This window comes from Cellulosimicrobium sp. SH8, from assembly GCF_025818875.1.
GTDB lineage: Bacteria > Actinomycetota > Actinomycetes > Actinomycetales > Cellulomonadaceae > Cellulosimicrobium > Cellulosimicrobium cellulans_D.
Genome location: NZ_JAMXMH010000001.1, coordinates 56,828 through 113,664 on the forward strand (window position 1 = coordinate 56,828; position 56,837 = coordinate 113,664).

The window sequence follows — 56,837 nt, forward strand, 5'->3', positions numbered from 1 at the left end:
GCGGGCGCTCGGCACGACCAGGCGCGTGGAGAACGGCCCGAACACGAGGTCGACCTCGTCCTGGGCGATGAGCGCCTCGTAGTCCTGCACGACGCGGTCCGCGTTGGACTGGTCGTCGAGGATCTTGAGCTCGACCTGTCGCCCGAGGAGGCCCCCGTCCTCGTTGACGAACTGCGCCCAGGCCTCGTAGCCGCGCTGGACGCCCTTGCCGGGCTCGGAGAAGTCGCCGGTGAGCGGGAGGGAGATACCGATGACGATCGGGTCGTCGGACCCGCCGCCTCCGCCCTCGCCGTCGGACCCGCCGGAGCACGCCGTGAGGACGAGCGCCGTCGCGGACACGCCGGCCGCGAGGGCGAGCGCGCGCTGCGAGCGGGGGCGGGTGGACATCCGTGGAGTCGACCGAGAATGCATGGACGTGACTCTCCCTACTTCGTCGTAGTGAAGACCTGAGGCCGTACTGCTGCGTACGAGACTGCGTCATTGCGAAAGCGCTTTCGTAAGCGCTTCCGCTAGAGTACGGTGCGGACAGCGGATGTGGCAAGCGTCACGTCGGGGAGGGCCCTCGGGCCGCCGACCGGGCGACGCACGGACGAGCGGAGCAGGGGTGCGTCGAGAAGGTCGGACCACGAAGGGTCGCAGCGCGCTGCGGCTGGTCGACGTCGCCGAGCGCGCGGGCGTGTCCCTCGCGACCGCGTCGCGAGCGCTGTCGGGCAGCGACGGCGTCTCGGAGGTGCTCGCGGAGCACGTCCGCGAGGTCGCGACGGAGATGGGCTACATCGCCAACCCGCACGCGCGCACGCTCGCCGGCGGCACCACGTCGGTCGCCGGCCTGCTCGTCTACGAGATCGGCGACCCGTACTTCTCCGAGATCGCGAGCGGCGTCGTGCGCGTCGCGACCGAGCACGGCTGGAGCGTCCAGATCAGCCACACCGAGCGCGAGCCCAGCGCCGAGGTCACGCAGATCCGCCTCATGCGCGCGCACCGCGTCGGCGCGATCCTCGTCGCCGGGTCCGGGTACGTCGAGCCCGCGATGGAGGCCGACGCCGCGCGCGAGCTCGAGGCGTTCCAGGAGGCCGGTGGCCGGGTCGTCGTGATCGGGCGCCACCACCTGCACAGCGACGCCGTGCTGCCGGACAGCGAAGCAGCGGCCGCGAGCCTCACCGACCACGTCCTCGGCCTGGGCCACCGCCGCCTCGCCGTCGCGGCCGGGCCCGAGCGGCTCACGACCGTCGCCGACCGCATGGCCGGCATCCGGAGCGCGGTCGCGGCCCAGGGCCTCGACCCGGACGACCTGTTCGTGGTGCACGCGCCGTTCACGCGCGAGGGCGGGCGGGACGCCACGCAGCGCATCCTCGCCCAGCGCCCCGACACCACCGCGATCCTCGCGCTGAACGACGCCATGGCCACGGGCGTGCTGTCCCTGCTGCGCGAGCGCGGCGTCGTCGTGCCGCGCGACATGTCCGTCACGGGGTTCGACGACATCCAGGTCGCCCAGGACCTCGCGCCCGCGCTGACCACGGTGCGCCTCCCGATGAGCGAGATGGGAGCGACGGCGTTCGAGCTCGCGCTCCGGCCGCCGTCGGGCCGGCCGCGCCGCAAGCGCACCGACCACGAGCTCGTGGTCCGCGACTCGACGGCCCCACCCCGCCCCGGCCCGCTGTGGGCATGAAATGGGCCCGGTTCTGCGGCGAGAACCGGGCCCATTTCATGCCCACAGCGATGGGGCGGGGGCGTCTCAGAAGGGCTTGCGGGCCACGACGAGGAAGCGCGGGGCCTCGTCCACGAACTCGTGGCCCGCGGCGAGGTGCAGGTGCAGGGCGCGCAGCGGCGCCTCGTACCGGGCGACCGCCTCGGGGGACAGCGACGCCAGGTCCGGCACCTGCCACGCCATGAGCTTGAGGTACCAGAGCACCGAGGACAGGTCGCGGAAGCGACGCAGCCCCTCGTGCTCGCGCGCGACGTCGACGACGAACCCCGCGTCGCGCAGCACCTCGACCGCGGCCTCGAGCGTCACGGAGTCCGGGTCCCACGGGAGCTCCGTGCCGAGCGCGGTGTTGAGGCGCAGGCCGTCGCGGGTGTCGACCTGCTGGGTGAGGAACACCCCGCCCGGCTCGAGCACGCGCAGCACCTCGTCGGGGTCGAACTCCTCGTGCCGGTCGAGCACGACCGCGAACTGGCCGTCGAAGAACGGCAGGAGCTGCTCGTCGTCGCCCTCGACGGGCCGGACGTCGACGCCCAGGGGCTCGAGCCGGCGTCGGGCCACCGGCAGGTTGGGCGCCCAGCCCTCCGTCGCCGCCGACCCGGCGGGCAGGGGACCGAGCGTCGACAGCAGCTCGCCGCCGCCGGTCCCCAGGTCGAGCACCGCCCCGCGCCCGCTGCCGACCAGCTCGCGCGCGAGCGCGGCGTAGTCCCACGGCAGCGGGTCCTCGACCACGCGCTCCGCCACGGGCGAGAGGTCGAACCCGACCACGTGCACCGCACGGGCCCAGGCGACGTGCTCCTCGAACGACGCGTCCCGGGCGGGGACGGGCACGTCGGCCGCCCGGTCGGAGGTGGCGGGGGTGTCGGGGACCGCGGCAGGCATGCCTCGATTGTCACCCGTGCGGGCGCCGTCGCCGAACATGCGCGCCGGGCCCGTCGCGCACCGACGGGGAGTCGTCCCCATCGCCGCGGGGCGGGTGCGCACGGTAGCCTCCCGGATGCCCGTTTCGTGCGTTCCGTGACGGACGGGGCGCGGCAGGAACACCGATCGACCAGCGAGGGGACGAGGACGACGTGAGCGGGATGTGGGGCGCCGACGTCACCGAGCTGAGGAGGCTGGCGCAGTCGCTGCGCTCCGCCTCCGACCAGCTCGTGAGCACGACGTCCGAGGTCAGCGGCCTCGTGGAGGCCGCCGGCCGGTGGCAGGGCGGCGACGCCGACCAGTTCCGGGGCGAGTGGACCGGGTCCTCGGTCGCGCTCCTGCGCGGCGTGAGCCAGACGCTCGCGGAGGCGTCGCAGGCGGTGCTGCGCAACGCCGACGAGCAGTACCTGACGAGCACCGAGGGCGGCGCGATCCCGTCCCCCGGCGTGCCCGGCCCGGGCGTGCCCACGGGCCCCGGCGGCGGGCCGCTCGGCGGCGGGACCACGCTGGCCGGGTCGATCTGGGACGTCGGCGAGACCCTCGGGGAGTCGGCGATGTTCGTCCTCGACGGGCTCAAGGCCTGGAAGGTCGGTCAGTCCCTCACCGCGTTCCTGCAGGCCAGCCGCCTCGCCGACCTGTCCGACGCCGCCGCGAGCGCGTCGGTCTTCGCGCGCGGCATGGTCCTCGACGACGCGATGGGGCTCCTGGGCGGGCTCGGGACGGCGGGCCGGCTCGCGGGCGGCGTCGGCGGCCTGTTCGGCGTCATCGGCGGCTTCAACCAGATGTTCAACACCGAGTACGACGGCGTCCGGGGCGGCGTCGACCGTGTCATGGGCGGTCTGTCGGTCGTGGGCGGCGCGGGGACGATGCTCATGATGGCGGGCATGCTCACCAACCCCGTGGGCATCGGGATCGTGGTGGGCGCGGGAGTCGTCGCAGGTGCCTGGGCGCTGGGGAACCTCGTCGTCGACAACTGGGACGCGATCTCCGGGTTCGCGACCAACCCCGGCCCGTACCTCGCGGACGGCTGGAACAACGTGACCGACTTCGCGGGCGACGCGGTCGATACGATCGGGGACGTCGCGTCCGACGTCGGGGACGCGATCGGCGACGGTCTCTCCGCCGCCGGTGACTTCGTCGGAGGGCTCTTCTCGTGACCCAGCAGACCATGCGGTGGTCCACGTCGGACGTCGCCGCGGCCGAGCGCGCGCTGGGACGAGCGACCCCGGGCGAGGTCACGCACGTCGTGACGCTCACCGACGAGGAGATCGTCATCCTCGACGGGCTGCAGAACCCCCAGCTCGTGGCGGTCCCGTGGCTCGACGCGCAGGAGGGCGCGGACCGCACGCTCGTGGGCCGCGTCGCGCTCCGCTCCCTCCTCGCGCGCGGCATGGTCGTGCCGAGCGAGGACGCGGCCGCGGCCGAGCCCGTGGACGGCCGGCCGGCCGTCGGCATCGAGGCCGTCCCGGAGATCACGGGTCCGCTCGTCCTGCGCCGCACGGCGACCGCGATCCTGTCCGTCGAGCGCACGACGTCGCTCGGCCGGCACTGGGTGTACGTCTACCTCCACGAGGACGACCGCGTGCTCGAGGAGGAGGTGGCCCCGAGCGGCCACCACGCGTTCAGCGTCTACCCGCTGTCCGAGCTCGCGGGCCGGCTCGCGGTCTTCGTCGACCCGGGCTCCCAGGCCCTGCTCGACGGTCGCTCCCAGACGTTCACGCCCGACGACTTCGCTGCGCAGGCGCCGAGCCTGCCCGAGCTCGCCGGGGCGCTGGCCGTGACGACGCTCGGCGCGGTGCACGCGGGATCCGACGTCCTGGAGCAGGTGAGCGTCTACGCGACCCCTGACGGCGTGTACACCGTCCGGGGCGGCGAGCACGGGGCCGACGGCGCGCCGACCTCGCTCACGCTCTCCGAGGTCGGCGCGGCCACGGTCCGCCGTCTCCCGCTCGAGCTGCTCGGCCGATGACGGTGCCCACGGCAGGGCCCACGACCGGCGCGCGCGCGACGCGCAAGGTCCGGCACCACGCGGCGCGGTCGGGCCTCGGCGCGGTCCGGCACGTGTCGGCGGCGACGCCGAACGCTCCGGCGTGGGCGGTGACGGTGGTCGTGGTGCTGGTGTTCTCCGTCGGGCCGGCGCTCGTGGGGAACGCGGGGCCCGCCGCGATCGGCTACCTCCTGCCGTCCTTCGCGGCGATCGCCGCGGTGATCCTCTGGTTCCTCGGCTCCGAGAAGCTGGTCGTGCTCGACCACGGGATCCTCGTCGGCTCGTTCGCGCCGTTCCTGCGCCCCGTCGCGGTGCCCTTCGCGGCCCTCGACGTCCGGACCGTGCGCGCGGCCGTGGCGAGCCCGCGCACGCTCGGCCTGCTGCTGACAGACCGCGGCGTGTCGACGGCGTCGCGCACCGTGCTCTGGTCGCGCCGCGCCGTGACCTTCGTCGGGGTCGCACCGACCCAGCTCCGCCAGGCGCGGGCGCGGGGGCTGCACGTCGACCTCACGACTGCGACCGCAGTCGACCTCTGGGTCTTCTCGGCCCGCGACCCGCGTCGCCAGGAGCTGGTCGTCCGCGCGCTGGGCGACGCCGCACGCGCGGCCGGGGTGCCCGGCGCGGAGCAGGTCGAGGCGCTCGCCCTGCCCGCGCAGCCCGTGCAGGTCTCGCCGCAGGACGCGGACCGCCTCGCGGTCCCGGAGCATCTGCGCAGCGCCCGGGCCCGGCACCCGCAGACGACGCGCTGAGCGTCTCGCGGGCGGGTCGCCGCCGGCGTCAGTCCGAGGCGGGCCCGAACGCCGCGGCGAGACGCGCCGTCGGGCTGTCGCCCTCGCCGCTCGCGGCGCCGAGCGCGGCGACCTGCAGCACCATCCACGGGCTGAACGCCCACGGGGTCGCGCCGACGGCGCGCGCGACGTCGCGCGGGTCCGCCCAGGCGGTCTCCATGACCTCGTCGGGGTTCGGCTCGACCGTGCCAGCAGCACGCGCCGCGTAGACGGGGCAGATCTCGTTCTCCACGACGCCAGAGGCGTCGACGGCGCGGTAGCGGAAGCCCGGCACCGCGACCTCGAGGCTCGCGATCTCGAGCCCGAGCTCGTGCCGCGCGTGGCGGACGATCGACTCCTCGGTGGTCTCGGTCCAGCGCGGGTGCCCGCAGAACGAGTTGGTCCACACGCCCGGCCACGTGCGCTTCGCGAGGGCGCGCCGCGTGAGCAGGAGGCGGCCCGCGTCGTCGAGCACGTAGCAGGAGAAGGCGAGGTGGAGGGGCGTCTCGGTCGTGTGGACCGCGGCGCGCTCGAAGGTGCCGGTCCGGCGACCCTGGTCGTCGACGGTGACGACGTGGTCGGCGGCGACGGGGACGTGCGAGGTCATGCGGCCACTCTCGCACACGGCCGTCCGGGACGGGGAACCGCTGTCAGGAGCCCGTGAGCCGCCCGGGTCCGCCTCCCGCGTCGCGTCCGGCCGACCAGGTCGACCACAGGTGGGCGTAGCGTCCTCCCGCGGCGACGAGCTCGGCGTGCGTGCCCTGCTCGACGACGCGGCCGTCGGCGACGTACAGGACACGGTCGGCGCCCGCCGCCTGGCTGAGACGGTGCGCGACGACGACGCACGTGCGACCGCGCGCGACGGCGGCGACCGCCGCGTCGAGGACGCGCGCCCCGCGGCTGCCCGCCTCGGCCGTGGCCTCGTCCAGCACCGCGACGCGGGGGTCGCGCAGCCGGAGCCGCGCGAGCGCGAGCTGCTGCGCACGGTCCCCGCCCAAGGGGTGCGCGGTCGCGCCCACGCGCGTCGCGAGCCCCTCGGGGAGCGCGTGCACCCAGCGGGTGGCCCCCACCGTCGCCAGCGCGTCCCACAGGTCGTCGTCCGTGGCGTCGGGGCGGGCGAGACGCAGGTCGTCGGCGAGGGTGCCGGCGAAGACGTGCACGTCCTGCGTCACGAGCGCGACGGCGCCCCCGGGCCCGGTGCGCGGCGGCATTCGGTCGACCGTGACGGTTCCCGTGCGGGGCTCCTCGATCCCCGCGACGAGGCGCGCGATCGTCGACTTCCCGGAGCCGCTCGGCCCCACGAGCGCCACGTGCTCGCCCGGGGCGACGTCGAGGTCCACACCGTGCAGCACGTCGGCGCCGTCGTAGGCGAAGCGCACGTCGCGCAGGCGGACGGCCCCGCCCGCTGCGCCTCCCGGCCCGGGCGGCCGAGCGTCCGTCGTGCCGTCCTCGTCGCCACCGTGGGTGAGGACGTCGGTGTCGTCCGCGGTGCCGAGAGCCGTCGCGTCCGGCAGGTCGAGCACGCCGACCAGGCGGGCGAGGCCGGCCCCTGCGCGCTGGAGCTCGTCCGCACCGCCGAGAAGGGTGTTGATCGGCCCGAAGAGGCGGTGGAAGTAGAGCGCCGCTGCGGTCGCCGCGCCCAGGGTCGCGGCGCCGTCGCGCACGAGCACGAAGCCCACGACCAGCACGGACCCGAGGCCGAGGAGCTCGGCGACGTTGAGCCGCCCGTAGAACCGGGTCATGGAGCGCGCGGCGCGCAACGAGTGGTCCACGTAGTCGAGCGAGGCGCGGTCGACGGCGGTGCGTGCGTGGTCCTCGATCCCGAAGGCGCGCACCGTCTCGGCCCCGACGAGGGCGTCGAGGCTCCGCTGGGTCCGGACCGCCTCGGCGACCCGGGTCGCGCGGTACATCGGCGAGGTGCGGCGGATGTACATCACCGTAGCGAAGACCTGTACGGGTACCGCGACGAGGGCGGCCGCGGCGAAGCGCCAGTCGAGCAGGCCCAGTCCCGCGAGGGTCACGCCGATCGTCAGCGCGGCCCCCGTCGTGCCAGGCAGCACCTGCGACGCGGCGTCCGCGACGACCCGGACGTCGCCCGACACGCGTGCCACCAGGTCGCCCGTCCCCGCGCGCTCGATCCGGCCGAGCGGCTGGTGCAGCGCCCGGTCGAGCACCCGCTCGCGCAGGTCGGCGAGCAGCCGCTCACCCAGCGCGGCGACGGCGCGCGTCGAGACGTGCGTGAGGGCCGCCGTCGCGAGCCCCACCACGGCGAGCGCGACGACGAGGACGACCACCGCGCTGGCGTCGCGCGCCGTGACCGCGTCGACCACGCGGCCGAGCAGCCACGGGACCGCCAGGCCCGCCGTGCTCGTCGCCAGGAGTGCGACGAACGCGCCCGCCGCGAGAGCGCGGTGGCGCCCGAGCAGGCCGCGCGCCGCGCGCCACGTCTCGCGCGCGCTCGCCGTGGGCAGGGGATCGCGCGGGCCGGCGGGTGCCGAGGCACCCTGGCCGTCGGGGAGCACCGCGGTCATGCGAGCACCGCCTCTCGGTAGCCGTCGTGGTCGAGGAGCTCCCGGTGCGTGCCGCGCGCGACCAGGCGACCCTCGTCGAGGAGGAGGACCTGGTCGCACGTCCCGAGCACGACCGGGCTCGTCGTCACGACCACCGTCAGGAGGTCCGCGCGGTGCGCGCGCACCGCCTCCGCCACGCCGAGCTCGGTCGCAGCGTCGAGGGCAGACGTCGGCTCCTGCAGCACGACGACCGGGCGCCGCGCCGCGAGGGCCCGGGCCAGCAGGACGCGCTGGCGCTGCCCGCCCGACAGCGCGCCGCCCCGCTCCCCGACCGGTGCGCCGGGCGCGACGTCGTGCACCTGCGCCACCGAGAGCGCCGTCGCGACCACGGCGCCGGGGTCGTCGGGCCGCCCCGTGGCCGCGCCCGGGACGACGACCGCGACGTTGTCGTGGACGCTGCCGTCGAGGAGCACGGGCTCGTGCGGGACGGCGAGGACACGGGCACGCCGCTGCGACGCGTCGAGCACGCGCACGTCGTGCCCGCCGACCCGGACGGTCCCGCGGCGCGCGGGCTCGCCGCCCGCCAGCAGCGCCGCGAAGGAGGCCGCGGAGTCGGGGTCGCCCGTGACGACGCCGACGAGCCCGGGGGACTCGCTGCGCCACGTCACGTCGCGGAGCGCGTCCGTGGAGACGCCGTCGAGCTCCACGTGCCACGGCTCGACGGCACGATCCTGCCCGTCGTGCCCGGGTCCGGGCGCCCGGGCCCCGCCCGCGGCCCGGCCGGGCGAGCCGTCGTCGGACCCCGCGGTCGTCGCGGCGTCGGCGGGCTCGGCGAGCCAGTCGCGCACGCGGCCGAGCGACGCGCGGACGCCCGCGGCCTCCGCGCCGAGGTAGGCGAGGCCCGTGAGCGGCCACTGCACGAACTGCGCGAGGCCGACGACGGCGACGAGCTCCCCGACGGTGATCCGTCCCTCCAGCGCCATCCAGGCCGCGGCCCCGACGACAGCGGCGAGCAGCAGCCCGCCGACGAGCGCGCTGGTGGCCCGGTGGCCCGCGCGCGACCGCGCGGCGCGGAGCGCTGCGGCGAGCGCGGCGCGGCTCGCGACCCGGTAGCGGCGCCCCGCCTCGTCCTCCGCGCCGAGGCCCTTGAGGGCGCGCAGGCCGGTGACCGTGTCCGTCGCGAGCGCGCCGGCGGCGGCGACCTCCTCCTGCTCGCGCGTGCTGCGTCGTTCGAGCGGGCCGGAGAGCGCGTGCATCGCCCACAAGGCGAGCGGCGTCACGACGAGCACGCCGAGCCCCAGCGGGACGGAGACGACGAGGAGCGAGACCGCCGCGGTGAGGAGCGCGGCGGCGGCCGCGGCGTTCTCGCCGACGACCCAGACGACGCCGGCGACCTGCTGCGTGTCGGAGCCCGCGACGGACAGCACCTCGCCGGGCAGGCGCGGGCGGCGCAGCGGTCGCAGGGCGTGGCCGACGACGCTCGTGCGCAGCGCGTGGGCCGACGTCTCGAAGACGCGCGCGGTGAGCCGGAAGGACAGGCGCCACGCGGTGGTGAGGACGAGGAACAGCGCGGCGAGCAGCCCGAGGCACACCGCCAGCGCGCGCGGGTCGGACGTCGCGATCGCAGCGTCGACCGTGCGCCCGATGACGACCGGGACGAGCGCCTCCGTGACCTGGTGCAGCACGAGCCCGCCCGCGGCGAGGACGAGGAGGCGGCCGCGCCGCCCGCCGAGCACGACGCGCAGGGCGTCGGGGGCGCCGTCGTGCCGGGTCGGGTCGGGGGACGGGTCAGGCGACGGGAGCGGAGGCACCGGCACATCGTAGGTGAGGTAAGCCTTACCACCGACGGACAGTGAGCGGAGTCACCCCCAGAGCCCTGTGCACCGTCTTGCCCGGCCCACCCCGGCGTGAATTAAGGTGAGGGTAACCTCACCAAGCCACGACCGACCGGGCACGCGCCCCCTGAGCAGATCCGAGCACCATGACCTCGCCCGCGACCGCCGACGCGCCGGCCGGCGTCCCCGACAGGACCCGCCGGGCAGCGACGGACCGCGACGACCGTCCTGCCGGGGTCGCCCGCACGAACGCGGGCCGCAGCCTGGGCCTGCTCGTCGCCGTCGTGGTCCTCGTGCTCGCGATCGCGCTGAGCCTCGTCGTCGGTTCCAAGCCGGTCCCGCTCGGCACCGTCTGGGACGCGCTGACCGGGTACGACGGCTCCGGGGACCACGTCATCATCCGCGACCTGCGGCTGCCGCGCACGATCGTCGGCCTCCTGGTCGGCACCGCGCTCGGGGTCGCGGGCGGGCTCATCCAGGCCATGACGCGCAACCCGCTGGCCGACCCGGGCATCCTCGGCGTCAACGCCGGGGCGGCGTTCGCCGTCGTGCTCGCGGTCGCGTTCCTCGGGTTCACGGACATCCAGTCCTTCATCTGGTTCGCGTTCGCCGGGGCGGTCGTGGCGACGATCGCCGTCTACGCCATCGGTTCGCAGGGCCGCGGGGGAGCGACGCCCGTGCGCCTGACCCTCGCGGGCGTCGCGCTGGGGGCCGTCCTGGGAGGCATCTCGCAGGGCATCACGCTGCTCGACCCCGCTGCGTTCGACCGCATGCGCTTCTGGGGCGCGGGCTCGCTCGCCGGCCGCACGATGGAGATGGCCGGCACGATCGCGCCGTTCGTCGTGATCGGGCTCGTCATCGCGCTCGTCGTCGCGCGCCCGCTCAACACCATCGCGCTCGGCGACGACCTCGCGAGCTCGCTCGGTGCGCACGTCGGGCGCACGCGCATCCTCGTCGGCGTCGCGGTGATGCTCCTGTGCGGCGCCGCGACGGCGGCCGCCGGGCCGATCGGGTTCGTCGGGCTCATGGTCCCGCACGTCGCACGCTGGACGGTCGGGCCCGACCAGCGCTGGATCCTCCCGTACTCGGCCGTGCTCGCTCCCGTGCTGCTGCTCGTGTCCGACGTCGTCGGCCGCGTCGTCGTCATGCCGGGCGAGCTCCAGGTCGGCATCGTCACGGCGTTCGTCGGAGCCCCGGTCCTCATCGCGCTCGTGCGGCGTTCGAAGGCGAGCGGGCTGTGAGCGCCCCGGTCCGGGACGACGCGCCCGTGGGCCCGTCCGCGGGCGGTGCCGGGCTCGACCGCACGCACCGCGTCGACTTCGGCCGCCCCACGCGCGTCGTGCGCGGGCTCGGCGGTCGCGCGAGCCTCCGGCTCGACCTCCGCACGCTCGCGGTATGCGGGGTGCTGCTGCTCGTCGCGCTCGCCGTCGGCGTGGTCGCGCTGACCACCGGCGACTACCCGTTGACCGTCCCGCAGGTGCTCCAGGCGCTCGTCGGCGCGGCCGACGGCCCGGTCCACATGGTCGTCGTGGAGTGGCGACTGCCCCGCGCGCTCATGGCGCTCGTGCTCGGCGCAGCGCTCGGCGCGAGCGGCGCGATCTTCCAGTCCCTCACCCGCAACCCCCTGGGCAGCCCCGACGTCATCGGCTTCAACACCGGCGCCTACACGGGCGCGCTCGTCGTCATCATGCTGCTCGGCGGCGGGTACGTCGGCGTCGCGGCGGGCGCGCTCGTCGGCGGCATCATCACCGCGGGCGTCGTGTACCTCCTCGCCTACCGGCGCGGGGTCCAGGGGTTCCGGCTCATCATCGTCGGCATCGCGGTGTCCGCGATGCTCGCGTCCGTCAACCAGTGGCTCATCATCAAGGCCGACCTCGAGACCGCGATGGCGGCCGCGGTGTGGGGCGCCGGCTCGCTCAACGGCATGACGTGGGCGCAGGCCGTCCCCGCGGCCGTGCTGGCCGCGCTCATCGCGCTTCCCCTCGTGTGGCTCGCGCCACGCATGGGGCTGCTGGAGCTCGGGGACGACGCCGCGGCCGCCCTCGGTCTGCGCAGCGAGCGGGTGCGGCTCGCCCTCGTGATCGTCGGCGTCGCGCTCACGGCCCTCGTGACCGCGGCGGCAGGGCCCATCGCGTTCGTCGCGCTCGCCGCCCCGCAGCTCGCGCGCCGCCTCACGGGCGCCGCGGGCGTGCGGATCCTCCCCGCCGCCGTCATGGGCGCCGTCCTGCTGGCGGCGAGCGACCTCGTCGCCCAGCGCGCGTTCGCCCCGACCCAGCTCCCCGTGGGCGTCGTCACCGTGAGCGTCGGTGGCGCCTACCTCGTCTGGCTCCTCGTCCGCGAGGCCCGCAAATGACCACGAACCCGCAGACCGGAAGGACCCCGGTGGCTCTCACGAACCTCGCGGCCGCCCCGAACGTCGCCGACGCGCCGACCGACGCGCGCGCCGACCGCGTCCCGCTCGCGGACCGCCTGCACGCCGAGGGGATCACGGTCGGGTACGACGACCGCGTCATCTCCTCCGACCTCGACGTGACCATCCCCGACGGGTCGTTCACCGTGATCGTCGGGCCGAACGCGTGCGGCAAGTCGACGCTGCTGCGCGCGCTGTCGCGCCTGCTCAAGCCGTCGCAGGGGCAGGTCGTGCTCGACGGTCGGTCGATCTCGTCGATCCCCGCGAAGGAGGTCGCGCGCCGCCTCGGCCTCCTGCCGCAGACGTCGATCGCGCCCGAGGGCATCACCGTCGCCGACCTCGTCGCGCGCGGGCGCTACCCGCACCAGAAGCTCCTGCGGCAGTGGTCGCGCGAGGACGAGGCCGCCGTGGTCGGGGCGCTCGCCGCCACCGGGACGACCGAGCTCTCCGGCCGCCTCGTCGACGAGCTCTCCGGCGGGCAGCGCCAGCGCGTGTGGGTCGCCATGGTCCTCGCGCAGGAGACCCCCATCCTCCTGCTCGACGAGCCGACGACGTTCCTCGACATCGCGCACCAGATCGAGCTGCTGGAGCTGTGCGCCGACCTCAACCGCGACCGCGGGCACACGCTCGTCGCGGTGCTGCACGACCTCAACCACGCGTGCCGCTACGCGACCCACCTCATCGCCATGAAGGAGGGCGCGATCGTCGCCGAGGGCGCGCCGGCCGATGTCGTGACGGCCGGTCTCGTCGAGGACGTGTTCGGCCTGCCGTGCCGCATCATCCCCGACCCCGTGACGGGCACCCCGCTCGTCGTGCCCGAGGGTCGTCCCCGCCGCGCCTGACCGCGGCCCCGTTTCCAACCGGTCGACCCACCCGCCCGACCGGCCCCCCACCGTCCTGCGCTCGCCCGCACCGCCTCGTCGGAGGAGCAACGCATGACCCGCACCACCCGTCCCTCGTCCGCCCTGCCCGGAACCGCGCGCCGCCGGCCCCTGCGCACCGCACGGGACCTCGCCGCCGGCACGCTCGCCGTCGGGCTCGCGGCCACGCTCGCGGCGTGCTCCACCGGCACCGACCCGGGGGCCGACGAGACGGCCCCGTCCGCGGCAGCGGAGGGCTGGTCCTGGACGTCGTCGGGCTACGGCACGACGTACGAGCTCGACGAGGCACCGGACAGCGTCGTCGTCGACGGCTACTCGGCCGCCGCGCTGTGGGACTACGGCGTGCGCCCGGCAGGCGTGTTCGGCTACGGGTTCTCCGAGGCGGGCGCGCTGTCGATCGGCAACGCCCAGGTCGACGAGATGGAGGTCGTGGGTGCCGACGCGGAGTTCAACCTGGAGAAGCTGCTCGCGCTCGAGCCCGACCTGGTGATCGGGTTCGGCAACGAGGACGGCACGGCCTGGACGTGGTGGGAGGACAAGGTCACGGAAGAGGCGACGGCTGTCGCGCCGTTCGTCGGCATGAAGTTCGCGGGCCGCCCCGTCGTCGAGGTGATCGAGGACTACGCGTCGCTGGCCGAGGCGCTCGGCGGCGACGTCGAGTCGCCGGAGGTCACCGAGGCGAAGGCCGCGTTCGACGAGCGGCTCGACACCCTCCGCGGCATCGCGGCCGAGAAGCCGCTGACGATCCTGCCGCTCAACGGCGCCGAGGAGCTGTGGGTCGGCCAGAAGAACCTCGGCCAGCTCGCGCTGCTCGAGGAGCTGGGCTTCACGATCGGTGGGCCGCAGGACCAGGAGGCCTGGGCCGAGCTGAGCTGGGAGCGCGTGCCGGACTACCCGGCCGACGTCGTGCTGAGCTACACGGGCTCCGACGAGGCGATGGCCGCGAACCCGGTCTACGCGGGACTGCCCGCGGTGCAGGCGGGCCAGGTCGTCGGGTGGGACGACAAGCGCCCGTTCACCTACGCGAGCTACGTCGAGTGGTTCGACGAGCTGATCGCGGTGCTCGACGGCGCCGAGGTCGTGTCCGGGACGCCGGCGTCCTGACGGCCGCGCGGGTCGGGCGGGGGAGAGCGGGCGACGTCAGCCCTCGTCGCCCGCCCGGCCGGCGATGACCGCGACGGCCCGTGCGAGCTCGTCCCCGCTGGGGACCGCGTCCGGGCTGAGGAGCCAGAGGATGCCGAGGCTCTGCACGAGCACGAAGTCGAGCCGGGCGACGGCTGCGAGGTCGTCCTCGCTCAGCTCGGGGCGAGCTGCTCGCAGGTGCTCGAGGATGCCGAGGTAGCCCTGCCCGGTCGCGGCGGCCAGCTCGCGGCTCGCCTCGCCGTCGCGCAGGACGCGCACCGAGTTCTCGAGGCTCGCGAGCAGGGCCTCGCGGTGCGCGCCGAACACCTCGGGCATGCGGTTCCACAGGGCGGCGAACCCCTCGAGGAGCGGGAGCGAGGCGGTCTCCTGGACGACGGCCTCCATCGAGTCGCCGATGCCGCTGCCGAGCGACTCCAGGAGCGCCTCGGTGATGAGCCGGTCCTTGGAGCCGAAGTGGTACCCGATCGCGGCGAGGCTGACCCCGGCCGCGGAGGCGATCTCGCGCGCGGTCGCCTTGGCGACGCCGCGCTCGACGATCACCTGGCGCGCGCCGGCGAGGAGGTCTTCACGGTTTCCCACGGTGACAGCCTACCGCGCGATTCAGACGCTCGTCCTAGACAAGCGTGCCATCCGTCTGTTAGACATTCGTGTAAGACGAACGTCCAAACGGAGGGCACCGACATGACCGGCACCGACACCACCCCGCACGTCCTCGTCTCCGGCGGCGGCATCGCCGGGCTCACGCTCGCTCTGCAGCTCGTGCGCCAGGGCCGGCGCGTCACGGTCGTCGAGCGCGCGACGGCACCGCGCCCCGGGGGCCAGGCGGTCGACCTCCGCGGCGCGAGCCGCGAGGTCGCGACCCGGCTGGGGCTCATGCCCGCGATCGACCGGCACCGCGTGCACGAGGAGGGCCTCGCCTACGTGGACGGTCGGGGTCGGGTCTTCGGCCGCATGTCGATGGCCGACTTCGACGGCGAGGGCGCCGTCGCGGAGATCGAGATCGCGCGCGGCGACCTCGCGCGCGTCCTGCTCGACGCGCTCGTCGCCGCGGGCGACGAGGCGCCGGGCCTCCTCGACGTGCGCTTCGGCGACCGCGTCACCGCGCTCGCCCAGGACGCCGACGGCGTCGACGTCACGTTCGAGCACGGCGACGACGCCCGCTTCGACCTCGTCGTCGGGGCCGACGGCGTCCACTCCGCGACCCGCCGGCTCGCGTTCGGTCCGGAGGAGCAGTTCGCGACCTACCTCGGCGGCTACGCGGCGTTCTTCACCCTGCCCACGCCCGACGACGTCGAGCCGGGCTGGTTCGCCATGCGGTTCGTGCCCGGAGCGACGTTCGGGATCCGCCCCGACCTCGACCCCTCGACCTCGAAGGCCCTGCTCACGCTCCGTGTCGACCGGGACCCCGCGCTCCGCGGCGACCGGGCGCGGCAGGAGGCGCTCGTCCGCGGCCTCCTCGAGGACGCCGGCTGGCACGCCCCGACCGTCCTCGACGCGCTGTCCGACGCGGCCGACCTCTACTTCGACGAGCTCGTGCGCATCGACGTCCCCGACCCGGTCGCCGGCCGGGTCGTGCTCCTGGGGGACGCGGCGTCGTGCGGCTCGCCCATGACGGGCCAGGGCACCGCGACCGCCCTGGTCGGCGCCTACCTGCTCGCTACGCACCTGGGGGCCACCCCGGACGACCCCGCCGGTGCGGCGCGGCGCTACGCGGCGGACGTCGCCCCGTTCGTCGAGGTGGGCAAGAAGATCCCCGGCGGGGGCATCGCGCGCATGGTGCCCGGGAGCCGGGCCGAGGCCGCGGTGCTGCGCGCGACGACCGGTGTCATGCTGTCGCGCGCGCTGCGCCCGCTCGTGCGCCGCATGTTCCGGGCGGGTGGCGAGGCGCCGTCGCTCCCGGTGGCCGACGCGGCGCCGCAACCCGTCCGCTGAGCGACCGCCCGGCTCCGTGCCGTGCCGGGCCCGCCGCGGCCTGGCACGGCACGTCACGGCGTCAGACGAACCCGAACACGGGCGGGAAGACGACGACCACGATCGCGGCCCACGCCGCGTACACGGGCAGGAACCGGGTCTGCCAGGCCACGAGGTCGGCGAACGGCCGCCGTCCGCGCAGGAACGCCGTCGCGAGGACGGCGGACCACACGAGGTGCACGAGCAGGAGCAGGTTGAGCCCGAGCGCCGCGGCCTTGTTGGGGCTGACGCCGAACTCCGCGATGCGCGTGAGCATCGCGGTGAGCGCGACGGCGTCGACCGCGAGCGCCGCGACGACGAGGACGACCTGGAGCCCGTCGAAGAACGACCGGGGCGCGAGCGGGTCGCGTGCCGAGACGGAGTACAGGAGCAGGCACAGGACGAGCACGAGGATCGCGTCCATGAGGATGAGCAGCTCGCGGTCGACGGCGGCGAGGTTCCCCGCGGTCGCGAGGACGACGAACACGGCGAGAAGCATGACGAGGGTCAGCGGTGTGAACACGCGCGTGAGCACGGGCGCGATGTTCTCGACGACGTTCTGCTTGGCCTCCACGAGCCACGCCGCGACGACCAGGGCCGCCGGGACGCACAGCGGCAGGATCCAGTCCTCGAGGTAGGGCTCGAGGTCGACGTCGGCGAGCGTGAAGACGCCCGCGGTGAGGCCGAGCAGGACCCCGCCGCCGAGCGCGAGCAGCGTGTAGTACACGGCGAGCTCGCCCGTGAAGCGCGCGAAGTCCATGCGGCGCGCGTCCGAGCGCCAGCGGCCCCCGACGTACGCGAGCCCGACGACGGCCCACAGCGTCACGGGGGCGGCGAGCGCCGCGAGGACGAGGGTCGAGCCCGTGGGCTCGAACGGGTACACGTTGAGGACGACGCCCAGGACGACGAACGGCACGGCGAGCGCCCCGACGACCCGCGCGGTGACCTGGCGCTTCCACGCGAGGTAGGCGGTGAGGAACGGCAGCACGAGGAGCCCGACGTTGAGGCCGACGGTCTCCGGGTCGAGGACCGCTGTCGCAACCTTGACAGCGACCCCCGCCGCGACGGCGAGCGCGAGCACGACCGCGAGCTCGCGCCACGACCGCGTGCGGCCGGTCGGCTGCTCGCCGACGAGGACGAGCTGCTTCCACAGCCGCTCGGAGTGCTCCTGCGCGAACTCGCGCGACAGGTCGTCGAGCGTGCCCATGCGCTTCACCGCGACGAGGAACGCCTCGTCGTCGTCGAGCCCGGTCGCGCGCAGGTCCTCGACCCGCTCGCGCAGGTGGTCTTCCATCTCGTCGACGTCCGCGCCGGAGATGGCCTCGCGGCGGCGGACGTAGCCGCGCCACTGGTCGATCTGGGCCTCGAGCGCGGCGTGCGGTCCAGGGCTCGCCCCGTCCGTCGGCGCGGTCGCGGCGCCCATCAGGCCCACCCCTCCGCGACGCGCGGCGGGCTCTGGAGCCCGTCCTGCGCCGTGCGCCAGACCTGGTGGAGCGCGTGCGCGACGACGTCCCACTGCGCCTGGCGCTCGACGAGCGCCTCGCGACCGGCCGCGGTGATCGCGTAGTGCTTGCGGCGCCGGCCGACGTCGGAGGTGCCCCACGAGGCCTCGACGAGACCGAGCCGCTCCAGCCGGTGCAGCAGCGGGTACAGCATGCCGTCGGTCCACTGCATGCGGCCGCCCGAGAGCTCGTCGACGCGCTTGAGGATCGCGTAGCCGTACGACTCGCCGTCGGCGAGGATCCCGAGCACGAGCGGGGTGGCCGACGCGGCCACGAGGTCCTTGTCGATACGCATGGCACTCCTATGCCTAGTTCTTCTAGGGTTACTGACCCTAGCAGATCTAGGGTTGGCGGAGCGGTCCTGCGGGCTAGCGTGGTCCTGCGACGCGGTCGTCACGTCCCGGGCGGGACTCCACCGGGCGGCCGCGACCGGGGAGGTGGGCCATGCCTCGCACGTACCTCTTCGCCCTGACCGACGGCGGCGGGACGGTCCCGCCCGAGGTGGGGGCCGTGCGTCGGCTCGTGGCGCGCGGGCACAGGGTGCGCGTGCTGGCCGAGGACTCGATGGCGCCCGAGGTCCGCGCGACGGGCGCGACGCTCGTCCCGTGGCGCACGGCGCCGAACCGCCCCGACCGCGACCCGGCGCACGACCCTCTCCAGGACTGGGCGGCGCCGAGCCTGCTCGCGCAGGCGCGCGACATGGGGGACCACCTCATCGCCGGGCCGGCGACGGACTACGCGCGCGATCTCCTCGCGGCCGTCGACGACGAACGCCCCGACCTCGTCGTGACGTCCGTCTTCGCGTTCGGCGCGATGATCGCCGCGCAGTCGCGCGGGATCCCGTTCGACGTCCTGATCCCCAACGTCTACGCGCTGCCCACGCCCGGCCGCACGCCGTTCGGTGCGGGACTCAGACCCGCGCGCGGGCCGCTCGGGCGGCTGCGCGACCGCACGATCACCGGCCTCTCGACCCGCGTGTTCGACCGCTACACGCGCGACCGGCTCAACGCCCTGCGCGCCGACCTGGGCCTCGACCCGCTCGCGCGCTCCTGGGAGCAGATGAGCGCCGCGCGCCGCCAGCTCGTCATGACGAGCCCGGCGTTCGACCTCCCCGGCCCGCTCCCCGCGAACGCCCGGTACGTGGGACCCGTGCTCGACGACCCGGCGTGGGCCGACGACGTCCCGTGGGCCGCGCCGCCGGGCGACGACCCGCTCGTCCTCGTCGCGCTGTCGTCCACGTTCCAGGACCAGGCCGCGCTCCTGCGGCGGATCGTCGCGGCGCTCGCGACGCTGCCCGTGCGCGGCGTCGTCACGACCGGCCAGGGGCTCGCGCCCGACGCGGTGCCGGGCGCCGCGAACGTCGTCGTGGTGGCGTCCGCTCCCCACCACGCGGTGCTGCGCGACGCCGCGCTCGTCGTCACGCACGGCGGGCACGGCACGCTCCTCAAGGCGTTCGCGTCGGGCTGCCCCGTGGTCGTCCTGCCGCACGGGCGCGACCAGGGCGACAACGCCGTGCGCGTCACGCTGCGCGGCGCAGGCGTCGCACTCTCGCGGAAGGCGTCGGCGGAGAAGGTCGCGCGCGCCGTCCGCCAGGTGCTCGGCGACCCTGCGTACCGGCGCCGGGCCGCCGCGCTCGGCGACGCGGTCCGGCGCGACGCCGAGCACAGCACGCTCGTCGCCGAGCTCGAGCACCTCGCACCCGACGGCGACCCGCCGCCGCTACGGTGACCCGATGGACGCCGAGACCCACGCCCGTCGCCTGCGCGACCACCTCGATGCCGCGACGCCCGACGCGGTACGTCGCCTGCGCGCCGTCGTCGACGCGCTGCCCGTCGCCGCCGAGGAGATCGTCGTGACGGTGTTCCCCGACCAGGACGGCGAGGGCACGCTCGACGTCGTCGTCTCGCTCGACGGTCCCGACGCGTTCGTCCTCGACCAAGCGGTCGAGCCGTTCCGCACGCTCTTCGAGGTCGTGCACGGCGAGGACGGACCCGTCCCCGCCGTGCCGCTCGTGGCCCCCGGCCGAGCGGCGTACGACGCGCGCGACCTCGTCGTCGACACGGCCGCCGCATGGGTCGTCGAGGTGTGGGACGCCGCGGCGCGGGGGCGCTCGCGCGTCCCCGGCCGGGTCGAGGGCCACGACGGGCACGGGAAGCTCGTCCCGCTCGCCCTGGAGCCCTGACCCGTCGCGCGACCGTCAGTCGGCGGCGGGCCGCGCGTGGGCAAGCGCCCACTCGAGCGCGTGGTCGGCGATCTCCTCCCAGCCCTCCTGCGACGTCATGAGGTGGGCCTTGCCGGGGTAGGTCTCGTGCTCCGTCACCGTGCCCTCGCCGTGGTACTTCCCGGCGTTGGACCGCTGCACCGACGGCGGCATGATGTGGTCCTCCTCGCCCGAGAGGAAGAGCAGCGGCGCGCGGCCGGCGTTGGCGTAGTCGACCCAGATGTCCTGCGGCCCGGGCTGGAAGTTGGCCAGGACGCTGTTCCACAGGATGCCGCCGGACGCGGGGATCGCGTACCGCTCGTAGACGCGGCGCGCCTGCTCGGGCGTGAACCCGACGTTCGTGAACGCGTACTGGAACTGCTCGAACGTGAGCGGCACGGCCTTGTGGCGGTTGGCGGGCGAGCGCAGCACCGGGAACGTCGAGCGGACCTGGGAGAGCGGGATGGTCCGCACACCCTCGGTCGGCGCCGAGTTGAGCGCGACGCCCGCCGCGCCGAGACCGTGGTCGAGCAGCACCTGGGTGAACGCGCCGCCCGCCGAGTGGCCGATGATGATCGGCGGCGTCTCGACCTCCTTGACGACCGCCTCGAGGTGCTCGACGACGGACTGCGCGGTGAGGCTCACGAGCGGGGACGGGTCCGCGTTGAGCGACTCGACCTCGACCTCCAGGCCGGGGTACGCCGGGGTGAGGACGCGGTACCCCTGCGCCTCGTAGCGGCTCTTCCAGTCCTCCCAGCTGCGGGGGGTCATCCAGAAGCCGTGGACCAGGACGATGGTGTCGGGAGAGGTGGTCATGCCCACGACGCTACGAACGGGCGCGTGCCGGGCGCATCGGTCACGTGACTGCTGTGGACGCCGGGCACCTCGCGACGGGATCATGCTCGGGTGCGGGAGCTCGTCGGGAGGGCGGCGGAACGTCGGGCGTTGCACGACGCCCTGACCTCGGCGCGCGCGGGTGGCGTCCGCGTCGTGCTGCACGGCGAACCAGGGATCGGCAAGACCTCCCTCCTCGACGACCTCGTCGCCACCGCACGGACCGAGGGGGTGCTCGCGCTGCGGTGCGTCGGCGTGCCGTCCGAGACGCACGTCGCCTACGCCGCGCTGCACCAGCTGCTCCAGCCCCTCCTCGCCGGGCCCGCGCCCGACGCCCGCACCGCGCTCGTGCGGCGCGCCGTCGGTGCCGTCGCCACGCGCGACGACCCGACCGGTCCCGCGCCCGAGCCCGTCGCCGTCGCGCTCGCCACCCTGGACCTGCTGCGCGAGCGGGCCGCGGCGACCCCGCTGCTCCTCGGCGTCGAGGACGTCCAGTGGCTCGACGCGTCGAGCGCGGTCGTGCTCGCCTTCGTCGCCCGCCGGATCGACGACGACCCGGTGCTGCTCGTCTGCTCGAGCCGCGAGCCCCTGCACCCGCCGCTCGACGACGTCCCGTTCCTCCCCGTGGACCTCGCGCCGCTCGACGAGGACGCCGCCGCGGTGCTCGCACGCCGCGCCGCCCCCGACCTCCACCCCGTGCTGCGCGACCGGCTCCTGCGGGAGGCGCAGGGCAACCCGCTCGCCCTCGTGGAGCTCGCGGGCGCGTGGCGACGCCTGCCCGACGGCGCCCTCGTCACCTCGCCAGTGCCCGTCACCGCACGGGTCGAGGCGGCGTTCGCCGCGCGGATCGACGACCTGCCCGCCGACTGCCGTGCCCTGCTCCTGCTCGCAGCCCTCCACCCGGGCGACGGACAGACGGGCGAGCTGGTCGCCGCGGCCCGCGCGCTCGGGCACGACGTCGGGGACACGCTCGCCCTCGCGCCCGCCGTCGACGCCGGCCTCGTGGTCGTCGAGCCGCGCGCGGTCTCGTTCCGCCACCCGCTCGTCCGCTCCGCCGTCCACAGCCGGGCCGGGGTGGCCGCGCGACGCGACGCGCACTCCGCCCTGGCCGGGGTGACGACCGACCCCGACCGTGCGGCCTGGCACCGCGCCGGGGCCGCGACCGCTCCCGACGAGTCGGTCGCCGGGGCGCTCGAGACGAGCGCCGACCGGGCGCGGCGGCGCGGCGCCGTCCTCGAGTCGGTCGCGACGCTCGAGCTCGCCGCCGCGCACAGCCCCGACCCCGCCGTCCGCGGGCGGCGCCTGGTGCGCGCCGCCTTCCACGCCTCCGACGTCGGGCACGACGACGCGCTCGCCCGGCTGCTCGACGAGGCGGACCTCCTCCCGCTGGCGGAGTCCGACCGCGCCCGGGCGACCTGGCTGCGGTACCGGCCGCAGGACGCCGTCGGCGACTTCGAGCGGATGTCGCGGCTCGTCGAGGTGCTGCGCGAGCTCCACGCTGCCGGCCAGGCCGAGGCCGCGCTCGACTCGCTCGCCCCGGCGGCGGACATCGCGTTCTGGCGCGGCGTCGAGCCGCGGTGCCGCGACCTGTTCTGCGGTGCCGTCGAGCGCCTCGCGTCCGCCCCCGACCCCCGTCTGCTCGCGGCGCTCGCGCTCACCGCGCCGGTGTCACGCTCGCAGACCGTCCGTCTCGGCGTCGCCGCGCTGGGCGCCGGGTCGCTCACGGACGCCGAGGCGCTCGCGCTCGCCGGCCGCGCCTCCTCCGTCGTCGGCGACGTCGTCGGCGGCACCGCGCTGCTCGGCCGCGCGATCGCGCCGCTGCACGCCCAGGGGCGCCTCGGCCTGCTCACGGCCAGCCTCGTGACGTACGCGTGGAACTGCTGGCACCTCGGCCGGTGGACCGAGGCCGCCGCCGCGGCCGTGGAGGTCCGCGACGTCGGGCGCGCCCGCGAGCGCCCGCTGGTCTCCGTCGTGCTCGTCGAAGTGCTACTCCACGCCGTCCGGGGGGAGGGCGAGGAGGCGCTGCGCGGCTGGGAGGGCACGCGTGACGCCGTCAGCGCCACAGGGTCGCCGACGCTCGCGGCGGTCGCGACCTGCGCCCGTGCGACGGCCCTGCTCGTGCTCGACCGGGTCGAGGAGGCGTACGAGGCGTTGCGGCCCGGCTTCGAGGACGTCGACCACGACCGGCGCCCGGAGTCGGTCGCGAGCCTGCACCACGGCCTCCTGCCCCTGTACGCCGACGCCGCCCGACGTGCGGGCCGGGAGGCGGCCGCCCGCGCCGCCGTCGAGCCGCTGCGCGCCACGCTGCGACGACACGGGTCGCCGCTGCTCGCCGCCTCGATCTCCTACGCCGACGCCGTGCTCGCCCCGGAGGACGACGCCGAGCCGCTCCTGCGCGCCGCCGGTGACGAGCTCGCGGGCTGGCCGTTCCTGCGGGCCCGGGCGCGGCTCGCGCACGGCCGCTGGCTGCGACGGCAGCGCCGCGTCGCCGAGTCGCGCACCGTCCTGCGGGTCGCGCGCGACGGCTTCGACGCGCTCGGCGCCCGACCGTGGGCGCAGGCGGCACGCCAGGAGCTGCGGGCCGCGGGGGAGTCGGTGGCCGGGTCGACCGCGTCGTCGCTCGCGCTCCTCACCGCCCAGGAGCGCGAGATCGTCGCCCTCGCGGCCCAGGGACTCACCAACCGCGAGATCGGCAACCGGCTCTACCTGTCACCCCGGACGGTCGGGTCGCACCTGTACCACGTGTTCCCCAAGCTCGGCGTCGCGTCGCGGTCGGAGCTCGCCCGCGCTCTGGACGACGGGAAACCCGACGGGGTCGGAGCCGGGTGACCCCGGTCCCGGCACCCTCGACTGCGCACCGCACGGGAGGACGGCCCCGCCGCGGACGGCGCGGCGGGGCCGTCGTCGAGCCCGGGCGGGACCAGGTGGTCCCGCCCGGGGTCGTGCACGGGTCTCCCGGAGGAGGGTCGGGCTACCCGGCGTAGGTCTCGAGCTCGGCGACGCGGGGCGTGCCCGACGCGCCCGTGATCTCGAGGTTGATCTTCTTGAGCGACGTCGCGGTGAACGTGATCGTCCCCGCACCGCTGCCCGTCTTGAGGACGGCGCCCGTGTCGTTGTTCACGAGGCGCCACGTCCCGATGCTGCCGCCGCCCGCGGCCTCCTTGACGACGACCCGGCCCACGGTCGTCGCGGTGCCCCACTTGACGGAGACGGTCCCCGTCGAGCCGCTGGGCGACCACCAGGTCGCGGTGCTGCCGTCGATCGCGTTGCCGTAGCTCGTCCCGCTGGCCTTGCTCGAGCCGTCCGCGCCGGCGCCGATGCTGAGGTTGGTGCCCGACGGCGGGCCGGTCGGGTCGGTCGGGTCCGTGGGGTCGGTCGGGTTCGTCGGCTCGCCGCCGAAGGTGACCCGGAGCGAGCCGTCCGCCGCGAACGACCAGCCGAGCTCGCCGTCGTAGGCGGAGCACGCCGACCCGTTCGAGCCGGACCAGAACGAGTTGCCGCCCGCGTCCGTGCCGACGGTCTTGTCGTTCGCGCCGGAGTCGCACGAGACGTTGCCGCTGAACCGGTGGGTCCCGGCGTCGAAGCTGAAGTTGCGCTCCGCGTTCCCGACCGCGACGTTGCCGCTGACGGTGATGGAGCCCGGGTTCGAGTTGTCCGTGAACCCGTGCTTGCCGTTGTCCACGGCGAAGGAGTTCCGCACGACGTGGTCGACCTTGATGTCCTCGCCACCGAGCTTGTACCCGTTGCGGTCGCCGTTGCCGGCCTGGCCACCGTCGGAGAGCGTGCCGTTCTCGTAGGCGAGCGAGTTCTCGATCGTCACGGGCCCGATCGGTCCGGTGTCGGACTTGGTGTACAGGTCCCAGCCGTCGTCGATGTTGTTGTGGGAGACGGTGTGCCGGAACACGTTGCCCGGACCGGACGTGAGCTTGGCGGCGAAGCCGTCCGCGTCCTCGCCGTCCGAGTCCGCGTTGTCGTGCGACTCGCTGCTGAGGATCAGGTTGTTCGACGGCCACTCGCTCGCCGGGGCGCCTGCCACGAGACGGGAGAGCTGGAGACCGGTGTCGTGGTTGTAGCGGGTCACGACGCGCTCGATGACGTTGTTGCTGCCGCCGAGCAGGATGCCGTTGTCGCCCGCGTGCTCGACCACGATGCCGTAGACGTGCCACCAGTCGCCGCCGATCGCGAGGCCGCGGTTCGCCGGGTCCTCGGCCTGCGCCGAGAAGTTCAGCACGGGGCGCTCCCCGGGGTACGCCGACAGCAGGGTGCGGTCGCCCGACGTGCCGTCGTTGCCCGGCTCGATCGTGACGGTCGACGACAAGTTGTACGTGCCACCGCGCAGGAAGATCTCGCCGCCCGAGGCGACGCGCTCGATCGCGACGGGGAGCGTCGTCGGCGCCGACAGCGTGCCGGCCGCGCTCGCGGTGCCGTTCGGCGCGACGTAGATCGTCTCGGCGCCCGGCTCCGGCGGGTCCGTCGGGTCGACGGGACCCGGGTCCGTCGGGTCGGTGGGGTCGGTGGGGTCGGGGTCCGGCGTCTGCGGCGTGCACGAGCCGTCCGAGACCTTGAGGCCCTTGTTCGCGCCCGCGGTCTGGTTCACGAGGTTCGGCACGCAGCTCGCGCCGTCGAGCGTGTAGGCGTAGGGGATGCTGACCGACGTCGTGGAGGTCAGGTTCGGGCCGGCGGGCTGGATGTCACCGCTCGGGCTGGACCACGTGACGTTGTCGAGGACGTTCCCCGCGACCTGCCAGGTGCCCTTCTGATCCGTGTAGAAGGTGCCGAGGACGTCCTTGGAGTCCTCGAAGTAGTTGTTCTCGACCTTCGCCCTCGCCCCGGCCCGGGAGTTGATCCCGGACTCGTTGAGGTGCACGTAGTGGTTGTTGTAGATGTGGGCGATCCCGCCGCGCAGCAGCGGCGTGCGCGAGTCGAGGTTCTCGTACTTGTTGTGGTGGAACGTGACGAACCCGTTGGACGTGTCGCTCTCGCTCGAGCCGATGAGGCCGCCGCGCCCGGAGTTGCGCAGGATGCTGTAGGACAGCGTCACGTACTGGACGCCGGCCTTCATGTCGAAGAGGCCGTCGTAGCCCTCGGACTCCCCGCCCGACGCCTCGAGCGTCACGTGGTCCACCCACACGTTGCGGACGCCGCTCTCCATGCCGATCGCGTCGCCGCCGTTCGACGTGGGCGAGCCGGACTTCTTGACGTTCTTCACGGTGACGTTCTGGATGATGATGTTGCTGGCCTCACGGAGGTGGATGCCCAGCTGGTCGAACGTCGCACCGTTGCCGACGCCGACGATCGTCACGTTGCTGACCTGCTTGAGCTCGATCACGCCGGCCGCGGTGTTGCAGCTGTCGCCCGACACCTTCGCGGTGTTGCCGTGGTTGATGGTGCCCTCGACCTCGATCGTGATCGGGGTGTCGTCGGCGGCCCTGTTGCACAGGGCCGCGTGGATCTGGGTGCCGGTCGTGGCGCGGACGGTCTGGCCGCCGGCGCCGCCGGTCGTGCCGCCGTTCTGGGTGGCATAGCCGGTCGGGCTGCCGGCCACGGCCGCGCTCGCGGTCGTGGTCAGGGCCGTCACGCCCATCGTGGCCGCCAGGGCCGTCGCGGCGGTGGCCGCGAGCAGTCGTCGTGCGACGGGTCGTCTCATCGTGGTGCCTCACCTTTCGTCATCGAACCGGGGGCAGTGCGTGGTGACTCGCGGTGGCCAGGTCCGCGCTCGCGTCGGTCGACGCGACGACCTCGTCCTGGTGCACGGGCGCCGGGTCGTGCGCCCTGCGCGGCCCCCGACGACGACGTCGGGCTGGCCCGCCTCGACAAGCTCGTCGAGACCCGCGGAGGAGGTGGAGATCTGGGTAACCGGTTTCCCGATCGTAGGATACCGGTTTCCCATTGCGCAAGCCGGGTGTTCTTGACTCCCGCTTGACCGCCGCACCGTCGTGACCACCGCACGGTGACGGCGGGGAGCGCCGCACTCCCGTCGCGGGGAGATCGACCGGCCACGGGGAGGTCGATGGCCGCCGGGACGCAAAAAGTCCCGGCCAGGATCACCTGACCGGGACTTTCCGAAGGTCTTCCGACTGAGAAGTCGAAACCCTCGTCACGTGCGCGAGGGGGGACTTGAACCCCCACGCCCTTTCGGACACTGGCACCTGAAGCCAGCGCGTCTGCCATTCCGCCACTCGCGCGTGCCGCAGAAGACTAGCACGATGCACGACGGCGCCCGGAACCGCGCGGCAGGACGTGACGGCCGCCACGTGCCGGTCGTCCTGCACCGACGAGGCGCCCCGCCGACCGCGCGCCCGACGTTCACACGCTCCGCCCCGAACGCTCCACATCCGTCCGGAGATCGTGCGACGAATCGGGCCTCCGTCGCAGACGTGATCGATACGATCTAGGTAGTCTGCCCGGGACGCAGGTGTGCACCAGGGGCTGCCGGGAGAACGTCCGGGAGGCGCAGACGAGGACCGCGGCACGAGCCGCAGCACGAGCGAGCACGAGGGAGGAGGTGGCATGGGAGTCCTGGACCGCTTCGAGAAGGGCGTCGAGCGCGTGGTGAACAACGCGTTCGCCAAGGTCGGGCGCAGCGAGGTCAAGCCCGTCGAGCTCGCGAGCGCGCTGCGGCGCGAGGTCGACGACCGCGCCGCCGTCGTGGACCGCGAGCGCACCGTCGTGCCCAACGAGTTCACCATCGAGCTGTCGGTGGACGACTTCGGCCAGGTCGAGGGGTGGGGCGCGGAGACGCTCGCCGACGAGCTGGCGTCGAACGTCACGCAGTACGCGGCGTCGCAGCACTACGCGTTCGTCGGCCCGGTGAGCGTGAGCTTCGAGCAGAACGACACGCTCGACGTCGGCCGCTTCCAGCTCCGCTCGGCCAGCGTGCGCGGCAACGTGGCCCCCGCGACGTCCGCCTCCCCGAGCACCCGGCACCCGCTCGTCGACATCGACGGGCAGCGCTACCTGCTCACGGGCCCGGTCACGGTCATCGGCCGCGGCTCGGAGGCCGACATCGTCGTCGACGACCCGGGGGTCTCGCGCCGCCACCTGGAGATCCGCGTGACGCCGGAGGGGGTCATCGCGACGGACCTCGGCTCGACCAACGGCCTGTTCGTCGAGGGTCACCAGGTGCCGGCCGCGACGCTGCTCGACGGCAACTCCCTGACGATCGGCCGTACCCGCATCATGTTCTGGACCGGCGCGTCCGACAACGAGGAGTGGTGATCCGGCCCGCATGACCGACCTCACGTTCACCCTGCTGCGGCTGGGCTACCTGGTGCTGCTCTGGGTGTTCGTGCTCTCCGCGATCGGGGTGCTGCGTCGGGACCTGTACGGCACCAAGATCACGCCGCGCCGGGGCCGCAAGGGCACCGCGCAGGCCGCGCGCCCGACGTCGGGCCCCACCCCTGCCGCGGCACCGGAGCCCGCGCGCCCCGCCGCGCCCGCGGGACCGTCCCGGCTCGTCGTCACCGCCGGCCCGCTGACCGGCACGACGATCCCCCTCACGACGTCGTCGATCCTCATCGGCCGCGCGCCGAGCTGCACGCTCGTGCTCGACGACGACTACTCCTCGTCGCGCCACGCGCGCATCTTCCCGCAGCACGGGTCCTGGTTCGTCGAGGACCTCGGCTCCACCAACGGCACCTACGTCGAGGACCAGCGCATCAGCCAGGTGACGCCGCTGGGTCCGGGCACGCGGGTGCGGATCGGTCAGTCCGTCGTCGAGCTGCAGAGGTAGCCCGCAGTGAACATCGCCCTGCGCTACGCCGCGCGCTCCGACGTCGGGCTCGTGCGCTCGAACAACCAGGACTCCGGCTACGCCGGGCCGCACCTGCTCGTCGTCGCCGACGGCATGGGCGGGCACGCCGGTGGAGACGTCGCGTCGTCGATCGCCATCGCCGCCCTCGCGCCGCTCGACGGCGAGTCGCACGGCCCGGACGACGCGCTCGCCGAGCTCGAGCGCTCGATCGACCACGCGCGCCAGGACCTCGTGGACCGCAGCGTGACCGACCCCGAGCTGGTCGGCATGGGCACGACCGTCACCGCGATCCTGCGCGCGGGCAACAAGCTCGCGATGGCGCACCTCGGCGACTCGCGCGCGTACCTGCTGCGCGACGGCGAGCTCACCCAGGTCACGACCGACCACACGTTCGTCCAGCACCTCGTGGACACGGGCCGCATCTCGCCCGACGAGGCGGAGACCCACCCGCAGCGCAACGTCGTCATGCGCGTGCTCGGCGACTTCGACATCGACCTCACGCCGGACATGTCGGTGCGGGAGGCGAAGCCGGGCGACCGTTGGCTCCTGTGCTCCGACGGCCTGTCGGGCTTCGTCAGCCCCGAGACCATCGGCCAGACGCTCGCGGACACCCCTGACGTCGACGAGTGCGCCGACCACCTGCTGCAGCTCGCGCTGCGCGCCGGGAGCACGGACAACGTGACCGTCGTCGTGGCGGACATCGTCGACGTCGACGCTCTTCCCGACGGCGCGGCGCCCGGCACCGGGGCGCAGATCGTCGGGTCCGCGGCGATCGACCGCGACGCTCCGACGTCGGCCGCGGACGGCCCGGCCGCGCGGGCGGCGGCGCTCATGGCCAGCGCGAACGCCCCCGCCGCCACCGAGGATCCCGCCGCGGACGGAGCGGCCGACCCCGCGGAGGGCGAGGCACCGGGGGAGACCCCGGGTGACGGCGACGACCTGCGGCCCGGCCGTGCGCCGCGCCGCTGGATCACCGTCGTCGCGATCCTCCTCGTCGTCGCGGGCCTGGGCGTGGCCGGCTGGGCGGGCTACCGGTGGACGCAGACGCAGTACTACGTCGGGGTCGCCGACGGCCAGGTCGCCGTGTTCCGGGGCATCCCGGAGAACGCGGGCCCGGTGACGCTGTCGACCCCGATCGAGCTCACGGGGACGCGCGTCGCGGACCTGCCGGGCTACGTGGTCGACCGCCTGGAGACCACGATCCCCGCGGAGTCGCTCGAGGACGCCCGCGCGCGGGCCGAGCGACTCGTCGCCGAGGCCGCTGAGGAGTCCACCGACGCGCCCGCGACCGGCGACACCACGGAGGCGCCCACCGAGGGTGCCGCCGAGACCCCGGAGGCCGGGGCGCCCGACGTGACCCCGGCACCCACCGACGGCGCCGGCTCGGGGGCCTGATGGCCACGGTGGAGACCACCGAGGTGCGCCCCGGCCGGGGCGCGGAGCTCGGTCTGCTCGTCCTCGCGCTCGCGCTGGGCATCGGGGCGTACGCGCTCGTGGGCCTGCAGCTCACGGGCGAGCTCCCGGGCCGCTTCTACGTGTACAGCATCGGCACCGTGGTGCTCGCGGGAGCCGCGCACCTGCTGCTGCGCTTCAAGGCGCCGTACGCGGACCCGGTGATCCTGCCGATCGCCGTCGCGCTCAACGGCATCGGCCTCGCGATGATCTTCCGCCTCGACCTCGGCTCGCAGGTCACGGGCGGCACCCAGGACCTCGCGCCGCGCCAGCTCCAGTGGACCGCGCTCGGCATCCTCTGCGCGTTCGCGGTGATCTGGTTCCTGCGCGACCACCGGACCCTGCGCCGCTACACCTACACCGCGATGATCGCGGGCATCGTGCTCGTCGCGCTGCCGCTCGTCCCGGGCCTGGGCACGCGCATCAACGGCGCGCAGATCTGGATCAACGTCTTCGGCTTCTCGCTCCAGCCCGCGGAGTTCGCGAAGATCGCGTTCGCGATCTTCTTCGCCGGCTACCTCGTGACGAACCGCGACACGCTCGCGCTCGCCGGGCCCAAGGTGCTCGGGCTCCAGCTCCCGCGCCTGCGCGACCTCGGGCCGATCATCATCGTCTGGCTCGTCTCGCTCGCGATCCTCGTGTTCGAGCGCGACCTCGGCACGTCGCTCCTCTTCTTCGGCCTGTTCGTCGCGATGCTGTACATCGCGACCGAGCGCGTGAGCTGGGTCGTCATCGGTCTGATCCTCATCGCCGTCGGCGCGGTGCTCGCGGCGTCGACGTTCGGCCACGTGCAGGCGCGCGTCGACGTGTGGCTCCACCCGTTCGACGCCGAGATCTTCGGCCGCAGCCCCGGTGGCTCGGGCCAGCTCGTGGGCGGTCTGTTCTCCCTCGGCAACGGGGGCCTGTTCGGCACCGGCTGGGGCGCCGGCTACCCCCGCACGGTCCCGTACGCGTTCTCCGACTTCATCTACGCCTCGCTCGGCGAGGAGCTCGGGCTCACCGGCCTCATCGGCATCCTGCTCGCCTACCTCATCCTCGTGGAGCGCGGCCTGCGCACCGCGATCGGCGTCCGCGACGGGTTCGGCAAGCTGCTCGCGGGCGGCCTCGCGTTCGTGATGGCGTGGCAGCTCTTCGTCGTCGTCGGCGGGATCACGCGGATCATCCCGCTCACGGGCCTCACCATGCCGTTCGTCGCGCAGGGCGGGTCGTCGCTCCTCGCGAACTGGCTGGTCGTGGGCCTGCTGCTGCGCATCTCCGACGACGCGCGCCGGCCCTCGTCCCTGCCCGTACGCGGGCAGGTCGCGCCCGGCGGGGCGCGCACGCGCCCCGACTCCGATCCGGTCGAGGTCGTGGGCAGCGGGGCTCCCGCCGTCGGCGCACGGCCCGACGACGCGCCCACCACGGTCGGCGCGCCCGCCGCAGGCTCCCTGACGGGACCCGTCACGGGTCCGACGCGCGCGACGACGGGCGTGCAGCCCGCCGTCGGGCAGACCGGCGAGGTCCCCGGCCACCCCGACGAGCTCCGCACGGAGGTCGTGCGGCGTCCCGGCCCCGACACGACCAGCCCGGAGACCGACCCCTGGGGAGGAGCCCGGTGAACGTCCCCCTGCGTCGCGTCGCGACGGTCGTCCTCGTCATGTTCCTCGCGCTCATGGTGTCGACCACGTACATCCAGTTCGTCCAGGCGGACTCGCTCAACAACGACTCGCGCAACGCCCGCACGATCTACCGCGAGTACAACAAGTTCCGCGGCCCGATCGTGGTCGCAGGCGACGCCATCGCCTCATCGACCCCGGTGGACGACGCGTTCGGCTTCCAGCGGCAGTACTCGAACGGCCCGCTGTACGCCCCGGTCTCCGGGTTCCTCTCGCTCACCAACGGGCGCACGGAGATCGAGGACAAGGAGAACGACTACCTCAACGGCGAGGCGAGCTCGCTGTGGCTCGACCGCCTGAGCGCCCTGTTCACCGGCAAGCAGCCCCAGGGGGCGTCCGTCGAGCTGACGATCAACCCGGCGGCGCAGCAGGCCGCCTGGGACGCCCTGGGCGACCAGCGCGGTGCGGTCGTCGCGATCGAGCCCAAGACCGGGCGGGTCCTCGCCCTCGTGTCGAAGCCGAGCTACGACCCCAACGAGCTCGCGACGCACGACACCGCGGCCGCGCGCGACCGCTACCAGGAGCTCCTCAACGCCGACGGCAACCCGATGTCCAACCGGGCGATCCGCGGCAACACGTACCCGCCGGGCTCGACGTTCAAGATCGTCACCTCGGCCGCCGCGATCGAGAGCGGGCAGTACACGTCCGAGAGCGTCATCCCGGCCCCCGACGTCTTCCAGTTCCCGCAGTCCACGGCGACGATGCAGAACTTCGGTGGGTCCCGCTGCTCCCCGACGGGCGAGATGACGCTCGCGGACGCGCTGCGCATCTCCTGCAACACGGCGTTCGCCGAGCTCGGCGTGACGCTCGGTGACGACGTGCTGCGCGACCAGGCCGAGGACTTCGGCTTCGACCAGTCGCTCGAGATCCCGATGGACGTCACCGCGAGCCACTTCCCGACCGACGAGGAGGCGGACCCGGGCGCCACGGCCAACGCCGCGATCGGGCAGGGCGACGTGCGCGTCACCCCGCTGCAGATGGCGATGGTCGCCGCCGCGATCGCGAACGACGGCGTGCAGATGGCCCCGTACACGGTCGAGACCATCCGCAACCCCGACCTCGACGTCGTGCGCCAGTCCGAGCCGCGCCGCCTGCGCACCTCCGTGTCACCCTCGACCGCCGAGCAGCTCACCCAGATGATGCTCGGCGTCGTGCAGAACGGCTCCGGCAAGGCGGCGCAGATCCCGGGCGTGCAGGTGGCGGGCAAGACCGGCACCGCCGAGACGGGCGGCGAGGCGGCACCGCACGCGTGGTTCACGAGCTTCGCGCCCGCGGACGACCCGCAGGTCGCGGTCGCGGTCATCGTCGAGAACGGCGGCTCGATGGGCAACGAGGCGACGGGCGGCGCGATCGCCGCGCCGATCGCCCGCGCGGTCATGGAGGCGGTGTTGAACGGATGAAGCCCGTGAGGGGGCTGACGCTCGGCAACCGCTACCGCCTGGTGCGGCGCATCGCCGTCGGCGGCATGGGCGAGGTGTGGGTCGCGGCGGACGACGCGCTCGGGCGCGAGGTGGCCGTCAAGGTCCTGCGGACCGAGTACGCAGGCAACGAGGACTTCCTCAACCGGCTGCGGACCGAGGCCCGCAACAGCGCCGCGCTCTCGCACCCCAACATCGCCCAGATGTACGACTACGGCGAGACGAACGGCTCCGGGTACCTCGTCATGGAGCTCGTCGTGGGCGAACCCATGGCGGACCTGCTGGAGCGCGAGCCCGTCCTCCCGCCCGCGCGGCTCCTGCCGATCCTCGCCCAGACGGCGCGCGCCCTCCACGCGGCCCACCTGTCCGGCGTCGTGCACCGCGACGTCAAGCCGGGCAACATCCTCATCGACCGCTCCGGGACCGTGAAGATCACCGACTTCGGCGTCTCGCTCGCGGCCAACCAGGTCCCGATGACCGCGACCGGCATGGTCATGGGCACCGCCCAGTACCTGTCGCCCGAGCAGGCGGTCGGGCAGGCCGCCACGGGGGCGTCGGACATCTACGCGCTCGGCATCGTGGCGTACGAGTCGATCCTCGGGAACCGGCCGTTCACCGGGTCCACCCCCGTCGACATCGCGGTCGCGCACGTCAACGAGCCGGTGCCGCCGCTCCCGTCGTCGGTCGACCCGGAGCTCTCCGAGCTCGTCATGGTCATGCTCGCCAAGGACCCGCTGGCGAGGCCGCACCCGGCCGACGCGCTCGCACGGGTCTTCGAGGAGATCCAGGCGCGCCTCGCGGCCGACCCCTGGTCCGCCCGCGCCGGCGCGACCGCCAACACCCGGCGCGCCCGTCGCGCGCGCGCGACGGCGGACGACGCCCCTCCGGCGCCCGAGCCCGACCCCGCTCCCGTCATCACGCCGCTCGTCATCCCGGCCGCCGTGCGCGACCCGCACCCGGTCGACCCCGCGACGCCCTGGGTCGCCCCGGGGGCCCGCCCGGGCGCCCACGCCGCCGAACCTGCGGGTGGTCACGCCGCCGAGAGCGACGCCGAGCCCGTCGGTCGGACGACCGCTCCGCCGTCCGACACACCTCCCGCCCCCGGGCCCGCTCTGCCGTGGGAGCGACCTGTCCCCGCCGCGGCGGACGAGGACCCGAACGGCCCCCGTGCCTACCCGCCGCGCCGTGAGATGCACGGCGGCACCCGCTCGTCCCGACGCCCGCAGCCGGCGCGCGGCGGCGCGCGGCCGGGCGCCGGCACCGCCGGGAGCACCCCGTCGGCGGCACCGGCCACGCGGGCCGAGGCCCGACGCCAGTCGCAGGCCGCTCCGTCGCGGTCCTCCTCCGGCCGCCGCACGTCCACGACGACGGGGCGACGCCTCGGCGGGCTGCCGAACGGCCTCACGTGGCCCCTGGTGGCCCTGCTGGGGCTGCTCCTCGTGCTGGTCGTCGCGACGATCGCGTCCCTGGGGGACCGGGACGGGGGCGACGCCGACGCGTCGACCGCGGGCGTCGTCGAGACGGTGCCCGACGACGCCGCGCCGGGCTCACCGGCTCCCTCCGGACGGGTGACATCGTGACGACATCGTTGTGTTCCCGGCTTTCCCGGACGCCCTCCAGTGGGATGATTGCGCCAGATGTGCCGCGCGCGGACGCGCCCGCGGCTCCGACGACACCGAAGGACGAATGAGTGGTGGACAACGCTCCCCGAGTGCTTGCCGGGCGCTACCAGGTCGGTGAGCTCATCGGCCGTGGTGGCATGGCCGAGGTGCACATCGGGCACGACAACCGCCTCGGTCGCACCGTCGCGATCAAGATCCTGCGGTCCGACCTCGCCCGCGACCCCACGTTCCTCGCGCGCTTCCGCCGCGAGGCGCAGGCGGCGGCGTCCCTCAACCACCCGGCCATCGTCGCGGTGTACGACACGGGCGAGGACGTCCACGCGGACGCCACCGGCAACTCGGTGCACGTCCCGTTCATCGTCATGGAGTACGTCGAGGGCCACACCGTCCGCGACATCCTCCGCGACGGCCAGGCCGTCCCCATCGACGAGGCGGTCGAGATCACGGCGGGCGTGCTCGCGGCACTCGAGTACTCCCACCACGCCGGCATCGTGCACCGCGACATCAAGCCCGCGAACGTCATGATCACGCCCACGGGCGCCGTCAAGGTCATGGACTTCGGCATCGCCCGCGCGATGGCGGACTCGGCCGCGACGATGACGCAGACCCAGGCCGTCATCGGCACCGCGCAGTACCTCTCGCCGGAGCAGGCGCGCGGCGAGACGGTCGACGCGCGCTCCGACCTGTACTCCACCGGCTGCCTGCTCTACGAGCTGCTCACCGGTCGGCCGCCGTTCATCGGCGACTCGCCCGTCGCCGTCGCGTACCAGCATGTGCGCGAGGCACCGGCGACGCCGAGCGCGGTCGCGCCGGACGTGCCCGAGGTGCTCGACCGCATCACGCTCAAGGCGCTCGCCAAGGACCGGACGGCCCGCTACTCGAACGCCGCGGAGTTCCGCGCCGACCTGGAGAACGCCGTGCGCGGCGGGGCGATCACGGCCCCCTCGCTCGGCGTCGCCGCCGCGGCGGCCGGCCTGGGTGCCGCTGCCGCGGCCGCCGACCTCCAGCCGACGATGGTCGAGTCCGCCACGCAGGTCATGGCCCCCGCGGCCGCCGCCCCGAACCCGTGGGCGACGAGCGTGGCTCCGGCCGTCCCGCCCGGGTCCGAGGTCCCGGGGGAGGACGAGGAGGAGCCCAAGAGCCGCAAGGGCCTCATGTGGACCCTCATCGCGATCGGCGTGCTCGCCCTCGCGGCGATCATCACGATGCTCGTCATCAACAGCCAGGGCGAGGAGGAGCCGACGACGGGCACGGTCCCGACGCTCTCGGCACCCATCACGCCCGCGGAGGCCGAGAAGGCGATCACCGACGCCGGCTTCGAGTACGCGCAGGCCATCGACCAGGAGTCGACCGAGCCTGCCGACACGTTCACGAAGACGGATCCGGCGGGCGGCACCACCCAGGAGCTCGGATCGACGGTCACGGCCTTCTTCTCACAGGGACCCGACGCCGTCACGCTCCAGGACCTCAAGGGGAAGACCCAGGAGGAGGCGCGGCAGTACCTCACCGATGCGGGCCTCAACGTCGGCGACGTCGCCACGGAGGACTCCCCGGACGTCGCGAAGGGGTCCGTCACGAGGACCGATCCGGGAGCGGGCCAGTCCGTGCCCGCCGGGTCGACGGTGAACCTGTTCGTGTCGAGCGGGCTCGTCGCCCTGCCCGACGTCACCGGTCAGCAGTTCGACGCCGCGAAGTCGACGATCGAGGCCCTCGGCCTCGGGGTCGACCGGAGCGACGAGGAGTCCGACGAGGCCGAGAACCAGGTCCTCTCGCAGCAGCCCAACGCCGGGAGCGTCCCGCAGGGCTCGCGCGTGACCCTCAAGGTCGCGATCCCGCGTGCCGCAGAGACGACGACCGTCCCGTCCAACCTCGTCGGGATGACCGAGGCCCAGGCGACGGACGCGCTCGGTGGTGCGGAGCTCAACGTGGGTACCCGACAGACCCAGGAGTCCGACCAGTGGCCTGCCGGCACGGTCATCGGCTCCGACCCGCGTGGTGGTTCCGAGGTCCCCGTCGGCACCCAGGTCTCGCTCATCGTCTCGACCGGCCCCGGCCCGTCGACCGGGGGTGACAACGGTGGTGGCCCCGGCGGCGGAGGTGGCGGCGGCGGGAACAACGACGGCTGAGCCGTCACCCGGCACCCCCTGACGAACGGGCCCTCACCTCGCGAGGTGGGGGCCCGTCGTCGTCCAGCGGGAGCGGTGTTCAGGCGTGGTGGTCGGCACGGCAGCCGTCCGTGCGCCCGGGAGGCGCCGCCGGTCGATCCGGCTACTGCCTGACGAGCGGCGCCATGCCCGTCGAGCGCTCGACGGCGTCGGCGAGCCCGCAGGCCTCGAGCCAGTTCGCGAGCAGGCGGTGGCCGCCCTCCGTGAGGACGGACTCGGGGTGGAACTGGACGCCGTGCAGGGGCAGGTCGCGGTGCTGGAGGCCCATGATGACGCCGCCGGAGGTCGAGGCGGTCACCTCGAGCTCGGCGGGCACGGTGTCGCTCACGACGGCGAGCGAGTGGTAGCGCGTCGCGGTGAACGGGGCGGGCAGCCCGGCCAGGACACCCTCGCCCTCGTGCTCGACGAGGCTCGTCTTGCCGTGCATGAGCTCGGGCGCGTGCGTGACCGTCGCGCCGTACACCTCGGCCAGCGCCTGGTGGCCGAGGCACACCCCGAGCATCGGGGTGCGCGAGGTCGCGCACGCGCGGATGACCTGCTCGCTCTGGCCGGCCTCCTTGGGCGTCCCGGGCCCGGGGGAGACGAGGACGCCGTCGAACACGGTGCCGTCGGCGTCGTGGAACCGCCCCTCGGCGTCAGGCTCGGGCACCGCGTCGTTGCGCACGACGACCGTCTCGGCGCCGAGCTGGTCGAGGTAGCCGACGATCGTGTAGACGAACGAGTCGTAGTTGTCCACGACGAGGATGCGGGTCTGGTGGGTCATCGCGGGGCCTCCACGGACGCTGCGCCGGTGGCGTCGGTCTGGATGTTGGGGTCGTTGAACGGCATGTACTCGGACACGATCGGGAACAGCCACTCGAAGCACGCGAGCACGACGGCGGCCGCGAGGACGAGCAGGATCAGCACCCGGACCCACGCGGGCCCGGGCAGCACGCGCCACAGCGCCCCGTACATCACGCGCTCCCTTCCGCGGCCGGAGCCGTCTGACCGACCAGGTCGGGCGGGGTGCCGTCCTCGACGGGCATCCAGTAGTCCAGCTTCGCGTTGACGATGAACCGCGCCACGAGCGAGTTCAGCCCGATCGGGTGGCACGTCGTCAGGGTGAGGTACCGCTCGGTCGGTTCGACGCCGGGCTGCCACGGGACGGGCGCCACGGCCTCGACCTGGTCGGGCTTCACGGCCTGCATGTGGTCCACGCGGTACACGTACCAGACGCCGCCGGCCTCCACGACGATCGGGTCACCGATCTCGAGCTCCTCCACGTCGTGGAAGATCTTGCCGTACGTCTGCCGGTGCCCGGCCAGCGAGAAGTTTCCGACGTCACCCGGCATGACGGTCTCCGGGTAGTGCCCGGCCTGGCCCTGGTCGAGGATCGAGCGCTTGTCCGTCCCCTCGGCGATCGGCATCATCTTGCCGTCCCAGCGCGGCACGTAGAGCGTGCCCCACACCTCGCCCAGCGCGGGCGGCGCCATGACCGGCGGCTCGTCCCGGCGCACGGCCGTCGCGACGTCCGCGGCGTCCGGCGTGGGCGCGTCCATCTCCTCAAGGACGTGCGCCTGCACGCGGTCCGCCTGCACGTCCGTCCACCAGAGCTGCCACACCACGTACAGCCCCAGCAGGATCCCGAGCGTGATGAGCAGCTCCCCGACGACGCCGACGACCGTCGAGACGGCGCCGCGGCCGGAACCGCGCCGCCCGGCGTGCCGCACCGGAGGGGGGGCCGTGGCCGTCACGACGCCACCGCGTCGGAGGGTCGGGCGTAGCGGAGCTCGAGCGCGCCCTGGTAGCCGGGGAGCTCGAGGTCGGTCCTGTCCTCGACGGACCAGCCCAGGTTCACGGCGTCGACGTACTCCTGGTACACCTGCACGCCTGGCGAACGCTCCAGGGCGTCGCGCAGCGCGTCCGGGTCACCCACGGCCTCCACGACGTACGGCGGCGAGTACACGCGCCCGTGCAGCAGGAGGATGTTGCCCGCGCAGCGGAACGCCGACGTCGCGGTGACGCGCTGGCCCTGCAGCGTCATCGCCTCCGCCCCGCCGGCCCACAGCGCGTTGACGACGGACTGGATGTCCTGCTGGTGCACGACGAGGTCGTCCGGGCGGATCTGCGGCGGGTAGTTGCCCTCCGGGGGCGCGTCGTCGAGCGAGACGGACAGTCCCGTGCCGCTGACCGCCGCGGTGCCGGCCGCGACCGCGGTGCGCGAGGCGAGGTCGGGGTCGACGCCGGCCGGGGCGTCTCCGGTCTGCGACAGTCCCGCGATCTCCGCCGTGAGCGCGTCGACCTGGGCCGACAGGTCCGCCACGCGGTCCGACTCGCGGTCGACGAGCTGCGCGAGGTTCTCGGGGTGACGCGAGTCGTCGCCCCGCGCGAGGCGCGCGTTCGCCGTGAACATCACGCCGGCGAGGGCGAGGACGAGCGCGACCGTGACGGCCGACCGCACCCGGCGCGAGCGCGGGGGTGCTGCGGGCTCGTCCGGCGTCGCGGAGGCGGGGCCGGTGCTGCTCACGCGACCGTCTCCTTCCTGGGCGGACGAGGGCGTCGACCGTCTCTCCGACGTGTCTCTGCCGTGCGTCTGTCGTGTCGTCGTCGCCGCGACAGGGCCGTTGCCCGCGCGCGGTGTCCGTGCCTATTGTGTGCGCCCACTACGCTAGTCGACGAACGTCGTCCACGATCGTGACGGACCCGTGCTCCTACGGAGCCTCGCGGCGCGTCGACGACCTTCGCCCGAGCCATGCACGGTTCCTGCACGACGACGGCAGGCGTCCGCTCCCGCGGTGCGTCCCGACGCCGTCGGCAGCGGACCCCACCAGGACAGGAGCCCACCCTCGTGCCCGAGTCGAAGTCGCGCAAGAAGCCCAAGCCGCAGCGCCCGCCGAGCGTGCCCAAGCCCGAGTCGGGCAACCCACGCTGGCTCGTGCCCACGATGCTCGGGCTGATGCTCCTCGGGCTGGCGTGGATCGTGCTGTTCTACCTCAGCGGGCCCAAGCAGCTCCCGATCCCGCCGCTGGGCGCCTGGAACCTCGGCGTCGGCTTCGCGTTCATCATCGCGGGCTTCGCGCTCACCACACGCTGGAAGTAGCGGCCCGACGGCGGCCGCGCGCCTCGTGCGCGCGGCGCTCGGGTCGACGTGTGCCGGTTCGGGGAATGACACCGGCGTAGTTCCACACCTGTGAGTAACCCTGGGGATAACTCTCCACGGGCCGCCCGGGGGTCACCCGACGAGGTGACCGAGCTGGTCCGCCGAGGCGTACGTCAGCCATGCCGCCACGACGAGCCCCACGGCGACGACCGCCGTCGCGCCCACGGACACCAGGGTGCGGCGTTCCTTCGGTGCGTACGCGTACGCGGCCCCGAGGACGAGGCCGACGACGAGCCCGCCGAGGTGCGCCTGCCACGCGATGCCGGTGAAGAAGAGCCCGATCGCGAAGTTGATGCCGATGAGCACGACGATCTGCATCGCGTTCCGGCCCGTCCTGCGCAGCACCAGCAGGATCGCGCCGAAGAGCCCGAACACGGCGCCCGAGGCACCGACGACAGGCTGGTACCACCCCTCCGACGTCGGGCCGCCGGCCAGGACGAGGTAGCCGACCGACCCGCCGACAGCCGACAGCAGGTAGAGCGCGACGAAACGCCAACGACCCAGCATCTGCTCGAGGAACGGCCCCGTCACCCACAGCGCGTACATGTTGAAGAGGATGTGGACAGGGCTCGTCGAGTGCAGGAACGCCGACGTGAGGAAGCGGTACGGCTCGGCCTCGCCGATGACCGGGGCGAACCACCAGAGGCGGGTCCACTCGCCCCCGGTGACGAGCTGGAGGATCCAGCTCACGACGCACAGGCCGATGATCGTGAACGTCACGACCGGCGGGCCGCCGCGCACCGTGCCGCCGAGCGCGGTGCGCTGGGTCGGCGTCTGGCGGGCCGCCTCGCGCACGCAGTCGTCGCACTGCACGCCGACGGCCGCCGGGCGCTGGCACTCGGGGCACGCGGGGCGGCCGCAGCGCTGGCAGCGCACGTACGACACCCGGTCCGGGTGCCGCGGGCACACGGGCGGGACGGCGGGACCGTCGTGCGGTCCGGCCGTCCCGTACGAGGGCGGGCCGGGAGGCCCGGGAGGTGTGGTCGAGATGGTCAGTCCTCGATGGTGACCGACGTGATGACGATGTCCTCCTGCGGGCGGTCGCCCGGGCGGGTCGGCGTCGTGTTGATCGCGTCGACCACCGCGCGGGACGCGTCGTCCGCGACCTCGCCGAAGATCGTGTGCTTGCCGTTGAGCCAGGTGGTGGGGACCGTCGAGATGAAGAACTGCGACCCGTTGGTGCCCTCGACCTCGCCCGTGACCGGGTTGCGGCGCAGGCCCGCGTTCGCCATCGCCAGGAGGTAGGGACGGTCGAACTGCAGCTCGGGGTGGATCTCGTCGTTGAACGTGTAGCCGGGGCCGCCCGTCCCGGTGCCCAGCGGGCAGCCGCCCTGGATCATGAAGTCCTGGATCACGCGGTGGAAGATCAGGCCGTCGTAGAAGGGCTCGGTGCGCTCTGCGCCGGTGCGGGGGTCGGACCACGTCGTGGTGCCCTGCGCGAGCCCGACGAAGTTCGCCACCGTCTTCGGGGCGTGGTTCGGCAGGAGCTCGATCCGGATGTCACCTGCGGTCGTGTGGAGGGTTGCGAACATGGGCACCATCCTCCCACGAGACCCGCGCGCGACCCGTCGGACGCGATGTCTCGCGGGGCGGGCACGGTGGTGGCAGAGTGGTCGGAAACGCCCATCGCATCCGCCCTTCGTCCCGTCGGACGACGACCCCGGGGAGCACGCATGACCCGTTCTCGCTCAGCGAGCGACTCCGTCAAGGACACGCTCGAGTCGATCGACACCGAGAAGCTCAAGGACCAGGCCGCGCAGGCCGCCGTGACCGCGCAGAACGCCGCGAGCCAGCTCGCCGACCAGGCCAAGGACGCGGCGGTGCAGGCCAAGGAGTGGGGGACGCCCAAGGTCGAGGCGTTCCTCGAGTGGCTCCAGCCGCGCGTCGAGAAGGCGTGGCAGGACAGCATCCAGGCCGCCGCGCCGCGCGTCGAGAAGGCCGCGGGCAAGGCCGCACCCGCCATCGACACGGCGCACGACAAGCTCGTCGACGACGTGCTGCCGAAGATCGTCGCGAGCTTCAACGCCGCTGCCGCCAGCGCCGCCGACTCCGCCCAGCGCGCGGCGGACAACGCGGCCGAGGCGACCGCCGCCGCGTCCGCGGCCACGGCGGCCGCGACCGGCAAGAAGGCGCGCAAGCTCGCCAAGGAGGCGCAGAAGGCTGCCACGGAGGCCGCGAAGCAGGCCCAGAAGGCCGCGGGCAAGGCGGGCAAGAAGGCCGCGAAGCACGCGGACAAGGCGGCCGAGAAGGCGGCGGCCAAGCTCGCCGCCGCGGCGGACAAGGCAGCGGCGAAGGCCGCGGAGGCCGACGCCTCGAAGGGCAAGGGCCGCACCCTCTGGTGGATCGCCGGCGGCGTCACCGCCGCAGGCGTCGGCTACGTCCTCTACCGCCGTGCCCAGCCCACGACCGACCCCTGGGCCGAGCCGTGGGAGCAGGAGGAGCAGCAGGTCCACTTCGACGACGTCGTCGGCGGCGCACGGCACGCCGTCGGGGACGCCGCCGAGTCGCTGGGCGAGGCCGCGGGCGTCGCCGTCGCGAAGGGCCGCGAGGCGACCGACAAGCTCGCCGAGCGTGCCGCCGAGGTGCGTGACGACGTCAGCGACCGCGTCAGCGACGCCGTCTCCGACGCCAAGGACGCGGCCAAGAAGGCCACCAGCCGCGCCCGCAGCACCACCCGCAGCGCAGCGTCGACCGCCAAGGACGCCGCCGCGGACGCGAAGGACGACCTCGGCGACGCCGGCAAGAAGGCCCGCGAGGCGGCGGAGGACGCCGCGGGGGCCGCGGCCGACAAGGCTGACGACGCCTAAGGACAGCGTCGAGGACGCCGCCAATACTGGGCTCCAGTTGTCGACAACTCCGAGCACGAAGGGTCCGCACCGGACGGTGTGGACCCTTCGCCGCGCTGGGGCCCGACGTTCTCCGTTCGATCGTCACTGCCGATCCGCGCGCACGGCGTTGCCGATTTGCGACGACGTCCCCGCCGATCGGCCGGAACCACCACTCGACAACGAGGCAATCAGAGGCGGCGCCACATTTCGCATCGTCGAGAGGCCGTCGCGTCGCCGAACGGGAGAGTAGATGTTCTCGACTCCTGCTCGGAGGCGGCGCGGCGACAACGATGGCACCCTCGGCCATGGAAAGACACGGTCATCAGCAGTGAGTCGACCTGGCAGTAGTCCCGAGGCGGCCTCGCACGCTCGTGGACCGACAGCTCCGGTCCATCGGTCAGCGCTTCGATGATCTGCTCGTCGAGAGTCCGCTCCGGTCGGGTGTCAGCAACCATGGGCGCCACACTGTAGTTCACAGTCATCACTACAGCCGTCACTGTAGTGATGACAGGGGTGTGGGCACGGACCAACCGCCGGTCCTCTTTGCGTCGGCGACACCAGCCCTCCGGCCAACTTGTGTGATGTGGTCAATCAGCTTGGAGGATGACCCGGTCACTGAACGTGCTCGGGACATGGATCGCAAGAGCGGTCGCACGGGAGCGGGTCCCGTGTCCGGCCTCTACTGCGAGCTCGTGAACTTCGACGGTGACGGCGTCGGCCACCCAGAAGGCGCGGTCGCCGGGGTAGACGCTTCCGTCCGCCGGGTTGGCGCCCTGCATCAGGTTGCCGATCTCGAGCGACTCGACGTCGTCGATCTCGTCGAGGTCCCAGCCCGCCTTCTCGAGCTCGGCCCTCGAGATGCCTGCGGGGCCACGGTCGCGGGTGGCTCCGCCGTCCATGAAGACGACGTCGACGGGAATCTCGTCGTCGATGGTGCCGAGGGCCAGAACTATCGCGTAGAGACGGTCCTTCTCGTCGGCGGTGATACGCCAGTCGACGAGGATCTCGACGATGCTCGTCCACGTGGTGCGGAGCGTGGCGTTCCGGCCAGTAGGACGGTTGTCCCGGTCGTCGGCTACCGCCGTCGCACGGAGCCCGTCAAGGAGCGAACGACCTTCGGGCTTCGGTCCCGTCGGTTCACCGTAGACGTGTGTCTGGATGAGTGACCAACCAGAGAGGTCGATGTCGTCGACATCGAGACGGACCACCTCACGCCGCGTGGGGTTGAGCCCGGCGTCGAGGAGAATCGATCGCCGCCAGGTCGAGAGTTCTTCGCCGTTGGCATCTAGCTCGCCGAGCGCCGAGCGCATCGCGTCCTCGTGCCTGACGTACACCCGAAAGACATCCGCAGTGTCCGGATTCATCCAGGCGCGCAGCAGGTCGAGGTAGCCAAGCTTGTAGCCGAAGAAGCGACCTCGCTGCTGGACGGTGTCGGCGTTCCGGACGCCAGGACCACGCGGCATGTACGTCACTGCGAGGTTCTCGACCGTGAACCCGCGGTCAAGCTTGTTCCCGCCGATGACGATCCATCCCGGCGCCTGGGGCCACTCGCTCGACGTGATCTCGTTGCCAGCAGCACTGTTGACGACGCGGACCATGACCGCCTGGAGATATCCGTCGTCTCCGAGCATGTCGACGAGCCTGTCGAGCGGGACGATCTCGTCGTCGACGACGTGTCCGTCGGTGGTCGCCAGGTCGTCGTACGCAGCTTGGAAGATCTCGTCGACGACCTGCTGCTTGAGGACAGGGTCGCCGTCGGTGAGAGATGTGTCGAAGCGGCCAATGATCCCGTGCGTCCAGATCTCATACGCGCGGTGCAGGTCGGTGCCTGACGAGGGGTGGATGAGCATCGTCAGAGGGAGGGGGCTACCGCGAAGCTGTGCGACGACCATTGCCAGGAGATAGGTCGCCACGGCTCGTTCGAGCGACTCCGGCGGACTGATCGACTGGTCGTCAAGGGCGTCGTCATCGATCTCGCGGACGAACTGGTCGATGCGCTCCTCGAAGAGCATCGCGCCGCCGACATAGCCGTCCCCGGCCTGGAGCACGCTTACCGTGCGAGGGGACAGTGTGTCCTCCAGGGCTATCAGGAGGGGCGCCTGTGGCGTCGCGGTGTACAGCACGTAGGAATGGTTGTCCGCCGTCTCGCGAAGCAGTCGGATCGAACGGTAGGTCGAGCTCTCGTCTCCTCGCCGACGGGCGACATTGAGGCCAGCCTGGTCCGCCTCGTCGTCGATGAACAGAACCGGAGCCCCAGGACTCGCGGCGAGCACCGATCTCAGGACGGTGCGTGCGCGACGCAGAGCAGCGTGGTTCTTGAGGACGACGGCGACAGTCGTCACACGAGTGGCAGCAGACTTCGACGCTTTCCACTGCTGGACCCTCGCTCGCATGTTCTGCGCATCAGTCGGCTTGAGGTCGTTGACCGGATGCCAGCTTGGCAGGCGACCATTGCCGTTCATAGCCAGGTCCCGGACGAGGCGTTCATAGGTCTGGTCGCGCAGGTTGGTCTTGGTGCCCGCAAGTACTACAACGAGCGGGTAGCCGTTGTCGTGCGCGGCCGCGATGAGCCCCGTAAACGAGAGCGTCTTGCCGCTCTGGACGGCTCCGACGACGAGCTCGGCAGATGCCCCGTCGTCGTCCCACCGAGGGGCGCGGCACCGGCCGAGGATGCGGAGCGTCTCCTTCTCAAGGCGGGTTCGTTCGTCCGGCGCGAGGCCCGTACGCATGAGCAGGTCTTGCAGCTTTCGGCCCGGCTCTGGTGCCCAAATGTCGGCGTGCACGGTGCTCATAGCGCTGCCTTCTTCGCGAGGGGGCCGGTAAGGACGCGGTTGAGCTCAGCGATAATGAACCGGGGCTCCCGCGCTCCGCTCCGCTCTGCCTTGATCTGTGCCAGCGCTATCGCAACTGCAAGACGCAGGACCGGCTCGAGATCCATTCCTGGCAGGTAGGCGAACGACTGGGTGAAGCTGTGGGCCCGGTTGACCGTCACGGTCCAGGCGGCGACACCGTCCTCCTGACGGACGCGGATCCAGTGCGTGGAGTCAGCGGGGTTGTCGATGACGGAGATCGTGAGGCGCTCGCCGAGGACGTCCCACTCGGTGTCGTCGAGAACGACCGACTCCTCGATCGGCGGGGAGGCGGGCAGAGCGTTGAGCGCGGCGGCCTCGTCCGGGGGGTCTTCAACCTCTGGGATGGGCTGGGCAACTGCCTGGGCGACCTGTTCGACAATGTCTCGCACGGTGGTCTGGATGGTGCGGCCACGCTCCGTGGTGCGGTGGTTCCGCGCCATCTTGAGCAGGGGGAGTGGTTCGGACTCGAGCTCCTGGCCAAGCTTCTCGAGGAACTCCTCTTCCTCGTCGTCGTGCCAGATGAGCGAGTCCTTGGTGTGAGTCACTTCGATCTGGGACACGTCGAGCTCGCCCACCAGTCGCTGCGACTCGAAAGAGTTGCCGCGCCCGAAGACCTTGACCGGCTTGTACCCGTCAGAGTCTCTGGCGGCGCCACCGGCGCCCTGCACGACCTTGTCTCGGTAGAGGAGAGCGAACCCTGCCCCCGCTGTATCGCCCTTCGCGAGCAGGCCCGCCCAACCGGAGACGGTGCGCCCGGAGTCCAGGTATACGGCGACGTCCTTGCGCCAGGTCTCCGCGTCCCCGTCAGGGGTGCTCCATCGCGGAGCGACGAGGAAGTCAGGTGTCGAGTGGCTGAGCCTCTTACCTGCGACGACGATCTCAACACGCGTGTCAGCGATGAAGTGGCGGTAGATCGAAGAGAGGTAGTCCCGGATCTTGCCGAGCGTTCGTCCGGTCGGTGCCGGATGATTGAGCTCCGTGAGGACGAGAGTGGTGCCGTGCTCTTCGGGCCGCGCCGACGTCGTCGTGACGGCGATGTGATCGGACTTCTCCTCGACGATCCTGGGGATGTCGAACGTGACCTCGCGGCGAACATCCTCGCCAAGGGCAGTCGTCGTGACGACGAAGTGCTTGGCGTACCAGGCCGCGGCACTCTTCATCCCGATGCCGAACTGTGAGAGGCCGGATGAGTCAGCCGGTGGGGCTGCCGGAGTGAACGCACGGTCGATGTCTTCGGTGTAGATGCCGGCAGCGTTGTCGGTGACCGTGATCCGCCCGCCGGAGCGATCGATCTCGATGTCGATGTTGAGGCGGGCGGTGCCACCACCGACCTCGGCGAGCCGTCCCTGGTTGGCACGCCAGGACTGCAGCGAGTTGTCGACAAACTCACCGATGGCGTACCAGGCCTTGTAGTTCATCGAAGGAAACAGTGCGAGCATGCCCACCCCGGGGCGCACCTCGACCTTGTCGACCAGTTGACTCATCGCACTCCCTTGCTGTCGCTGCAAGGCTAGTCGTGGGTCCGCGTGGATCCGTGCGAACATGCCCAGATCGGCGCAGTTCACCCGCCGACCGTCACCATCATGACTTCGCCTACGACACGAGCGGGGCGCCAGAGGGGGAACGCACTGTTCCTGCTCTCATCGTCGGACGACCTTCTCGACCCGATCAGCAGCGGCATCCGAGTGCTCGTGCTCCCAGACTCGGACTACCGTCCAGCCGAGCTCTTGGAGCAGGCGGTCGGTGTCGCGGTCACGGGACTGGTTGGCGGCAAACTTTGCGCTCCACCAATCGCTGTTCGACCTCGGCCTCGTCCCGTGTTGCGGGCACCCGTGCCAGTAGCAGCCATCGACGAACACGGCTACCTTGACGCGCGTGAAGGCGACGTCGATCGTTCGGCGTCTGTGCCCCGGGACGGGGTAGGCGACGCGATACCGGAGCCCCCGCGCGTGAAGCTCGCGGCGCAGGGCCATCTCCGGAGCAGTGTCGCGGCGCTTGGAGGCGCTCATCCGACGGGAAACCTCCGGTGACGACGAACCGGGGTGGGCTTCGACGTGCTGCGGCTCGGGCGGACGGATGAACATGGCCAGCTGCACCAGGTCAGACGGCAACCGGCAGCATGGACTCCGCGTACCTGCTCTGCCCCTCCGCCACGACATGCTCCAGACGATCGTCAGGACTCTTGGGTGCGTCGTCCAGAATTGCCTTGAGCAGGGATCGACCCTTCTCGCTGGCCTCCAGGACAGCACGGTCTCGGCTGGCGTGAGCGCGAAGCATGTTCCAGACCGCACCGATGTTGACTCCGTTGCCGAGCTGCTTGTAGGTAGCGGCAGCACTCTGCGGTCCGAAGTCGAAGTTGTCGGGGAACCCTTGGAGCCGCGCAGCCTCCGTCGTGGAGAGACGCCGACGAGCACTCCCGATGATCGACGTCTGGGTGATCGCTACCAGCGCGGGCAGATGCGTCGGCCGCTTGGCGCGGATCCCCGACGGGCGGAGCTGGAGGACGCACTCCCACAGCGTGGGGGTCTGCTGCGCCTGCCACTCCAGCTTTCGTCGAGAAGGCGGGAACGTCGCGACCTCGTGGCGCGCGAGCCACCTGTCGAGCTGCGCCTTGTAGCGCGTGTAGAAACGGGCGTTCTTGACCAGGAAGTTCTGCTTCCACGCCGGGACGTCGTCCCAGAGATCAGGGAGGTCGGTCCTGTTTCGATACGGTACGCCGGGGGCACCCGCCGCCCATGCCTCGAGCTGCTCGGCCTTGATCCACCGGTCGACCCAGATCGGGAAGCCCGGGAGGGTCGCTTCCCTCTCACTGTCGGTGTTCGCTGCGCGGACGACAGGCCACATCGTCGTCACGAAGTCGTCCCACGCCTCGAGCCAAGCGACCTCGTCCGCCGAGAGTGCGGTACCGGGCACCTCTCCGTCAGAGAGCGGCAGGTCGGCGGCGAGATCCCACTCCTCACCGCCGCGTAGGGACAGGTTCGCCAGCGGAGGCTTCGCCTCGACTTCGCCGAGCAGCCCGTCCGGATCATAGGTCGCAGTGATGAAGACACGCTCACGCACCTGTGGACGACCACCACGCTCCAGCGGGAGTAGGTGGGGCGAGAACACCGACGGCGTCTCCGAGACGCGATAGCCCTCGTCACGGAGGGTCTGGATGATGACGTCCCACTCGTGCTTGTGACGCGGCCCTGCAAGGTTCCGCACGTTCTCGAGCAGCACGATCGTCGGGTGGTGCGCCTGGATGATCTTCAGGATGTTCCAGTAGAGGGTGCCGCGCGTCTCCTCCATCCCACGCTGGGCGCCCGACTTGGAGAACGGCTGGCACGGGAACCCCGCCGCGAGCAGATCGTGGGCGGGCACGTTCATCACCACGTCGTTCGCGTCCCGCGTGATGTCACCGAGGGGAGAGTGGCCCCAGTTGCGCTCGTAGACCTTCGCCGCAGCATCGTCGATCTCGACGGAGTAGACACACTCACCGCCGAACGCCTCGAGTGCCGCTGCGAAGCCGCCGATGCCCGCAAAGAGGTCGATGTACCGGAACGGCGCACCCTCAGTCGTCGACATCTGACTCCTCCACAGCGCTTCACATCTTCGAACGTATGTACGATATACGAGCATCATGGCTGCTCGCACTCTTCACCGCACCTCCAGCTTAGCTGAACCTTAAGCTAAGTCAAGGAGCTCGCGCTGTGGGTTTATCACGTCGTGGCTGACCCGCGACGCTCAACCGCCCCCTCGGTCACGGAGGAGCACCATGGGGTTTGACCATCGCTCGGCGGGCACCACAGACTCACCCGGTGCGGCATGATCGCACGATGCGATTCGAGTTCATCCCCGCACGGTCGTTACCCGAAGCCGGCTCGCGCATCTTCTCACTCTCCGGCCAACCGCCCGCGACGACCCGCGGTCCAAAGCGCGCCCTCGTCGCTCTCGCGCGCTCGCTCATGCTCGACGTCGACCTCGAGGCGACCAACGCGGTCCTCGGCAAGCAGATCGCCGTCGCGCTCGGCGTCGAGTGGCCCGGGGAAGCCGGTACGCGAACGAACCAGATCACGCTGCTCGGCATGAACCACCTGCTCGCTGCTGCCGCCGACAGGTTCAGCAACGAGTCGGTCGAGCACGTCGAGGCCGTGGTCCCGGACGCACTGGACGGATGGGCAGGATTCCGCCCCGCTCAGTCGAAGCTCGAAGCCGTCAATCGCATCTCCGCGCTCACCCGTTCGGGTCCACAGGAACTCGGTCCGGGTGGAAAGGAGCGCAAGTCGGTCTTCACCAACCTTGCCGAGGCGCTGTTCCCCCAGATGGACACCTCGGTGAGCAAGACCGATCTTGGTCGTGCGCTGGCCTCGTCGTTCGGCCTCTCTTGGACAGATGCTGCCACGTCGACGGGATACACGATCACGCTCGACGGACTGAACACCGTGCTCGCCGGAGCGGAGCGCTACCTCGACCGTCTGGGTCTGAGCCCCTCAGCGACGTTCCACTCGGCCGAGGAGGAGGGGACGGCTCTGGTCGCAGCTCTCCGTGCGGGGCTGCCAAGCCACTGGGACGGTCGTGCGTGCGTCCAGGAGATGCGTCGGGAGGAGTTTGCCGGATGGCGGCAGAGCGAGTGGCCAGGCTGGTACGCGGAGTTCAAGGGATTCCCCGTGCTCAACGAGGCCTTTCCGATGCCTGAGACCGGCGGGCCCCGACGCCGGTTTGGGAATACGGTCTTCGACTACGCGCTCGGCCGCGTGTGGGACCTCAAGGCTCACACGGAGACCAAGCGTTTCGTTCCAGGCGACACGAACGCGCCGGGAGGCACCGTGATCATCTTGAACGACGCTGAGGCGGCGCTCGAGTGCATCGGGAGCCAGGGTCTCGGCTTCCTGATCATCAGCGGGAGGTCGATCTTCGACGACGACGGCGCGTTCGACGACTGGCACCGTGACTTCACGAAGACCGGCAGGCAGAGCGCGTTGCGCTCGAACACCGGGCGTCGCCGGGCGCGCAAGCGTGCTTTCGAGCCGCTCCACGCGGACGCCTACTGGATCGCGAACAAGGAAGCGTTCGATTCTGGGGTGGTCGCTGGAGGTCTGGCCGTCAGGTCTCAGGGTCGGCAGCAGGCGCGGGGCGACCAGCACGAGGGCGCGGCTCGACGCGACAAGCTTCACCTGGTCAAGACGAAGGCCGACCAGATCCGCGTGGGCAGCAGCGCGTGGGAGGGAGCACGTCCCGCCTGACGACATCGGTCCGACCGTGGTCGCGATACTTCGCTAGCGTGCCGACATGAGCGATGCCGCTGACGCCCTCTCGAACTACGTCTCCACAGCCGAGGTGCGATCGGACGGGACCGTCGATCTGCCCGATGCGAACACTCGTCACCTCGTCGCCCTCGCGCTCGCGGCAGCGGCAGACCCTGACTTCTCACCGGGCACCGTCTGGGATGGGCGCGCCCATGCGGGCGCCGCCCTGAAGCTCAAGACCAACCGCGCGTGGTACATCACCGGACTCGTCGCGCGCTCGTCGTCCGACGCTGCCGACGTGAAGGCCATCCTTTCCTCGGCCGGCCCCGGTGGCTTTCGGCGCAACAACCTGTGGGTATCCGTGCGTGAGGCACTGGACCAACAGGTGGCGTTCCCGGGCAAGACCGTGCACGTCGGACCCACGGGCAAGGACCCTTTCAACAACAGTCCGTGGCTGAACCAGTCTGCCCTCAACACCTCGGTCCGCACCGGACGTCGGGGTGAACCCGAGCTGCACGAGCTCGAGTCCCTCCTCGACGCCGTCTCCGTCTCGACGCCACAAGAGGCCCGAGAGGGCCTTGTCGCGTTCCTCCGCGCGCTCGTGGTCGACATCGACTACGGAGCGCACTCCACGCGTGAAGGTGAGCTCGTCGGTGCACGCCGACGCGCACTGATAGACGCAGTCGACCGGTTCCTGCAAGAGGACCCCGAAGGCGGCAAGCGCTGTCAGGCGTTGCTCGCCGCGGCCTTGTCATCTGCCTTCGGCGACGGTGTCATGTCCGGGAAGATCAACGATCCTTCGTTCCGCCTGCCAGGCGACGTACAGGTGATGGACGGAGGCGAGGCGACCCTGGTCGCCGAGGCCAAGCACCGTGACGACATCTCCGAGTCTGAGGTGAGGGGCTTCGTCCGCGACCTGGCCGCGAACAACTACTCTCGTGCGATCTACTTCGCGCTAGGACCCGGCAACGATCACCTTCGAGCGCTGGAGCCCGGCCTGGCGTCCGACCACGACATGGTCACGAAGGTCATCACGAGAGCGGAAGAGTTGCTCGATCTCTGCTTCCTGTGGTCGCCGCCACCCATGGCGCAGCGGTTCATCGATCGCTTCGTCAGTCTCTACCGCGTGTGGTTGAGCCGTCTCGACTCGACGGCGGCCAAGCGATGGGAGAGAGCTGCAGCCGCCGCGCTCGAGGCCGCCACGCCCTGACGCACGAGGATTCCCCGCTCGCGGCCGTTCGTGTCGGCGGCACCATGGCTTTCGGCGCGCGGCGGCGCGGGACACCCATCGGCGCGGGGAAAGAAGAGATGCTCCGGACCGAAGACATCGGCCCAGAGCATCTGGTGATGTGGAGCCAGGGGGACTCGAACCCCCAACCCCCTGCTTGCAAAGCAGGTGCGCTACCAATTGCGCCATGGCCCCGGGTGACGCGGCCTGGGGCCGGTCAGGAGTGAGACGTGCTCACTCGAAGGTGTCGGTGACCTCTGCCCAGAGGTCACGCTCGGCGTTGTCCTCCGTGTACTTGCGCCACAGGAGATATCCGGCGCCGGCGGCGAGGAGCAGGACGAGAAGCTTCTTCATGACGTTCCCCCTCGAGTGGGTTCGGCAGTGGGCCTAAGAGGACTTGAACCTCTGACCTCTTCCTTATCAGGGAAGCGCTCTAACCGTCTGAGCTATAGGCCCGTTCGCGCCTCGCCGGACAGCCCCGGGGGGCCGCTCCGCTCGCAGGCAGCGATTGAGGTTACCCCACCGGGAGCCGCAGACCCAAACCGAGAGGTCCGTGGCCCCCGGTCGGGGAGCCGTGCCGGGTCAGTCGTCCGTGAGCGTGAGGTGCACGCCGCCCACGAGCGCGGCGACGATGTTGTACAGGAACGCCATGATCGTCGACAGCGCGGTGATGATCACCACGTTCACGACGCCGAGCAGCGTGGCGATGGAGATCACGCGGCCGAACGCGACGTACTGCTGGATGTCCACGTCGGTCTCGGTGCCGACGATCTGCGTGAACAGGTCCTCGATCTTCGCGAAGACCATCATGCCGTCGAGGACGTACCAGACGACGGCCGTCGCGACGACGGTCATGATGCCGATCGCGACGGCGAGCAGGAAGCCGAGCTTCATCGCGGACCAGGGGTCGATGCGCGAGACCGCGAGCCGGACGCGGCGCGGGCCGCCGTCGTGCCGGACCGTGGGCGTCGCGCCCGTCGCCGGGCCGACGGCGGGCGTGGCACCGGTGAGCGGGGTCGCGGAGCCTGACACGCCGGCAGCGGAGTAGTGCAGCGAGGCCGCCGCCGGGGCGTTCGTCGCGGCCGGAGCCGCCGCGGCGCTGGGGGCCGCCGAGGTGGTCGTGGGCACGCGCCTCACCGTCTCGTCGTCGATCTCGTCGTGACCGGGCTGCTGCGGGTCGGTCTCCGCCGGCGCGGCCGGGACCGCCGCGGAGACCTTCTTGGCCGCGCTCTTCGCCGCGGCGATGGCTGCAGCGGCGGCCTTCACGGCGCCGGCACGGGCGACCGCGACACGGCTCTCGCCGGACGCGCGCTCCATCCCGTCGTCGTCGACTCCCCGCTCCGGGGCGGCCTGGCCCCCGGACTGGCTGGGAGGCGGCGGCGGAGGCGGCGGGGGGACGGCGCCGGACGCCGAACCGTTCGACGCGCCGTTCGACTCCGCGTGCTTGCTCGCCGTGGTCGCGCCCCCGGCGCGCGACGTCGTGTCCGTGTCGGGACGCGGCACGGTCAGCCGGGGCGTGATCGTCGGCGGTGCGTTGTTCTCGCTGCTCATCTGGTTTCCTCGGTGGTTCCGGGGGCCGGCTCGGTCCCGCTCGCCCCGTCGGACGAGGCGGTCGGGTCGATGATCGGTGCGCTGCTCGTGTCGGTGCCGACCGGGGCCGTGCCGGTCCCGTCCTCGCCCTCCACGGTATCCCGATCCTCTCCGAGGCGACGCTCGACGTTCCGCGCGACCGCGATGATGCGGTCACCCTTGTCGGGCTTCGCGAACGTCACCCCCTGCGTGTTGCGGCCCGTGAGGTTCACCTCGTCGACCGCGGACCGCACGATCTTCCCGCGTTCCATGATGACCAGCACCTCGTCGTCGGCCTCTGTCACCAGAGCCCCCACGAGATCTCCACGAGCCTCCACCAGGTTCGCGACCTTGATGCCCAGACCGCCACGACCCTGGACCCGGTACTCGTCGATCCGGGTGCGCTTCGCGAACCCGCCCTCGGTCACGACGAAGAGGTCCGAACCCTCCTCGACCACGTCCGCCGAGAGGAGCTCGTCACCCTCGCGGAACTTCATGCCCGTCACGCCCGACGTGGCGCGACCCAGCGGTCGCATCGTGTCGTCGCCGGCCGGGAAGCGGATCGACTGGCCCTTGCGCGAGACGAGGATGAGGTCGTCGTCGGCGTCCACGAGGAGCGCCGCGACGAGCTCGTCGGGCGTGCCCGACTCGTCCTCGCGCAGGTTGATCGCGATGAGCCCGCCCGAGCGCGGGGAGTCGTACTCCGACAGGCGCGTCTTCTTGACGAGACCGCGGCGCGTGGCGAGCACCAGGTACTCCGCGGCGTCGTAGTCGCGCAGGTCGAGGACCTGGGCGATCTTCTCCCCGGGCTGGAAGGCGAGCAGGTTCGCCACGTGCTGCCCCTTGGCGTCGCGGCCACCCTCGGGCAGCTCGTACGCCTTGGCGCGGTAGACCCGCCCCAGGTTCGTGAAGAACAGCAGCCAGTGGTGCGTCGTCGTGACGAAGAAGTGGTCGACGATGTCGTCCTCGCGCAGCTGCGCGCCGCGCACGCCCTTGCCGCCGCGCTTCTGCGCCCGGTAGTTGTCGCTGCGGGTGCGCTTCACGTAGCCGCCGCGCGTGATCGTGACGACCATCTCCTCCTCGGCGATGAGGTCCTCGATCGAGACCTCGCCGTCGAACGGGAGGATCGTCGTCCGACGCTCGTCGCCGTACTTGGCGACGATCTCGCCCATCTCCTCGCCGACGATCGTCCGCTGGCGCTCCGGCTTGGCGAGGATGTCCTCGTAGTCCAGGATCTTGCGCTCGAGATCGTCGTGCTCGTCCAGGATCTTCTGGCGCTCCAGCGCCGCCAGACGGCGCAGCTGCAGGTTGAGGATCGCCGTCGCCTGGACCTCGTCCACCCCGAGGAGCTCCATGAGCCCGCCGCGCGCCTGCTCGACGTCCGGGGAGCGGCGGATGAGCGCGATGACCTCGTCGAGCGCGTCGAGCGCCTTGAGGTAGCCGCGCAGGATGTGGATGCTGCGCTCGGCCTCGGCGAGCAGGTAGCGCGTGCGGCGCACGACGACGTCGAGCTGGTGCGTCGTCCAGTGCCGGACGAACGCGTCGAGGCTCAGCGTGCGCGGGACGCCGTCGACCAGCGCGAGCATGTTCGCGCCGAACGTGTCCTGGAGCTGCGTGTGCTTGTAGAGGTTGTTGAGCACGACCTTCGCGACCGCGTCCCGCTTGAGCACGATCACGAGGCGCTGGCCCGTGCGGCCCGACGTCTCGTCGCGGATGTCGGCGATGCCCTGGACGCGGCCGTCCTTGACGAGGTCGGCGATCTTCGCGGCGAGGTTGTCCGGGTTCACCTGGTAGGGGAGCTCGGTGACGACCAGGCACACGCGGCCCTGGATCTCCTCGACGTTGACCACGGCGCGCATCGTGATCGAGCCGCGGCCGGTCCGGTACGCCTCCTCGATGCCCTTGTGGCCGAGGATCGTCGCGCCGGTCGGGAAGTCCGGACCCTTGATGCGCAGCAGGAGCGCCGCGAGGAGCTCCTCGCGGCTCGCCTCGGGGTGGTCCAGGTGCCACTGGACACCCTCGGCGACCTCGCGCAGGTTGTGCGGCGGGATGTTCGTCGCCATGCCGACGGCGATGCCCGCCGAGCCGTTGACCAGCAGGTTCGGGAACCGCGACGGCAGGACCGCCGGCTCCTGGGTGCGGCCGTCGTAGTTGTCCTGGAAGTCGACGGTGTCCTTGTCGATGTCCCGGACCATCTCCATGGCGATCGGGGCCATGCGGCACTCGGTGTACCGCGGGGCCGCCGCCGGGTCGTTGCCGGGAGAGCCGAAGTTCCCCTGGCCCGCGACGAGCGGGTAGCGCAGGGACCAGTCCTGCACGAGGCGGACGAGCGCGTCGTAGATCGCGCTGTCGCCGTGCGGGTGGAACTTGCCCATGACGTCACCGACGACGCGCGAGCACTTCGAGTACGACCGGTCCGGGCGGTAGCCGCCGTCGTACATCGCGTACAGCACGCGGCGGTGCACCGGCTTGAGGCCGTCCCGGACGTCGGGCAGCGCGCGCCCGACGATGACGCTCATCGCGTAGTCGAGGTACGACCGCTGCATCTCGAGCTGCAGGTCCACCTGCTCGATGCGCCCGTGGTGCACCGCGACCGCCGTGCCGTCCGCGTGCACGATCGCCTCGTCCCCGTCGCCAGGGGCCGTGGGCTCGATCTCGGGGTTCTGGTCGTCGGTCACGGTCTACCTCGTTCGTTCGTCTCTGCGTGCTCGCTGCGCTCGGTCACGGGCTCGATGTCTGCCGCGGACGACGCCGGGGCGCGTCCGAGGGCCGGTCGCCCACCAGGGGCGGGCACCGGCTGCTCAGATGTCAAGGAACCGCACGTCCTTCGCGTTGCGCTGGATGAAGCTGCGGCGGGACTCGACGTCCTCGCCCATGAGGACGGAGAAGATCTCGTCCGCGGCGGCCGCGTCGTCCAGGGTGACCTGGTTGAGCGTGCGGTGCTCGGGGTCCATGGTGGTGTCCCACAGCTCCGAGTAGTCCATCTCGCCCAGACCCTTGTAGCGCTGGATCCCGTTCTCCTTGGGGATCCGCTTGCCCGCGGCCTGCCCGGACGCGAGGAACGCGTCGCGCTCCTTGTCCGAGTAGACGTAGTCGTGCGGGGCGTTCGACCACTTGAGCCGGTACAGCGGCGGCTGCGCGAGGTAGACGTGCCCGTTCTCGATGAGGGGGCGCATGTACCGGAAGAGCAGCGTGAGCAGGAGCGTCGCGATGTGCTGGCCGTCGACGTCGGCGTCGGCCATGAGGACGATCTTGTGGTACCGCAGCTTGGTGAGGTCGAAGTCCTCGC

47 protein-coding genes and 3 tRNA genes (2 of these 50 running past the window's edge) are annotated in these 56,837 nt (G+C 72.5%); 23 read left to right on the plus strand and 27 right to left on the minus strand.

Annotated features, from left to right (window positions below):
* A protein-coding gene (locus NF338_RS00265; RefSeq protein ID WP_264028950.1) for an amino acid ABC transporter substrate-binding protein crosses the window boundary here: on the minus strand, positions 1 to 387 show its 5' portion. 852 nt of this gene lie to the left of the window's left edge; only the first 387 of its 1,239 coding nucleotides appear in the window; the start codon lies at positions 385 to 387; the stop codon falls past the left edge of the window.
* Positions 388 to 604: 217 nt separating this feature from the next.
* On the opposite strand from NF338_RS00265, the gene NF338_RS00270 reads away from it, so the two are divergent.
* Positions 605 to 1,669, plus strand: coding sequence for a LacI family DNA-binding transcriptional regulator (locus tag NF338_RS00270; protein ID WP_264028951.1), 1,065 nt, complete (start codon positions 605 to 607; stop codon positions 1,667 to 1,669).
* A 66-nt stretch (positions 1,670 to 1,735) separates the two neighbouring features.
* Here the strand turns inward: NF338_RS00270 and NF338_RS00275 are convergent, their stop codons facing one another.
* Positions 1,736 to 2,584: a class I SAM-dependent methyltransferase gene (locus NF338_RS00275; RefSeq protein ID WP_264028952.1), complete on the minus strand. Its 849-nt coding sequence runs from the start codon at positions 2,582 to 2,584 to the stop codon at positions 1,736 to 1,738.
* A gap of 191 nt (positions 2,585 to 2,775) precedes the next feature.
* On the opposite strand from NF338_RS00275, the gene NF338_RS00280 reads away from it, so the two are divergent.
* The 3 genes from NF338_RS00280 to NF338_RS00290 are packed head-to-tail and all read left to right on the plus strand — an operon-like array spanning position 2,776 to position 5,359.
* Entirely contained in the window at positions 2,776 to 3,780 is a 1,005-nt protein-coding gene (locus NF338_RS00280) for a hypothetical protein (protein WP_157759524.1), read from the plus strand.
* Positions 3,777 to 4,592, plus strand: coding sequence for a hypothetical protein (locus NF338_RS00285; RefSeq protein ID WP_264028953.1), 816 nt, complete (start codon positions 3,777 to 3,779; stop codon positions 4,590 to 4,592). Before NF338_RS00280 ends, NF338_RS00285 begins: the two co-directional genes overlap by 4 nt.
* Positions 4,589 to 5,359, plus strand: coding sequence for a hypothetical protein (locus NF338_RS00290; protein WP_264028954.1), 771 nt, complete (start codon positions 4,589 to 4,591; stop codon positions 5,357 to 5,359). Before NF338_RS00285 ends, NF338_RS00290 begins: the two co-directional genes overlap by 4 nt.
* 28 nt (positions 5,360 to 5,387) lie before the next feature.
* On the opposite strand, the gene idi is transcribed toward NF338_RS00290, so the two are convergent.
* Genes idi through NF338_RS00305 form a run of 3 tightly spaced genes read right to left on the minus strand, consistent with a single transcriptional unit; the run spans position 5,388 to position 9,698 of the window.
* Positions 5,388 to 5,984 (minus strand): isopentenyl-diphosphate Delta-isomerase, encoded by a 597-nt coding sequence (gene idi / locus NF338_RS00295; RefSeq protein WP_264028956.1) that lies wholly within the window; start codon positions 5,982 to 5,984, stop codon positions 5,388 to 5,390.
* 43 nt (positions 5,985 to 6,027) lie between these two features.
* Positions 6,028 to 7,908, minus strand: coding sequence for an ABC transporter ATP-binding protein (locus tag NF338_RS00300; RefSeq protein WP_264028957.1), 1,881 nt, complete (start codon positions 7,906 to 7,908; stop codon positions 6,028 to 6,030).
* Entirely contained in the window at positions 7,905 to 9,698 is a 1,794-nt protein-coding gene (locus NF338_RS00305; RefSeq protein ID WP_264028958.1) for an ABC transporter transmembrane domain-containing protein, read from the minus strand. The genes NF338_RS00300 and NF338_RS00305 overlap by 4 nt, the downstream gene beginning before the upstream one ends.
* Positions 9,699 to 9,868: 170 nt before the next feature.
* Here NF338_RS00305 and NF338_RS00310 point away from each other — a divergent pair, with 170 nt between their 5' ends.
* The 4 genes from NF338_RS00310 to NF338_RS00325 all read left to right on the plus strand — a co-directional run bounded on the left by NF338_RS00310 (position 9,869) and on the right by NF338_RS00325 (position 14,117).
* Entirely contained in the window at positions 9,869 to 10,963 is a 1,095-nt protein-coding gene (locus NF338_RS00310) for an iron chelate uptake ABC transporter family permease subunit (protein ID WP_264028959.1), read from the plus strand.
* Positions 10,964 to 10,989: 26 nt separating this feature from the next.
* On the plus strand, positions 10,990 to 12,075 hold the full coding sequence (gene fepG, locus NF338_RS00315; protein WP_264029365.1) for an iron-enterobactin ABC transporter permease: 1,086 nt from the start codon (positions 10,990 to 10,992) through the stop codon (positions 12,073 to 12,075).
* On the plus strand, positions 12,072 to 12,974 hold the full coding sequence (locus tag NF338_RS00320) for an ABC transporter ATP-binding protein (RefSeq protein WP_412845751.1): 903 nt from the start codon (positions 12,072 to 12,074) through the stop codon (positions 12,972 to 12,974). Before fepG ends, NF338_RS00320 begins: the two co-directional genes overlap by 4 nt.
* A gap of 93 nt (positions 12,975 to 13,067) precedes the next feature.
* Positions 13,068 to 14,117, plus strand: a complete 1,050-nt coding sequence (locus NF338_RS00325; protein WP_264028961.1) for an ABC transporter substrate-binding protein — start codon at positions 13,068 to 13,070, stop codon at positions 14,115 to 14,117.
* A 36-nt stretch (positions 14,118 to 14,153) separates the two neighbouring features.
* Here NF338_RS00325 and NF338_RS00330 read toward each other — a convergent pair whose 3' ends face one another.
* Positions 14,154 to 14,735, minus strand: a complete 582-nt coding sequence (locus NF338_RS00330; protein WP_264028962.1) for a TetR/AcrR family transcriptional regulator — start codon at positions 14,733 to 14,735, stop codon at positions 14,154 to 14,156.
* A 102-nt stretch (positions 14,736 to 14,837) separates the two neighbouring features.
* Here NF338_RS00330 and NF338_RS00335 point away from each other — a divergent pair, with 102 nt between their 5' ends.
* On the plus strand, positions 14,838 to 16,088 hold the full coding sequence (locus tag NF338_RS00335) for an FAD-dependent oxidoreductase (protein WP_264028963.1): 1,251 nt from the start codon (positions 14,838 to 14,840) through the stop codon (positions 16,086 to 16,088).
* Positions 16,089 to 16,149: 61 nt separating this feature from the next.
* On the opposite strand, the gene NF338_RS00340 is transcribed toward NF338_RS00335, so the two are convergent.
* Together NF338_RS00340 and NF338_RS00345 are read right to left on the minus strand one after the other, a co-directional pair.
* A complete protein-coding gene (locus NF338_RS00340) occupies positions 16,150 to 17,529 on the minus strand; it encodes a permease prefix domain 1-containing protein (protein WP_264028964.1) in 1,380 nt (459 codons plus the stop codon).
* Positions 17,529 to 17,903 carry a PadR family transcriptional regulator gene (locus NF338_RS00345; RefSeq protein ID WP_141389759.1) on the minus strand — a complete coding sequence of 125 codons (375 nt, stop codon included), beginning with the start codon at positions 17,901 to 17,903 and terminating at the stop codon, positions 17,529 to 17,531. The genes NF338_RS00340 and NF338_RS00345 overlap by 1 nt, the downstream gene beginning before the upstream one ends.
* Positions 17,904 to 18,052: 149 nt before the next feature.
* Here NF338_RS00345 and NF338_RS00350 point away from each other — a divergent pair, with 149 nt between their 5' ends.
* Entirely contained in the window at positions 18,053 to 19,336 is a 1,284-nt protein-coding gene (locus NF338_RS00350) for a glycosyltransferase (RefSeq protein WP_264028965.1), read from the plus strand.
* Positions 19,337 to 19,340: 4 nt separating this feature from the next.
* Entirely contained in the window at positions 19,341 to 19,790 is a 450-nt protein-coding gene (locus tag NF338_RS00355) for a DUF6389 family protein (RefSeq protein WP_264028966.1), read from the plus strand.
* 15 nt (positions 19,791 to 19,805) lie between these two features.
* Here NF338_RS00355 and NF338_RS00360 read toward each other — a convergent pair whose 3' ends face one another.
* Entirely contained in the window at positions 19,806 to 20,624 is an 819-nt protein-coding gene (locus NF338_RS00360; RefSeq protein ID WP_264028967.1) for an alpha/beta hydrolase, read from the minus strand.
* Between the two features lie 90 nt (positions 20,625 to 20,714).
* Between NF338_RS00360 and NF338_RS00365 the strand changes: the two genes are divergently transcribed.
* Positions 20,715 to 23,471 carry a helix-turn-helix transcriptional regulator gene (locus tag NF338_RS00365; protein ID WP_264028968.1) on the plus strand — a complete coding sequence of 919 codons (2,757 nt, stop codon included), beginning with the start codon at positions 20,715 to 20,717 and terminating at the stop codon, positions 23,469 to 23,471.
* Positions 23,472 to 23,613: 142 nt separating this feature from the next.
* Here the strand turns inward: NF338_RS00365 and NF338_RS00370 are convergent, their stop codons facing one another.
* Together NF338_RS00370 and NF338_RS00375 are read right to left on the minus strand one after the other, a co-directional pair.
* Entirely contained in the window at positions 23,614 to 26,289 is a 2,676-nt protein-coding gene (locus tag NF338_RS00370) for a polysaccharide lyase family 1 protein (RefSeq protein WP_264028969.1), read from the minus strand.
* A gap of 455 nt (positions 26,290 to 26,744) precedes the next feature.
* Positions 26,745 to 26,827: transfer RNA gene (locus NF338_RS00375), tRNA-Leu, on the minus strand.
* Between the two features lie 325 nt (positions 26,828 to 27,152).
* Here NF338_RS00375 and NF338_RS00380 point away from each other — a divergent pair.
* From NF338_RS00380 to pknB, 7 genes are all read left to right on the plus strand, one after another.
* Positions 27,153 to 27,860, plus strand: coding sequence for an FhaA domain-containing protein (locus NF338_RS00380; protein WP_047230883.1), 708 nt, complete (start codon positions 27,153 to 27,155; stop codon positions 27,858 to 27,860).
* Between the two features lie 10 nt (positions 27,861 to 27,870).
* A complete protein-coding gene (locus NF338_RS00385) occupies positions 27,871 to 28,374 on the plus strand; it encodes an FHA domain-containing protein (RefSeq protein WP_087470445.1) in 504 nt (167 codons plus the stop codon).
* A gap of 6 nt (positions 28,375 to 28,380) precedes the next feature.
* Positions 28,381 to 29,790 (plus strand): Stp1/IreP family PP2C-type Ser/Thr phosphatase, encoded by a 1,410-nt coding sequence (locus NF338_RS00390; RefSeq protein ID WP_264028970.1) that lies wholly within the window; start codon positions 28,381 to 28,383, stop codon positions 29,788 to 29,790.
* Positions 29,790 to 31,445 (plus strand): FtsW/RodA/SpoVE family cell cycle protein, encoded by a 1,656-nt coding sequence (locus NF338_RS00395; RefSeq protein ID WP_264028971.1) that lies wholly within the window; start codon positions 29,790 to 29,792, stop codon positions 31,443 to 31,445. The genes NF338_RS00390 and NF338_RS00395 overlap by 1 nt, the downstream gene beginning before the upstream one ends.
* The gene (locus tag NF338_RS00400) at positions 31,442 to 32,902 is read left to right on the plus strand and encodes a peptidoglycan D,D-transpeptidase FtsI family protein (protein WP_264028972.1); all 1,461 of its coding nucleotides are present in this window, start codon (positions 31,442 to 31,444) and stop codon (positions 32,900 to 32,902) included. The genes NF338_RS00395 and NF338_RS00400 overlap by 4 nt, the downstream gene beginning before the upstream one ends.
* Positions 32,899 to 34,500 (plus strand): serine/threonine-protein kinase, encoded by a 1,602-nt coding sequence (locus tag NF338_RS00405; RefSeq protein ID WP_264028973.1) that lies wholly within the window; start codon positions 32,899 to 32,901, stop codon positions 34,498 to 34,500. The genes NF338_RS00400 and NF338_RS00405 overlap by 4 nt, the downstream gene beginning before the upstream one ends.
* A gap of 110 nt (positions 34,501 to 34,610) precedes the next feature.
* On the plus strand, positions 34,611 to 36,668 hold the full coding sequence (gene pknB, locus NF338_RS00410) for a Stk1 family PASTA domain-containing Ser/Thr kinase (RefSeq protein WP_264028974.1): 2,058 nt from the start codon (positions 34,611 to 34,613) through the stop codon (positions 36,666 to 36,668).
* A 142-nt stretch (positions 36,669 to 36,810) separates the two neighbouring features.
* On the opposite strand, the gene NF338_RS00415 is transcribed toward pknB, so the two are convergent.
* The 4 genes from NF338_RS00415 to NF338_RS00430 are packed head-to-tail and all read right to left on the minus strand — an operon-like array spanning position 36,811 to position 39,213.
* Positions 36,811 to 37,470 carry an aminodeoxychorismate/anthranilate synthase component II gene (locus NF338_RS00415; RefSeq protein ID WP_264028975.1) on the minus strand — a complete coding sequence of 220 codons (660 nt, stop codon included), beginning with the start codon at positions 37,468 to 37,470 and terminating at the stop codon, positions 36,811 to 36,813.
* Positions 37,467 to 37,661: a hypothetical protein gene (locus NF338_RS00420; RefSeq protein WP_264028976.1), complete on the minus strand. Its 195-nt coding sequence runs from the start codon at positions 37,659 to 37,661 to the stop codon at positions 37,467 to 37,469. Before NF338_RS00420 ends, NF338_RS00415 begins: the two co-directional genes overlap by 4 nt.
* Positions 37,661 to 38,440 (minus strand): class E sortase, encoded by a 780-nt coding sequence (locus tag NF338_RS00425; protein WP_264028977.1) that lies wholly within the window; start codon positions 38,438 to 38,440, stop codon positions 37,661 to 37,663. The genes NF338_RS00420 and NF338_RS00425 overlap by 1 nt, the downstream gene beginning before the upstream one ends.
* Entirely contained in the window at positions 38,437 to 39,213 is a 777-nt protein-coding gene (locus NF338_RS00430) for a DUF881 domain-containing protein (RefSeq protein ID WP_244286321.1), read from the minus strand. Before NF338_RS00430 ends, NF338_RS00425 begins: the two co-directional genes overlap by 4 nt.
* A 321-nt stretch (positions 39,214 to 39,534) precedes the next feature.
* Here NF338_RS00430 and NF338_RS00435 point away from each other — a divergent pair, with 321 nt between their 5' ends.
* The gene (locus NF338_RS00435; RefSeq protein ID WP_087470436.1) at positions 39,535 to 39,786 is read left to right on the plus strand and encodes a cell division protein CrgA; all 252 of its coding nucleotides are present in this window, start codon (positions 39,535 to 39,537) and stop codon (positions 39,784 to 39,786) included.
* A gap of 132 nt (positions 39,787 to 39,918) precedes the next feature.
* Here the strand turns inward: NF338_RS00435 and NF338_RS00440 are convergent, their stop codons facing one another.
* Both NF338_RS00440 and NF338_RS00445 read right to left on the minus strand, forming a co-directional pair.
* Positions 39,919 to 40,731 carry a rhomboid family intramembrane serine protease gene (locus NF338_RS00440; protein ID WP_318782928.1) on the minus strand — a complete coding sequence of 271 codons (813 nt, stop codon included), beginning with the start codon at positions 40,729 to 40,731 and terminating at the stop codon, positions 39,919 to 39,921.
* A gap of 107 nt (positions 40,732 to 40,838) precedes the next feature.
* Entirely contained in the window at positions 40,839 to 41,378 is a 540-nt protein-coding gene (locus NF338_RS00445) for a peptidylprolyl isomerase (protein WP_264028979.1), read from the minus strand.
* 141 nt (positions 41,379 to 41,519) lie between these two features.
* Here NF338_RS00445 and NF338_RS00450 point away from each other — a divergent pair, with 141 nt between their 5' ends.
* Positions 41,520 to 42,653: a hypothetical protein gene (locus NF338_RS00450; RefSeq protein WP_264028980.1), complete on the plus strand. Its 1,134-nt coding sequence runs from the start codon at positions 41,520 to 41,522 to the stop codon at positions 42,651 to 42,653.
* Between the two features lie 608 nt (positions 42,654 to 43,261).
* Here the strand turns inward: NF338_RS00450 and NF338_RS00455 are convergent.
* From NF338_RS00455 to NF338_RS00470, 4 genes are all read right to left on the minus strand, one after another.
* Positions 43,262 to 45,466, minus strand: coding sequence for a Z1 domain-containing protein (locus tag NF338_RS00455; protein WP_264028981.1), 2,205 nt, complete (start codon positions 45,464 to 45,466; stop codon positions 43,262 to 43,264).
* Positions 45,463 to 47,010, minus strand: a complete 1,548-nt coding sequence (locus NF338_RS00460; protein ID WP_264028982.1) for an ATP-binding protein — start codon at positions 47,008 to 47,010, stop codon at positions 45,463 to 45,465. Before NF338_RS00460 ends, NF338_RS00455 begins: the two co-directional genes overlap by 4 nt.
* A 156-nt stretch (positions 47,011 to 47,166) precedes the next feature.
* Positions 47,167 to 47,535 carry a very short patch repair endonuclease gene (locus NF338_RS00465; protein WP_264028983.1) on the minus strand — a complete coding sequence of 123 codons (369 nt, stop codon included), beginning with the start codon at positions 47,533 to 47,535 and terminating at the stop codon, positions 47,167 to 47,169.
* Between the two features lie 91 nt (positions 47,536 to 47,626).
* Positions 47,627 to 49,090: a DNA cytosine methyltransferase gene (locus NF338_RS00470; RefSeq protein WP_264028984.1), complete on the minus strand. Its 1,464-nt coding sequence runs from the start codon at positions 49,088 to 49,090 to the stop codon at positions 47,627 to 47,629.
* 251 nt (positions 49,091 to 49,341) lie between these two features.
* Here NF338_RS00470 and NF338_RS00475 point away from each other — a divergent pair, with 251 nt between their 5' ends.
* Together NF338_RS00475 and NF338_RS00480 are read left to right on the plus strand one after the other, a co-directional pair.
* Positions 49,342 to 50,748 (plus strand): hypothetical protein, encoded by a 1,407-nt coding sequence (locus NF338_RS00475; RefSeq protein WP_264028985.1) that lies wholly within the window; start codon positions 49,342 to 49,344, stop codon positions 50,746 to 50,748.
* A 46-nt stretch (positions 50,749 to 50,794) separates the two neighbouring features.
* Positions 50,795 to 51,961 (plus strand): restriction endonuclease, SacI family, encoded by a 1,167-nt coding sequence (locus tag NF338_RS00480; RefSeq protein WP_264028986.1) that lies wholly within the window; start codon positions 50,795 to 50,797, stop codon positions 51,959 to 51,961.
* Between the two features lie 140 nt (positions 51,962 to 52,101).
* Here NF338_RS00480 and NF338_RS00485 read toward each other — a convergent pair.
* The 6 genes from NF338_RS00485 to gyrB form a co-directional block, all read right to left on the minus strand.
* Positions 52,102 to 52,174 (minus strand) — tRNA-Ala (locus NF338_RS00485).
* 39 nt (positions 52,175 to 52,213) lie between these two features.
* Positions 52,214 to 52,333, minus strand: a complete 120-nt coding sequence (locus tag NF338_RS00490) for a DLW-39 family protein (protein ID WP_208863433.1) — start codon at positions 52,331 to 52,333, stop codon at positions 52,214 to 52,216.
* A gap of 28 nt (positions 52,334 to 52,361) precedes the next feature.
* A tRNA-Ile gene (locus tag NF338_RS00495) sits at positions 52,362 to 52,435 on the minus strand.
* 126 nt (positions 52,436 to 52,561) lie between these two features.
* The gene (locus NF338_RS00500) at positions 52,562 to 53,530 is read right to left on the minus strand and encodes a DUF3566 domain-containing protein (protein ID WP_264028987.1); all 969 of its coding nucleotides are present in this window, start codon (positions 53,528 to 53,530) and stop codon (positions 52,562 to 52,564) included.
* Entirely contained in the window at positions 53,527 to 56,166 is a 2,640-nt protein-coding gene (gene gyrA, locus NF338_RS00505; RefSeq protein WP_264029367.1) for a DNA gyrase subunit A, read from the minus strand. The genes NF338_RS00500 and gyrA overlap by 4 nt, the downstream gene beginning before the upstream one ends.
* Positions 56,167 to 56,349: 183 nt before the next feature.
* Positions 56,350 to 56,837: the 3' end of a DNA topoisomerase (ATP-hydrolyzing) subunit B gene (gene gyrB, locus NF338_RS00510; RefSeq protein ID WP_264029368.1), read on the minus strand. The gene runs 1,594 nt beyond the window's last position; the window shows 488 of its 2,082 coding nt (coding positions 1,595-2,082); the start codon falls outside the window, past its right edge — the gene reads right to left on this strand; the stop codon is at positions 56,350 to 56,352.

What these genes read in the sequence shown, in the direction of transcription:
- NF338_RS00275 (WP_264028952.1), bottom strand. Translation starts at nt 2,584, where the DNA reads ATGCCTGCCGCGGTCCCCGACACCCCCGCCACCTCCGACCGGGCGGCC.
- NF338_RS00290 (WP_264028954.1), top strand. Translation starts at nt 4,589, where the DNA reads ATGACGGTGCCCACGGCAGGGCCCACGACCGGCGCGCGCGCGACGCGC.
- idi (WP_264028956.1), bottom strand. Translation starts at nt 5,984, where the DNA reads ATGACCTCGCACGTCCCCGTCGCCGCCGACCACGTCGTCACCGTCGAC.
- NF338_RS00300 (WP_264028957.1), bottom strand. Translation starts at nt 7,908, where the DNA reads ATGACCGCGGTGCTCCCCGACGGCCAGGGTGCCTCGGCACCCGCCGGC.
- NF338_RS00310 (WP_264028959.1), top strand. Translation starts at nt 9,869, where the DNA reads ATGACCTCGCCCGCGACCGCCGACGCGCCGGCCGGCGTCCCCGACAGG.
- NF338_RS00320 (WP_412845751.1), top strand. Translation starts at nt 12,072, where the DNA reads ATGACCACGAACCCGCAGACCGGAAGGACCCCGGTGGCTCTCACGAAC.
- NF338_RS00325 (WP_264028961.1), top strand. Translation starts at nt 13,068, where the DNA reads ATGACCCGCACCACCCGTCCCTCGTCCGCCCTGCCCGGAACCGCGCGC.
- NF338_RS00335 (WP_264028963.1), top strand. Translation starts at nt 14,838, where the DNA reads ATGACCGGCACCGACACCACCCCGCACGTCCTCGTCTCCGGCGGCGGC.
- NF338_RS00340 (WP_264028964.1), bottom strand. Translation starts at nt 17,529, where the DNA reads ATGGGCGCCGCGACCGCGCCGACGGACGGGGCGAGCCCTGGACCGCAC.
- NF338_RS00345 (WP_141389759.1), bottom strand. Translation starts at nt 17,903, where the DNA reads ATGCGTATCGACAAGGACCTCGTGGCCGCGTCGGCCACCCCGCTCGTG.
- NF338_RS00350 (WP_264028965.1), top strand. Translation starts at nt 18,053, where the DNA reads ATGCCTCGCACGTACCTCTTCGCCCTGACCGACGGCGGCGGGACGGTC.
- NF338_RS00355 (WP_264028966.1), top strand. Translation starts at nt 19,341, where the DNA reads ATGGACGCCGAGACCCACGCCCGTCGCCTGCGCGACCACCTCGATGCC.
- NF338_RS00360 (WP_264028967.1), bottom strand. Translation starts at nt 20,624, where the DNA reads ATGACCACCTCTCCCGACACCATCGTCCTGGTCCACGGCTTCTGGATG.
- NF338_RS00370 (WP_264028969.1), bottom strand. Translation starts at nt 26,289, where the DNA reads ATGAGACGACCCGTCGCACGACGACTGCTCGCGGCCACCGCCGCGACG.
- NF338_RS00380 (WP_047230883.1), top strand. Translation starts at nt 27,153, where the DNA reads ATGGGAGTCCTGGACCGCTTCGAGAAGGGCGTCGAGCGCGTGGTGAAC.
- NF338_RS00385 (WP_087470445.1), top strand. Translation starts at nt 27,871, where the DNA reads ATGACCGACCTCACGTTCACCCTGCTGCGGCTGGGCTACCTGGTGCTG.
- NF338_RS00395 (WP_264028971.1), top strand. Translation starts at nt 29,790, where the DNA reads ATGGCCACGGTGGAGACCACCGAGGTGCGCCCCGGCCGGGGCGCGGAG.
- NF338_RS00405 (WP_264028973.1), top strand. Translation starts at nt 32,899, where the DNA reads ATGAAGCCCGTGAGGGGGCTGACGCTCGGCAACCGCTACCGCCTGGTG.
- NF338_RS00415 (WP_264028975.1), bottom strand. Translation starts at nt 37,470, where the DNA reads ATGACCCACCAGACCCGCATCCTCGTCGTGGACAACTACGACTCGTTC.
- NF338_RS00420 (WP_264028976.1), bottom strand. Translation starts at nt 37,661, where the DNA reads ATGTACGGGGCGCTGTGGCGCGTGCTGCCCGGGCCCGCGTGGGTCCGG.
- NF338_RS00445 (WP_264028979.1), bottom strand. Translation starts at nt 41,378, where the DNA reads ATGTTCGCAACCCTCCACACGACCGCAGGTGACATCCGGATCGAGCTC.
- NF338_RS00450 (WP_264028980.1), top strand. Translation starts at nt 41,520, where the DNA reads ATGACCCGTTCTCGCTCAGCGAGCGACTCCGTCAAGGACACGCTCGAG.
- NF338_RS00455 (WP_264028981.1), bottom strand. Translation starts at nt 45,466, where the DNA reads ATGAGCACCGTGCACGCCGACATTTGGGCACCAGAGCCGGGCCGAAAG.
- NF338_RS00460 (WP_264028982.1), bottom strand. Translation starts at nt 47,010, where the DNA reads ATGAGTCAACTGGTCGACAAGGTCGAGGTGCGCCCCGGGGTGGGCATG.
- NF338_RS00465 (WP_264028983.1), bottom strand. Translation starts at nt 47,535, where the DNA reads ATGAGCGCCTCCAAGCGCCGCGACACTGCTCCGGAGATGGCCCTGCGC.
- NF338_RS00470 (WP_264028984.1), bottom strand. Translation starts at nt 49,090, where the DNA reads ATGTCGACGACTGAGGGTGCGCCGTTCCGGTACATCGACCTCTTTGCG.
- NF338_RS00475 (WP_264028985.1), top strand. Translation starts at nt 49,342, where the DNA reads ATGCGATTCGAGTTCATCCCCGCACGGTCGTTACCCGAAGCCGGCTCG.
- NF338_RS00480 (WP_264028986.1), top strand. Translation starts at nt 50,795, where the DNA reads ATGAGCGATGCCGCTGACGCCCTCTCGAACTACGTCTCCACAGCCGAG.
- NF338_RS00490 (WP_208863433.1), bottom strand. Translation starts at nt 52,333, where the DNA reads ATGAAGAAGCTTCTCGTCCTGCTCCTCGCCGCCGGCGCCGGATATCTC.
- NF338_RS00500 (WP_264028987.1), bottom strand. Translation starts at nt 53,530, where the DNA reads ATGAGCAGCGAGAACAACGCACCGCCGACGATCACGCCCCGGCTGACC.